At 45.3% G+C, this 52,286-nt stretch carries 48 protein-coding genes and 1 rRNA gene; 37 read left to right on the top strand and 12 right to left on the bottom strand.

Annotated features, from left to right (window positions below):
• The 4 genes from NDJ01_RS13855 to NDJ01_RS13870 all read left to right on the top strand — a co-directional run.
• A partial coding sequence (locus tag NDJ01_RS13855; protein ID WP_258586879.1) for an EF-Tu/IF-2/RF-3 family GTPase occupies window positions 1-489 on the top strand: 489 nt, incomplete at its 5' end.
• A gap of 331 nt (window positions 490-820) precedes the next feature.
• Complete coding sequence (locus NDJ01_RS13860; RefSeq protein ID WP_031780493.1) at window positions 821-1,009, top strand: (2Fe-2S)-binding protein; 189 nt, start codon at window positions 821-823, stop codon at window positions 1,007-1,009.
• A gap of 101 nt (window positions 1,010-1,110) precedes the next feature.
• Window positions 1,111-1,587 (top strand): bacterioferritin, encoded by a 477-nt coding sequence (gene bfr / locus NDJ01_RS13865; protein ID WP_005395745.1) that lies wholly within the window; start codon window positions 1,111-1,113, stop codon window positions 1,585-1,587.
• Window positions 1,588-1,790: 203 nt separating this feature from the next.
• Window positions 1,791-3,068 (top strand): malic enzyme-like NAD(P)-binding protein, encoded by a 1,278-nt coding sequence (locus NDJ01_RS13870; protein ID WP_006742766.1) that lies wholly within the window; start codon window positions 1,791-1,793, stop codon window positions 3,066-3,068.
• Window positions 3,069-3,181: 113 nt separating this feature from the next.
• On the opposite strand, the gene metJ is transcribed toward NDJ01_RS13870, so the two are convergent.
• On the bottom strand, window positions 3,182-3,502 hold the full coding sequence (metJ, locus tag NDJ01_RS13875) for a met regulon transcriptional regulator MetJ (protein WP_005381353.1): 321 nt from the start codon (window positions 3,500-3,502) through the stop codon (window positions 3,182-3,184).
• A 225-nt stretch (window positions 3,503-3,727) separates the two neighbouring features.
• On the opposite strand from metJ, the gene NDJ01_RS13880 reads away from it, so the two are divergent.
• The 3 genes from NDJ01_RS13880 (at window position 3,728) to metF (ending at window position 8,476) form a co-directional block, all read left to right on the top strand.
• Entirely contained in the window at window positions 3,728-4,891 is a 1,164-nt protein-coding gene (locus tag NDJ01_RS13880) for an O-succinylhomoserine (thiol)-lyase (protein ID WP_047009950.1), read from the top strand.
• A 12-nt stretch (window positions 4,892-4,903) separates the two neighbouring features.
• Window positions 4,904-7,312, top strand: a complete 2,409-nt coding sequence (locus NDJ01_RS13885) for a bifunctional aspartate kinase/homoserine dehydrogenase II (protein WP_258586880.1) — start codon at window positions 4,904-4,906, stop codon at window positions 7,310-7,312.
• Window positions 7,313-7,573: 261 nt separating this feature from the next.
• Window positions 7,574-8,476 carry a methylenetetrahydrofolate reductase gene (gene metF / locus NDJ01_RS13890; protein WP_005395737.1) on the top strand — a complete coding sequence of 301 codons (903 nt, stop codon included), beginning with the start codon at window positions 7,574-7,576 and terminating at the stop codon, window positions 8,474-8,476.
• A 69-nt stretch (window positions 8,477-8,545) separates the two neighbouring features.
• On the opposite strand, the gene NDJ01_RS13895 is transcribed toward metF, so the two are convergent.
• The 3 genes from NDJ01_RS13895 to argE all read right to left on the bottom strand — a co-directional run bounded on the left by NDJ01_RS13895 (window position 8,546) and on the right by argE (window position 13,553).
• Window positions 8,546-9,085 carry a PadR family transcriptional regulator gene (locus tag NDJ01_RS13895; RefSeq protein WP_005395734.1) on the bottom strand — a complete coding sequence of 180 codons (540 nt, stop codon included), beginning with the start codon at window positions 9,083-9,085 and terminating at the stop codon, window positions 8,546-8,548.
• A 425-nt stretch (window positions 9,086-9,510) separates the two neighbouring features.
• A complete protein-coding gene (gene ppc / locus NDJ01_RS13900) occupies window positions 9,511-12,144 on the bottom strand; it encodes a phosphoenolpyruvate carboxylase (RefSeq protein WP_005395732.1) in 2,634 nt (877 codons plus the stop codon).
• Window positions 12,145-12,416: 272 nt separating this feature from the next.
• A complete protein-coding gene (gene argE, locus NDJ01_RS13905) occupies window positions 12,417-13,553 on the bottom strand; it encodes an acetylornithine deacetylase (RefSeq protein ID WP_053807711.1) in 1,137 nt (378 codons plus the stop codon).
• A 144-nt stretch (window positions 13,554-13,697) separates the two neighbouring features.
• Here argE and argC point away from each other — a divergent pair, with 144 nt between their 5' ends.
• From argC to argH, 4 genes are all read left to right on the top strand, one after another.
• On the top strand, window positions 13,698-14,702 hold the full coding sequence (gene argC, locus NDJ01_RS13910) for an N-acetyl-gamma-glutamyl-phosphate reductase (RefSeq protein ID WP_258586881.1): 1,005 nt from the start codon (window positions 13,698-13,700) through the stop codon (window positions 14,700-14,702).
• Window positions 14,703-14,723: 21 nt separating this feature from the next.
• Entirely contained in the window at window positions 14,724-15,515 is a 792-nt protein-coding gene (gene argB / locus NDJ01_RS13915; protein ID WP_065645890.1) for an acetylglutamate kinase, read from the top strand.
• Window positions 15,516-15,599: 84 nt separating this feature from the next.
• Entirely contained in the window at window positions 15,600-16,814 is a 1,215-nt protein-coding gene (locus NDJ01_RS13920; protein ID WP_006742773.1) for an argininosuccinate synthase, read from the top strand.
• 253 nt (window positions 16,815-17,067) lie between these two features.
• Window positions 17,068-18,942, top strand: a complete 1,875-nt coding sequence (gene argH, locus NDJ01_RS13925; protein WP_258586882.1) for an argininosuccinate lyase — start codon at window positions 17,068-17,070, stop codon at window positions 18,940-18,942.
• Between the two features lie 206 nt (window positions 18,943-19,148).
• Here the strand turns inward: argH and NDJ01_RS13930 are convergent, their stop codons facing one another.
• The 3 genes from NDJ01_RS13930 to NDJ01_RS13940 form a co-directional block, all read right to left on the bottom strand.
• Window positions 19,149-19,418 carry a DUF3624 domain-containing protein gene (locus tag NDJ01_RS13930; RefSeq protein WP_012841349.1) on the bottom strand — a complete coding sequence of 90 codons (270 nt, stop codon included), beginning with the start codon at window positions 19,416-19,418 and terminating at the stop codon, window positions 19,149-19,151.
• 390 nt (window positions 19,419-19,808) lie between these two features.
• The gene (locus NDJ01_RS13935) at window positions 19,809-21,281 is read right to left on the bottom strand and encodes a dihydrolipoyl dehydrogenase (protein WP_258586883.1); all 1,473 of its coding nucleotides are present in this window, start codon (window positions 21,279-21,281) and stop codon (window positions 19,809-19,811) included.
• Between the two features lie 192 nt (window positions 21,282-21,473).
• The gene (locus tag NDJ01_RS13940) at window positions 21,474-22,202 is read right to left on the bottom strand and encodes a redoxin family protein (protein ID WP_005395721.1); all 729 of its coding nucleotides are present in this window, start codon (window positions 22,200-22,202) and stop codon (window positions 21,474-21,476) included.
• 170 nt (window positions 22,203-22,372) lie between these two features.
• Between NDJ01_RS13940 and oxyR the strand changes: the two genes are divergently transcribed.
• Complete coding sequence (oxyR, locus tag NDJ01_RS13945; protein WP_005395720.1) at window positions 22,373-23,284, top strand: DNA-binding transcriptional regulator OxyR; 912 nt, start codon at window positions 22,373-22,375, stop codon at window positions 23,282-23,284.
• A gap of 51 nt (window positions 23,285-23,335) precedes the next feature.
• Here oxyR and NDJ01_RS13950 read toward each other — a convergent pair whose 3' ends face one another.
• Window positions 23,336-25,897 carry a penicillin-binding protein 1A gene (locus NDJ01_RS13950; RefSeq protein WP_256935792.1) on the bottom strand — a complete coding sequence of 854 codons (2,562 nt, stop codon included), beginning with the start codon at window positions 25,895-25,897 and terminating at the stop codon, window positions 23,336-23,338.
• A gap of 143 nt (window positions 25,898-26,040) precedes the next feature.
• Here NDJ01_RS13950 and pilM point away from each other — a divergent pair, with 143 nt between their 5' ends.
• The 14 genes from pilM (at window position 26,041) to rplI (ending at window position 37,233) form a co-directional block, all read left to right on the top strand.
• Complete coding sequence (pilM, locus tag NDJ01_RS13955) at window positions 26,041-27,057, top strand: type IV pilus biogenesis protein PilM (RefSeq protein WP_139059626.1); 1,017 nt, start codon at window positions 26,041-26,043, stop codon at window positions 27,055-27,057.
• The gene (locus tag NDJ01_RS13960) at window positions 27,041-27,616 is read left to right on the top strand and encodes a PilN domain-containing protein (RefSeq protein WP_005395717.1); all 576 of its coding nucleotides are present in this window, start codon (window positions 27,041-27,043) and stop codon (window positions 27,614-27,616) included. The genes pilM and NDJ01_RS13960 overlap by 17 nt, the downstream gene beginning before the upstream one ends.
• A complete protein-coding gene (locus NDJ01_RS13965) occupies window positions 27,609-28,202 on the top strand; it encodes a type 4a pilus biogenesis protein PilO (protein ID WP_012841351.1) in 594 nt (197 codons plus the stop codon). The genes NDJ01_RS13960 and NDJ01_RS13965 overlap by 8 nt, the downstream gene beginning before the upstream one ends.
• A complete protein-coding gene (locus NDJ01_RS13970) occupies window positions 28,192-28,707 on the top strand; it encodes a pilus assembly protein PilP (protein WP_005395715.1) in 516 nt (171 codons plus the stop codon). The genes NDJ01_RS13965 and NDJ01_RS13970 overlap by 11 nt, the downstream gene beginning before the upstream one ends.
• Before the next feature lie 25 nt (window positions 28,708-28,732).
• Window positions 28,733-30,481: a type IV pilus secretin PilQ gene (locus NDJ01_RS13975; protein WP_006742777.1), complete on the top strand. Its 1,749-nt coding sequence runs from the start codon at window positions 28,733-28,735 to the stop codon at window positions 30,479-30,481.
• Window positions 30,482-30,668: 187 nt separating this feature from the next.
• Window positions 30,669-31,187: a shikimate kinase AroK gene (gene aroK / locus NDJ01_RS13980; protein WP_005381319.1), complete on the top strand. Its 519-nt coding sequence runs from the start codon at window positions 30,669-30,671 to the stop codon at window positions 31,185-31,187.
• Window positions 31,188-31,219: 32 nt separating this feature from the next.
• The gene (gene aroB, locus NDJ01_RS13985; protein ID WP_114324102.1) at window positions 31,220-32,320 is read left to right on the top strand and encodes a 3-dehydroquinate synthase; all 1,101 of its coding nucleotides are present in this window, start codon (window positions 31,220-31,222) and stop codon (window positions 32,318-32,320) included.
• Between the two features lie 52 nt (window positions 32,321-32,372).
• On the top strand, window positions 32,373-33,887 hold the full coding sequence (locus tag NDJ01_RS13990) for an SPOR domain-containing protein (RefSeq protein ID WP_258586884.1): 1,515 nt from the start codon (window positions 32,373-32,375) through the stop codon (window positions 33,885-33,887).
• Window positions 33,888-33,956: 69 nt separating this feature from the next.
• Window positions 33,957-34,796: a Dam family site-specific DNA-(adenine-N6)-methyltransferase gene (locus NDJ01_RS13995; protein WP_005395710.1), complete on the top strand. Its 840-nt coding sequence runs from the start codon at window positions 33,957-33,959 to the stop codon at window positions 34,794-34,796.
• Between the two features lie 92 nt (window positions 34,797-34,888).
• Window positions 34,889-35,560, top strand: a complete 672-nt coding sequence (gene rpe / locus NDJ01_RS14000) for a ribulose-phosphate 3-epimerase (RefSeq protein ID WP_139059621.1) — start codon at window positions 34,889-34,891, stop codon at window positions 35,558-35,560.
• A 242-nt stretch (window positions 35,561-35,802) separates the two neighbouring features.
• Window positions 35,803-36,192 (top strand): 30S ribosomal protein S6, encoded by a 390-nt coding sequence (gene rpsF / locus NDJ01_RS14005; protein WP_005381299.1) that lies wholly within the window; start codon window positions 35,803-35,805, stop codon window positions 36,190-36,192.
• 8 nt (window positions 36,193-36,200) lie between these two features.
• The gene (gene priB / locus NDJ01_RS14010) at window positions 36,201-36,503 is read left to right on the top strand and encodes a primosomal replication protein N (protein ID WP_005381298.1); all 303 of its coding nucleotides are present in this window, start codon (window positions 36,201-36,203) and stop codon (window positions 36,501-36,503) included.
• Window positions 36,504-36,519: 16 nt separating this feature from the next.
• Window positions 36,520-36,747 (top strand): 30S ribosomal protein S18, encoded by a 228-nt coding sequence (gene rpsR, locus NDJ01_RS14015; protein ID WP_000090472.1) that lies wholly within the window; start codon window positions 36,520-36,522, stop codon window positions 36,745-36,747.
• Window positions 36,748-36,780: 33 nt separating this feature from the next.
• Window positions 36,781-37,233, top strand: a complete 453-nt coding sequence (rplI, locus tag NDJ01_RS14020) for a 50S ribosomal protein L9 (protein ID WP_005381278.1) — start codon at window positions 36,781-36,783, stop codon at window positions 37,231-37,233.
• Between the two features lie 79 nt (window positions 37,234-37,312).
• Here the strand turns inward: rplI and NDJ01_RS14025 are convergent, their stop codons facing one another.
• Entirely contained in the window at window positions 37,313-38,077 is a 765-nt protein-coding gene (locus NDJ01_RS14025; RefSeq protein WP_006743223.1) for a DUF481 domain-containing protein, read from the bottom strand.
• Between the two features lie 221 nt (window positions 38,078-38,298).
• Here NDJ01_RS14025 and NDJ01_RS14030 point away from each other — a divergent pair, with 221 nt between their 5' ends.
• Complete coding sequence (locus NDJ01_RS14030) at window positions 38,299-39,699, top strand: replicative DNA helicase (protein WP_005395704.1); 1,401 nt, start codon at window positions 38,299-38,301, stop codon at window positions 39,697-39,699.
• 13 nt (window positions 39,700-39,712) lie between these two features.
• On the top strand, window positions 39,713-40,789 hold the full coding sequence (alr, locus tag NDJ01_RS14035) for an alanine racemase (RefSeq protein WP_258586885.1): 1,077 nt from the start codon (window positions 39,713-39,715) through the stop codon (window positions 40,787-40,789).
• An 11-nt stretch (window positions 40,790-40,800) separates the two neighbouring features.
• Here alr and NDJ01_RS14040 read toward each other — a convergent pair whose 3' ends face one another.
• Window positions 40,801-41,247, bottom strand: a complete 447-nt coding sequence (locus tag NDJ01_RS14040; RefSeq protein WP_012841356.1) for a secondary thiamine-phosphate synthase enzyme YjbQ — start codon at window positions 41,245-41,247, stop codon at window positions 40,801-40,803.
• Between the two features lie 306 nt (window positions 41,248-41,553).
• Between NDJ01_RS14040 and pgi the strand changes: the two genes are divergently transcribed.
• Window positions 41,554-43,206 (top strand): glucose-6-phosphate isomerase, encoded by a 1,653-nt coding sequence (gene pgi, locus NDJ01_RS14045; protein WP_046874641.1) that lies wholly within the window; start codon window positions 41,554-41,556, stop codon window positions 43,204-43,206.
• A gap of 105 nt (window positions 43,207-43,311) precedes the next feature.
• On the opposite strand, the gene NDJ01_RS14050 is transcribed toward pgi, so the two are convergent.
• Together NDJ01_RS14050 and zur are read right to left on the bottom strand one after the other, a co-directional pair.
• Window positions 43,312-43,773, bottom strand: coding sequence for a chemotaxis protein CheX (locus tag NDJ01_RS14050; RefSeq protein ID WP_005381269.1), 462 nt, complete (start codon window positions 43,771-43,773; stop codon window positions 43,312-43,314).
• Window positions 43,774-43,782: 9 nt separating this feature from the next.
• Entirely contained in the window at window positions 43,783-44,247 is a 465-nt protein-coding gene (gene zur / locus NDJ01_RS14055) for a zinc uptake transcriptional repressor Zur (RefSeq protein WP_005381268.1), read from the bottom strand.
• A 321-nt stretch (window positions 44,248-44,568) separates the two neighbouring features.
• Here zur and dusA point away from each other — a divergent pair, with 321 nt between their 5' ends.
• From dusA to NDJ01_RS14095, 8 genes are all read left to right on the top strand, one after another.
• A complete protein-coding gene (gene dusA, locus NDJ01_RS14060) occupies window positions 44,569-45,549 on the top strand; it encodes a tRNA dihydrouridine(20/20a) synthase DusA (protein WP_053807698.1) in 981 nt (326 codons plus the stop codon).
• Between the two features lie 163 nt (window positions 45,550-45,712).
• Entirely contained in the window at window positions 45,713-45,928 is a 216-nt protein-coding gene (gene pspG / locus NDJ01_RS14065; RefSeq protein WP_005398086.1) for an envelope stress response protein PspG, read from the top strand.
• Window positions 45,929-46,026: 98 nt separating this feature from the next.
• Window positions 46,027-46,686, top strand: coding sequence for a TIGR04219 family outer membrane beta-barrel protein (locus NDJ01_RS14070; RefSeq protein ID WP_005398096.1), 660 nt, complete (start codon window positions 46,027-46,029; stop codon window positions 46,684-46,686).
• A 156-nt stretch (window positions 46,687-46,842) separates the two neighbouring features.
• Window positions 46,843-47,073 (top strand): hypothetical protein, encoded by a 231-nt coding sequence (locus NDJ01_RS14075; RefSeq protein ID WP_005455817.1) that lies wholly within the window; start codon window positions 46,843-46,845, stop codon window positions 47,071-47,073.
• A 117-nt stretch (window positions 47,074-47,190) separates the two neighbouring features.
• Window positions 47,191-49,062, top strand: a complete 1,872-nt coding sequence (locus NDJ01_RS14080) for an assimilatory sulfite reductase (NADPH) flavoprotein subunit (protein WP_005398100.1) — start codon at window positions 47,191-47,193, stop codon at window positions 49,060-49,062.
• Window positions 49,062-50,798 (top strand): assimilatory sulfite reductase (NADPH) hemoprotein subunit, encoded by a 1,737-nt coding sequence (cysI, locus tag NDJ01_RS14085; RefSeq protein ID WP_074191317.1) that lies wholly within the window; start codon window positions 49,062-49,064, stop codon window positions 50,796-50,798. The genes NDJ01_RS14080 and cysI overlap by 1 nt, the downstream gene beginning before the upstream one ends.
• On the top strand, window positions 50,791-51,570 hold the full coding sequence (locus NDJ01_RS14090) for a phosphoadenylyl-sulfate reductase (protein ID WP_006743230.1): 780 nt from the start codon (window positions 50,791-50,793) through the stop codon (window positions 51,568-51,570). The genes cysI and NDJ01_RS14090 overlap by 8 nt, the downstream gene beginning before the upstream one ends.
• Before the next feature lie 577 nt (window positions 51,571-52,147).
• A 16S ribosomal RNA gene (locus tag NDJ01_RS14095) occupies window positions 52,148-52,286 on the top strand; the annotation flags it as partial.

Consider the following 52,286-nt stretch of genomic DNA (forward strand, 5'->3'; position numbering starts at 1 on the left):
GAGCGTGGTATCCTAACTGTAGGTGACGAAGTTGCTATCGTAGGTATCAAAGACACTACTACTACTACATGTACTGGTGTTGAGATGTTCCGTAAGCTTCTAGACGAAGGCCGTGCAGGTGAGAACGTTGGTGCACTTCTACGTGGTACTAAGCGTGACGAAGTTGAACGTGGTCAAGTACTAGCGAAGCCTGGTTCAATCACTCCACACACTAAGTTCGAATCAGAAGTATACGTACTGTCTAAAGATGAAGGTGGTCGTCACACTCCATTCTTCAAAGGCTACCGTCCACAGTTCTACTTCCGTACAACTGACGTAACTGGTGACATCCAGCTACCAGAAGGCGTAGAAATGGTAATGCCAGGTGACAACGTACAGATGACTGTTGAGCTAATCGCACCAATCGCAATGGACGAAGGTCTACGTTTCGCGATCCGTGAAGGTGGCCGTACAGTAGGTGCTGGTGTTGTTGCTAAGATCTTCGACTAATTCATAACGAATTAAACGAAATCTTGCACTCTGCTTCTTTATGAAGAAAGCGCATCGAGAAAGGGAAGCTTAGGCTTCCCTTTTTTATATCTAAATTATATTTGGTTATAAGTGTTCGTAGGAAATACGTTAATTTTTTAATTTAAAAACAGAATATTACCGGCTCTATTTTTCAACACCTTTAGTCGTAACACCTAACCCTCTGATCTTTGCCTACTGTCACCAAATCTATATAACAAAATATTCTGAACAGGCCTATCAATGCGACTGGTAACAAGAACTATTCTTGTTTATATTGGTTGCCACAGGTTAATTTAATAGGTTTTTGAGTATGTACGTTTGTCTTTGCCATGGGGTCTCCGACAAGAAAATTAGGAAGTTGGCGATAGATGAAGGCGTAACGGATATTAAAGGAATCAAAAAATGCACAGCATTGGGTAGCCAATGTGGTAAGTGCATCAGACAGGCCAAGGATATTTTAGCGGAAACCAGTTACACGGTATTCAAACAAGCTAGCTAATTACTGTGAGCATGCGGTAATTAAGTAATTATTTGCCTAGCGTTTTGACACCTTCTCATTTGCTTCTACATTTAAATGAAGCTAAAGAGGAGGTTTTTGTCATGAAAGGCGATCCAATCATCATCCAACATCTCAATAAAGTGCTCGGAAATGAGCTCATCGCTATTAATCAGTATTTTCTTCATGCTCGAATGTATAAGGACTGGGGGTTAAAGCACCTAGCAGATAAGGAATATCACGAATCTATCGATGAGATGAAACATGCCGATCATCTGATTGAGCGTATTTTGTTTCTTGAGGGCTTACCGAATCTACAAGATTTAGGCAAGTTGATGATAGGTGAAGATACTAAAGAAATGCTCGAGTGTGACTTAAAGCTTGAAATGGCCGCCATTCCAGATTTAAAAGATGCGATTGCCTATGCTGAAGACATTCGAGACTATGTGTCTCGCGATCTGTTTCAAGATATTCTTGAAGATGAAGAAGAGCATGTTGACTGGCTAGAGACGCAACTTGGCTTGATTGAAATGTCTGGCATTGAGAACTACCTCCAAGCGCAATACGTAGACGAAGAGTAATAGCGTCCAGGATTTTGCGTACTTCAATTGTAAGAAGAAAAGAGCACCTGACTCGAAAATCAGGTGCTTATCCCCGCTATCTGGTCTAATCTCTTTTATTATCGGCTTTTTAAGGATATTGCTCGCAATCTTGCCTATGAAGTTTGATTTCTATCCGATAGAATTTATCCCCCCTTACCTAAAAATAAAAAAGAGAAACGTCCATGTCTGAAGACAATCGCCAAGCAGCCACTCCAGAAGAAGAACATCGCCAAAAAGCATTGGATTACCATGCTTATCCAACTCCAGGGAAGATTGCTGTCGAATTGACAAAACCTGCGGAAACGGCGGGTGATCTTGCCCTTGCTTACAGCCCAGGTGTTGCAGAACCAGTGCGTGAAATCGCACAAAACCCTGATAACGTGTACAAGTACACAGCGAAAGGCAACATGGTTGCTGTTATTTCTAACGGTACCGCTATCCTGGGTCTAGGTAACCTAGGTCCACTTGCATCTAAGCCAGTGATGGAAGGTAAAGCGTTACTGTTTAAACGTTTTGCTGGCCTTGACTCGATTGATATTGAAGTTAAGCACCGCACGATCGATGAATTTGTTGATACTGTTGCAAGCATTGCAGACACTTTTGGTGGTATCAACCTTGAAGATATTAAAGCACCAGATTGTTTTGAGATTGAAAAGCGTCTAATTGAGCGTTGTGATGTACCAGTATTCCACGATGATCAGCACGGTACTGCGATTGTAACAGCGGCAGGCATGCTGAACGCGATCGAACTTCAAGGTAAGAAGCTTGAAGACTCAACGATCGTTTGTCTTGGCGCTGGCGCTGCAGCCGTTGCGTGTATGGAGCTGCTGATTAAATGTGGTGCAATGCGCGAAAAAATTTACATGCTGGATCGTAAAGGTGTAATCCACACTCGTCGTGATGATCTTAATGAATACAAGCAGCTATTCGCAAACAACACGGACAAACGCACATTAGAAGACGTGATTGAAGGCGCGGATCTGTTCCTAGGTGTATCTGGTCCAAACCTATTGCCAGCGGAAGCGTTGAAGCTGATGGCAGATAAGCCAATCGTATTTGCATGTTCGAATCCAGATCCTGAAATTAAGCCGGAACTTGCCCACGCTGTTCGTGATGATTTGATCATGGGGACTGGCCGTAGTGATTACCCGAACCAAGTAAACAACGTATTGTGTTTCCCATTCATCTTCCGTGGTGCTCTTGATGTGCGCGCAAGTGAAATCAATGATGAAATGAAACTTGCAGCCGTTGAGGCGATTCGTGAGCTAGCAAAAGAGCCTGTACCTGAAACTGTATTGAAGGCCGCAGGCGTCGATAAGCTTGAGTTTGGTGCAGACTACATCATTCCAAAACCAATGGACTCACGTTTACTACCACGTGTTGCAAAAGCTGTGGCTCAGGCGGCAGTTGATTCAGGTGTTGCTCGTATCGAGATGCCTGAAAACTACATGGCAGAGTAATATATCTATTAGATGTGATGTACAAAAAATGGGACGCAATCGCGTCCCATTTTTTATGTCATTCTTTTGGCTCGAGATAAGAATTGCTATCTGAAGCCTCAAGCCTCGCTTTTTTACTCTTCGTCAAACGACTCAAATTCGATGCCCATTTCCGTCATCAGTGCTTTTACTTCTGTTGGAATATCATCTGGACGGTCTTTACGAAGGTCTTCATCTGTTGGAAGTGGCTGACCTGTGTACGCGTGCAAAAATGCTTCGCATAGTAATTCACTATTGGTTGCATGGCGTAAGTTATTGATCTGACGGCGAGTACGCTCATCAGTTAGCACTTTTAAAACTTTTAGCGGGATAGAGACGGTAATTTTTTTTACTTGTTCGCTTTTTTTGCCGTGCTCTGCATATGGGCTAATGTATTCGCCATTCCAGTCAGCCATTGCACACCTTCATTTATGTAATCGGTTAAAAATAATTTAGGTGCTGATTTTAGCTGCATTTACCGCCATAAGCAAAGACATATAGACGTCTAGAAGTGTTGACGTCTTATTTTTTGACGAGTAAAGTGAACAGAACAGCAAAGGAAGCGTGTTGATCACTTTATTTTACTTATTAGATATAGCGCATTCCTATTTAGAAGTCATTACCCGTGAAAGGATACACCCATGAGCTCTCGCAAACCTGCGACCATTGCAGTACGCACTGGTATTGAATCAGACAGCCAATATCGCGCTGTCGTTCCACCTATTTATCTTTCCACTAACTATGGTTTTCCTGCTTTTGGTGAAGTACCTAAGTATGATTACACGCGATCTGGAAATCCAAACCGCGGACTGTTGGAAAGTGCGTTATCTGAACTCGAGTCTGGAAAAGGAGCGGTTGTCACGAACTGCGGTACGTCGGCATTAAATTTATGGGTGTCCGCTTTTCTTGGCTCTGATGATCTCATTATTGCTCCTCACGATTGTTATGGCGGCACCTATCGTCTTTTTAATACCCGAGCCAACAAAGGCGATTTTAAGGTTCAGTTTGTCGATCAATCAGACGAGCAAGCTTTGGATGCAGCATTAGCACAAAAACCAAAACTCATTTTGCTAGAAACTCCGTCAAACCCTCTGGTTCGCGTAGTGGATATTGCAGCTACCTGTGAAAAAGCGAAACAAGTCGGCGCGTTAGTTGCGGTGGACAATACCTTTTTGACACCCGTGTACCAAAAACCTTTAGAGCTAGGTGCGGATTTTGTTATCCACTCCACAACGAAGTACATCAACGGTCATTCAGACGTGATTGGTGGCGTGATCATCACCAAAACAGAAGCGCATGCAGAAGAGCTTGCATGGTGGGGCAATTGCATTGGTGCGACTGGCACACCTTTCGATAGTTATATGACGTTGCGAGGCATTCGTACACTTGGTGCTCGCATGCGAGTGCATGAAGAGAGTTCACAGCAGGTACTGGCTTATCTCCAGAAGCAAGCGTTAGTTAAAACCATTTATCATCCAAGCCTGCCGGAGCACCCGGGTCATGACATTGCTAAAAAGCAGCAAACGGGCTTTGGCTCTATGCTGAGCTTTGAGTTTGCCGGTTCGTTTGAGCAGTTAAAAGTGTTCGTTAAAGAGCTCCAACTGTTTTCATTGGCTGAGTCATTAGGTGGAGTAGAAAGCTTGATTTGTCATCCGGCATCCATGACGCATCGCGCTATGGGAGAGGAAGCACTGGCAGAAGCGGGGGTGTCACATCAACTATTGCGTTTGTCTGTTGGCTTGGAAGATGCGCAAGATCTCATCACGGATTTAGAGCAAGCATTCTCTAAAGCTGCCCAACAATAGGAGACGAGAATAATGACTGTACAACGTCAGCTGCATAAGTTTGGTGGCAGTAGCTTAGCAAACCCAGAATGCTATTTACGCGTTGTGGATATTCTTAAGGAGTATTCGACGGAAAATGATCTTGTGGTCGTCTCGGCGGCAGGAAAAACCACTAACCGCTTGATTGAGTTCCTGGAAGGGCTAGACAAAGATGGCCGAATCGCGCATGAAGCACTTCAAAGCCTAAGGCAGTTCCAAACGGAGCTAATAGAAAACTTGTTGGAAAATGAAGTACAAGAAGAACTATTAGCGTTACTGCATGATGAGTTCAGTACCTTATCTGAGCTGACAGCACCACTCACTGGCGCGCAAAAAGCCGCTGTACTAGGACACGGAGAAGTTTGGTCTGCTCGCCTATTGGCCGCGTTATTATCTCAACGTTCTATCCCCGCTGTCGCACAAGATGCACGAGCGTTTTTACGTGCGGAAGCCGGGACTCAACCTGAAGTTGATCGCGCTCGTTCATATCCTTTGATAAAAGAAGTTCTCGCGCAACACAATCATAAACGTGTGGTAATTACTGGCTTTATGGCTCAGGACGAGGCGGGCGAAACCATTTTACTTGGTCGTAATGGCTCTGATTATTCTGCAACTGTCATTGGTGCTCTCGCTGAAGTGAGCACGGTCACCATTTGGAGTGACGTTGCCGGTGTCTATAGTGCCGATCCGCGTTTGGTGGCAGACGCGTGTCTGTTACCGTTACTTCGATTGGATGAAGCCAGCGAACTCGCCCGTTTAGCCGCCCCAGTCCTACACAGTCGCACACTTCAGCCTGTGGCGCAAAGTACTATGGATCTCAACCTCAAGTGTAGCTATCTGCCGGAATCGGGCTCCACTCGTATTGAGCGTGTCTTAGCGTCTGGCCGTGGCGCTAAAATTATTACCTCGCTGGATGATGTTTTATTGGTGCAGCTGTCTTTCATGCATGGGCACGACTTCGAAAAAACACAGAATGATGTATTACAAGCGTTGCAGCGAGCGCAATTGGAGCCATTGGCATTTGAGGCACAGCCCGATCAACACACGTTGCGCTTGGCGTATACCGCAGAAATTGCCGGTGGCGCACTGAAATACTTACAAGAGCTTGCGGTTGAAGCGGAGATTAAGCTCAAAGAAGGCTACTCTCTCTTGGCGGCGGTAGGCGCTGGCGTTACGAAAAACGCCAACCATTGTTTTGGTTTTTATCAGAAGTTAAAACACTCTCCGGTTGAATTTATTTCTGAAACTGAGTCGGGGCTGAGTTTAGTCGCCGTTTTGCGTCGTACTGATACCGAAGTGTTGGTTCAAACGATTCATAGCCAGTTGTTCCAAGCGCAAAAGCGCGTGGCGGTGGCTTTATGTGGCAAGGGCAACATTGGTTCTAGTTGGTTAAATTTATTTGCAACTCAAAAAGGTGAGCTCGAAAAACGTCATGGCATGAGCTTTGACCTTGTCGCGGTCGTGGATAGTCAAACCTACTGGTTCGATGAGCAAGGTATTGATGCAGCAAGTGTTGCTGAACGATTTGATGATGAAAGCCTAGCAAACGATGGATCTTGGTTGACTCACTTAGGAGCGCTAAAAAATTACGATGAAGCCGTAGTGCTTGATGTGACAGCGAGTAAAGACTTAGCTCAGCGCTATGTAGAAATTGCGCAGCAGGGCATTCATTTGATTTCCGCTAACAAAGTGGCGGGTTCGGCTGATAGCCAGTATTACCATCAGGTTCAAGATGCATTCGCTAAAATTGGTCGTTATTGGCTGTACAATGCGACGGTTGGTGCGGGGTTACCGATAAACCATACCGTGCGAGATCTACGTGAAAGTGGTGATGAGATCGTTGCTCTATCGGGTATTTTCTCAGGGACGTTATCATGGTTATTCCAACAATTTGACGGCTCAGTACCATTTAATGATTTAGTCGACCTCGCTTGGCAGCAAGGTTTAACAGAGCCTGATCCTCGTTCTGATTTAGATGGTTCAGATGTGATGCGTAAGCTGGTTATCTTGGCTCGAGAGTCTGGTCTCGATATTGAGCCGGGCAGCGTTAAGGTTGAATCTCTGGTACCAGAAGAATTAACAGAACTTAGCATCGATGACTTCTTCGATAACGGAGGACTGTTGAGTGAAATACTGCAAGAGCGCCTGACAAAAGCACAGAGAAACGACCAAGTGCTTCGCTACGTTGCTCGTTTAGAAAAAAATGGTAAAGCGACGGTGGGAGTAGAAGCGTTATCTCGTGAACATGCGCTCGCCAACCTACTGCCGTGCGACAACATTTTTGCCATTGAAAGTAAGTGGTACAAAGATAACCCACTCGTTATTCGAGGGCCTGGCGCAGGAAGAGAAGTGACAGCCGGCGCGATTCAATCCGACCTCAACCGATTAGCCGGTTTATTCTAAAGTTGCGAGATACCTAAAACCCTGGAACCCGACCAGGGTTTTTTATTTTTCCTTCAGTGCCATACTGAAGTATCGGCTTGTGATAAGTGGTGAAATAACGTTCAAGCAATAACTTGAACTATCCTCATTATTAACTTGAGAAAAATTCATAATTACAAGGTTGACATTAAATCGTATTCAATACATTCTGTAGACATATAGACGTCTAAACGTCGATTTAAGGAATTTGTTTTCGTGGCGGAGTGCCACAGGGAGAGTAAGATGGGATACACGCACGCAGGCCATATTGACGCCTTGAACCAGAATATTGCTGAGTTGTCAGACAACATCAATGTATCATTTGAGTTTTTTCCACCAAGCAGCGCTAAGATGGAAGAGACACTCTGGAATTCAGTGCACCGTCTTAAAACGCTCCAACCTAAATTTGTTTCTGTGACTTACGGCGCGAACTCTGGCGAGCGTGACAGAACGCACTCCATCATTAAAGAAATCAAAGCAACAACCGGATTGGTTGCTGCTCCTCACCTCACTTGTATTGATGCGACTCGCGAAGAGTTGATTAATATTGCCGATGATTACTGGAATAATGGCATTGAAAATATCGTTGCTCTGCGTGGTGATATTCCTCCTGGTGGCGGTGCGCCTGACATGTATGCCTCGGATTTGGTTGAGTTGCTGAAATCACGTCACGATTTTGATATCTCAGTTGCCGCATTTCCTGAGGTTCACCCTGAAGCTAAAAGTGCGCAGTCTGACTTATTGAACCTAAAACGTAAGGTTGATGCTGGCGCAAACCGTGCAATTACTCAGTTCTTTTTTGATGTTGAGTCTTATCTGCGATTCCGTGACCGTTGTGTAGCGGCAGGAATTGACGTGGAAATTGTGCCAGGAATTTTGCCTGTATCGAACTTTAAGCAAGCCTCTCGCTTTGCTGCGCAGAACAATGTGAAAGTACCAGGCTGGATGAGTAAACAGTTCGAAGGCTTGGATGATGATCCGGTGACTCGTCAGCTTGTGGGAGCAAGCCAAGCTATTGATATGGTGCGCGTACTTAGTCGTGAAGGCGTTAAGGATTTCCACTTCTACACCCTAAACCGTGCAGAGATGACTTACGCTTTATGTCATACGCTAGGCGTTCGTCCTCGCGCTGTAGTAGGTGCATAAATCGGGTTTCAAAAAGACAAAAGGCTTGCCAAGTGGCAAGCCTTTTTCGTTGTATCAAAGTAAAAGGAATTAACCAATCACTTCAAGTTCTGTTAGGACTTCTTCAGCCCACGTGATCCACGTTTCACGTAACAGTAGGTTACGACGAAGCGTTAAACGCTCTAGGCGAGCTTGTTTGTCTAAAGTTGACGGCGTTGCGTAGTAAGCCGCTTCAATTTCTTTGTAGTGAGAAACCAGTTTGCGAGACTCTTCAACCAGTTCGGCGAGTTGATCACGGAAAGGTGTTGATGGTTGAACGGCACATGCCATCAATTTCGCTGAAAATTCATCACGAACAGTCGGGTGTGCAGTTGGTTGATCAAACCATTCTCCTAAAGCGCTGCGACCAGCATCTGTGATGGAGTAAACCTTACGGTCTGGTTTGCCTTCTTGGGGTTCTAATACGCAAGTAACCAGCTCTTTCTCGGCCATTTTATTGAGTTCACGGTACACTTGTTGGTGGCTTGCTTTCCAGAAGTAACCGATGCTAGCAGAGAATTCTTTAGTGATATCGTAACCGGTTGCGTCGCGAGTGCTAAGAACAGTTAAGATTACGTGTGGTAATGACATGTCTTCAATCCAAATGGTCAATAAACTTGTAAACAAGCTACTTATACTTTCAGCTGTGCTCTTTCTGGCACTTGAGTTTTTTAATGTATAAGTAGCACCAACAATGTTGGTCCTGTCACCTTAAAGCCGTTTATCACCTAGAGAGATGGGGAGTCCCATCATGGCTGGAGCAGGTATGATTGGATTTATGAGCTCTCAGCAGGCAAGTAGTATATAAATAATAAGCATGAAGTGGAATAGTAGGACAAAATTACCCTAAAAAACTAACATAATAATCAATAGTGTTAACTTGTGGTTTTTTATTCTTTTTGCGTGGTAATTTTTGGGTTTTTTATAGTTTATTAAACTACCTTTTGGTTGCGCAATTATCCAGCGCCAAAAAAAAGCTGAGCACTTACTCAGCTTTTTTATTACAAATGAAGCGATTAGCCTGTGTTGCGCATGCCAGCTGCAATACCAGCAATTGTCACCATTAGCGCTTCTTCTAGGTTTGCAGATGCTTCTTCGGTTTGGCGTGTACGGTATAGCAACTCGGCTTGTAGCATGTTCAATGGCTCAACGTAGATGTTGCGCAAGCGAATCGATTCGAGTCCCCAAGGGTCATGCTGCATCAAGTTTTCGTTGTTCTCTACATTCAGTACTGCTTTGATATCTTCTTGAAGCTGAGCGCGAAGCTTTTCACCGAGTGGACGGAGTGATTCATCCACCAATCGCTCATCGTAATAGCGAGAAATATCGATATTACACTTCGAGTACACCATTTCTAACATGCCAAGGCGAGTCGAGAAGAACGGCCATTCACGACACATCTCTTCGAGCAACGCTTGGTGGCCTTTATCGATCGAGTATTGAATCGCTTCACCCGCACCTAACCATGCTGGAAGTACCAAACGATTTTGGCTCCACGAGAAGATCCACGGGATTGCACGTAAGCTTTCCACTCCGCCCTTCGGATTACGTTTTGCAGGACGAGAGCCAAGTGGCAACTTACCGAGCTCGAGCTCTGGTGTCGCTTGACGGAAGTAAGGCACAAAATCAGGCTCGCCGCGAACTACGTTGCGATAAGACTCGCAGCTAACTTCTGATAGCACTTCCATTAAGTCGCGCCATTCTTGTTTTGGCTCTGGTGGTGGCAATAGGTTGGCTTCTAGAATCGCGCTCGCGTAAAGGTTAAAACTGTTTACGGCGACGTCTGGGAGACCGAGTTTAAAGCGGATCATCTCGCCCTGTTCTGTTACGCGCAAACCACCTTTCAAGCTTTTTGGTGGTTGAGACAGAAGTGCAGCGTGTGCTGGCGCGCCACCGCGGCCTACTGTACCGCCACGACCGTGGAATAGAGTCAGTTCAACACCTTCTTCTTCCGCCACTTTTACTAACGATTCCATCGCATGGTACTGAGCCCAGCCTGCAGACATGACACCCGCATCTTTCGCTGAGTCAGAGTAACCAATCATGACCATTTGGTGGTTTTGGATAAAGCCACGGTATAGGTCGATACCCATCAGCTGTTTGATGACCGATTCTGCATTGTTCAAGTCGTCTAGCGTCTCGAATAATGGGCAAACATCCATACGATATGGGCAGCCAGCTTCTTGCAGAAGTAGGTGGACTGCTAACACATCCGATGCAGTGCGTGCCATAGAAATAACGTAGGCACCGAATGCTTCACGCGGTTGTGCTGCAATAATCTTACAGGTGTCCAAAACCTCTTTGACAGGTTCTGATGGTTCCCAATCACGAGGCAGAAGAGGACGCTTAGATGCGAGTTCGTTGGTTAGGAAAGCAATCTTATCTTGCTCGCTCCATTGTTCGTAATCACCAATGCCTAAGTAGCGGGTTAATTCAGACAATACGTCTGAATGACGCGTGCTCTCTTGGCGGATATCAAGGCGAACAAGATGAATACCAAATGCTTTTACGCGGCGCAATGTATCTAGTAGAGAGCCATTTGCGATCACACCCATGCCACATTCATTTAGCGACTGGTAACAGGCATACAGAGGTTCCCAAAGTTGCTCGACTTTTTGCAACGGAGCTTTAACGGCCAGTTTTTGACCATGGATTTTAGCATCGAGAATATCTTTGGTTTCGTTCAATAGTGAGCGAAGTTGTTTCAGGATCGCACGATATGGTTCGTGCTGATCTTCGCCAGCAAGTTCACGAACTTGATCGTTTGAAACCGTCATAGACAGTTCACTGATCAACTCGTTGATGTCATTGAGATAAAGATCTGCGGCTTTCCAACGAGACAGAAGCAATACTTCACGTGTCACGCTATGAGTGACAAACGGGTTACCGTCGCGGTCACCCCCCATCCAAGAAGAGAAGTGCACAGGGCGAGCATCAATTGGTAAACCTTCACCCAAGTAAGATTTCAAGCGATCGTGCATTTCACGTAAGAAGTCTGGCACTGCTTCCCACAGTGAGTTTTCTACTACGGCAAAACCCCATTTCGCTTCATCCAATGGAGTAGGGCGTTGTTGACGAATTACGTCAGAATGCCAGCTTTGTGCGATAAGTTGCTCTAAGCGACGCTCGGTTTTCTTGCGCTCTTTAGAAGAAAGATCACTCAGTTCCAACTTTGATAAGCACTCGTTGATCTTGACCAATTTGTTGATCATCGTGCGACGCGTGATTTCCGTTGGGTGAGCCGTCAATACCAATTCAATATTCAGATCACGAACCGCTTGCGCAGTGTCCAGTTTGCTCACATCGTTTTGTACCAGTTTAGAAAACAGCGAGTTAATCGCGTCTGGTTCACAGATGTGTTCTTCACAGTGGCGTGAAATCGTGTGGTATTGCTCAGCAATATTGGTGAGATTTAGAAATTGGTTAAACGCACGGGTAACGGGCGTTAGTTGCTCATCAGGTAAATGTTTGATTTCTTCGATCAAGCTGTCCCTGTCTGCTTGATTTCCTGCTTGAGCTGATTTGGATAATTTACGAATGGTTTCCACTTTCTCGAAGATTTCTTCGCCATGGGCATCGCGAATGGTGTTACCCAATAAGTGGCCTAACATGCGCACATTACTTTTGAGTGCGGCGTATTTCTCGTTCATTGTCGTCCTGCCTCGTAAAAAAACTACATCCATTGTCCTTGTTAAGACTCCAATCTAGCGAAAAGCACCAGTTATAGTCAAATAAAGCAGACTAAGTTTGCAATTATTCCGCTGTCTCCTGATTTAGAGCAAATTTACGGCAGCTGTAGAATAAGAAGTGAAAATTAATTACAAAATAACAAGTTAAAGAAGTGTTAAGGCTAGCGCTAAATTGTGAAGATAAAAAGATGCAGCTCAATCGAGCTGCACTGACTTTTGGGTTTATTCGTGTATTAACAGCAATACTTGACCATTGCCTTTGAAAGCACATCAATTGTGGGATCGATAAAATCAAATGAGAGAAACTCATCCGGTTGGTGCGCTTGGTCAATTGAACCGGGGCCGAGAACTAAGGTTGGACAGAGCTGTTGTAAGAAGGGCGCCTCAGTACAGTAGTTCACGGTTTCTGAACTGGTTTGGCAGATCTCTTCAACACCACCGATAAATGGGTGGTCATGTTGGCATTCGTAACCCGGAATTGGTTCATGTAAGGGAATTATCTCCAAGCGTCCAGGCCACTTTGCTTCGACTTCTTTTAATGCTCCGCGCAGCATATTTTCTAGGCCATCCAGGCTGATCCCTGGTAGTGGGCGAACATCATAGTGCAGCTCACAGCAACCACAAATACGGTTAGCGCTGTCACCACCGTGAATGTGTCCAAGGTTTAGGGTAGGGCTTGGAATGGCAAAACCCGGATGGTGGTATTCTTTCACCAATTTATCGCGCAGTTGCATCATGGCAAACATCACTTCATGCATGATCTCAATCGCGTTAACGCCTAAGGCAGGATCGGATGAATGGCCTGACTTACCCGTGACCCGAATTGCATTCGCCACATGACCTTTGTGGCCGCGAATAGGAATGAGGCTGGTGGGCTCACCAATAATGCAGTAATCCGGCTTAAAAGGGGCGTTTACGGTGAAATGTCGTGCACCCAACATGGTGGTCTCTTCGTCACAAGTGGCTAATACGTACAGCGGCTTGGTCTGCTTGCTCCAGTCGACTTTTTTGACGGCTTCGTAAATAAAGGCAAAAAAGCCTTTCATGTCTGCCGTGCCTAAACCGTAAAAGCGGTTGTCTTTTTCAGTCAGTTTATGTGGATCAAAATTCCATCGTCCTTGATCGAATGGCACGGTATCACTATGGCCCGCAAGTAAAAGGCCGCCTTCACCCTCACCCATACGTGCAATCATATTGTGCTTGCCTGGCTCGACCTCGATCACTTCAACGCTAAAACCCAGATCTTTAAACCAAGATGCGAGTTTTTCGATGACTTTTGCATTGCCCTGATCCCAGCTCGGATCCGTGGAGCTGATAGAAGAGGTGCTGATGAGTCCTTCATAGACCTCTAGAAAAGTTGGTAATTGCATGGATTCTTCAAATCTCCTGTTGACAGACAGACCACAAAAATGTAAAACACATATTAAATCATATTTAATGAATAAAAAATCAAAATAAAGCAAAAATTAAATATGAATAGTCATTTAAGCCTTTAAGTATATGGATGTCACACAATGCTAAAAACCACGATTATTGGAGCCAGCGGTTACACCGGCGCAGAGTTAGCGTTAATGGTTAATAAACACCCACAACTCACGCTATCAGGTTTATACGTCTCCGCCAACAGTGTTGATGCAGGAAAGAATATTGCGCAGCTGCACGGTAAGTTAGCAGGCATCATTGATATGCCGGTCTCGCCACTAACGGAACCACTGCAAATCGCTCAAGAATCGGATGTGGTGTTTTTAGCAACGGCTCATGAGGTGAGCCACGATCTAGCCCCAACTTTCTTGGAGGCAGGCTGTCAGGTATTCGATTTATCGGGGGCATTCCGCGTCCAAAGTGAAGGTTTTTACAACACCTTTTATGGCTTCGAGCATCAACATAATAACTGGCTAGATAAAGCTGCATACGGCTTAGCAGAGTGGAACCAGGAATCAATTAAAACTGCTCCCTTAGTTGCTGTAGCAGGTTGCTACCCGACTGCTTCGCAGTTAGCCATCAAACCTCTACTCGAAAATGCATTAGTGGATACCAATCAATGGCCTGTCATTAACGCGACTAGCGGTGTGTCCGGAGCTGGGCGTAAAGCTTCTATGGTGAACAGTTTCTGTGAAGTGAGCTTGCAACCTTATGGTGTATTTACTCATCGTCACCAACCAGAAATTGCTCAACACTTAGGTTGCGATGTGATTTTTACTCCGCACCTAGGCAACTTTAAACGCGGCATTCTTGCCACGATCACCATGAAGCTAGCATCAGGCGTTACAGAGCCACAAGTCGCTCAAGCATTTGAACAAGCTTATCTAGGAAAGCCAGCCGTGCGTTTAAAAGGCGATGGCATTCCACGTATTCAGGATGTCGAAAATACCCCTTTCTGCGATATCGGCTGGAAGGTACAAGGCGAACACATCATTGTGATTTCAGCCATCGACAACCTACTCAAAGGTGCATCAAGTCAAGCGATGCAATGTCTCAATATTCATTATGGTTACCCAGAACTGACAGCGTTGCTGTAGTCGTTGAAAGAGGGAAATGCGATGACGCAAACCAATCAAGCTCCTTTAGTCATTAAGCTAGGCGGTGCTGCTCTATCTTGCACTCAAACCTTAAGCCAACTGTTTGGTGCCATTGCGGCTTACCAAAAATCGGCACAGCGACAAATCGCCATCGTTCATGGCGGTGGCTACCTAGTTGATGAGTTGATGGCAAAGCTTCAGCTTGAAACCGTAAAGAAAAACGGTTTACGCGTAACGCCTTACGATCAAATTCCGGTGATTGCAGGCGCGCTTGCAGGTACCGCAAACAAGCTGCTTCAAGGTCAAGCGATTGCGGACGGTCTTAACGCTGTGGGTCTTAGCCTTGCGGATGGTGGTTTGTGTCTTGTTGAAGAACTTGACCCAGAGTTGGGCGCGGTAGGTAAAGCATCACCGGGTGATTCAACGCTATTACAAGCGGTACTAAACACAGGCGCACTGCCGATCATCAGTTCAATTGGCTTAACCACAGATGGCCAGATGATGAATGTGAATGCTGACCAAGCCGCAGTCGCGGTTGCGGGCGCATTAGATGCGGAGTTGGTCCTGTTATCAGACGTGAGTGGTGTACTAGATGGAAAAGGCCATTTGATCAAAACCCTGTCAGAGCAGCAAGCTAACTCGTTGATCGATGGACATGTGATCACAGACGGCATGATCGTCAAAGTTAAAGCTGCTTTGGAGGCGGCCAATGATCTTGGGCGTCCTATCGAAGTCGCCACCTGGCGTTACCCAGAAAAATTAGTACAGCTATTCGCTGGTGAAAGTATTGGAACGCAATTTTTGCCTCAATAAGCATCAGCAAAAGAATTCAATATTAGGAAGTAGTAGTTGGCACTGACCGCCGAGCGCAGCGCCAGTTAAGTTTGGAGAAGAAAGATGAGCAAAGTGAACGTAAATAAAGTGGTAGTCGCATACTCAGGCGGTCTAGATACCTCAGTAATTATCCCGTGGCTAAAAGAGAACTACGATTGTGAAGTCGTTGCATTCGTTGCCGATGTTGGTCAAGGCGCAGAAGAGCTAGAAGGTATTGAAGAGAAAGCAAAAGCTTCAGGTGCTTCTGAGTGTTACATCGCTGATCTGAAAGAAGAGATGGTGGCGGATTACATTTACCCAACGCTAAAAACCGGCGCGTACTACGAAGGTAAGTACCTGCTGGGTACATCAATGGCGCGTCCAATTATTGCTAAAGCACAGGTTGAAGTCGCACGTAAAGTGGGCGCGGACGCATTGTGTCACGGCTGTACAGGTAAAGGTAATGACCAAGTTCGTTTCGAAGGCGCATTCGCAGCACTAGCACCAGATCTACAAGTGATTGCACCTTGGCGTGAATGGGACCTAGTGAGCCGTGAAGAATGTTTAGATTACCTAGCTGAGCGTAACATTCCTTGTTCAGCGTCTCTTACTAAGATCTACTCACGTGATGCAAATGCATGGCACATTTCCACTGAAGGTGGCGTCCTAGAAGATACGTGGAACGCACCAAACGAAGATTGCTGGGTATGGACTGTAGACCCAGAGCAAGCACCAAACGAAGCGGAATACGTCACGCTGAAAGTAGAAAAAGGTGAGGTGGTCGAAGTTGATGGTGAAGCGATGACACCATACAACGCGTTGGTTTATCTAAACGAAAAAGGTTCGAAGCACGGTGTTGGTCGTATCGATATCGTTGAAAACCGTCTAGTAGGAATGAAATCTCGTGGCTGCTACGAAACACCGGGAGGCACCATCATGATGGAAGCTCTGCGTGCCGTTGAACAGCTCGTGCTAGACAAATCATCATTCGAATTCCGTGAGGAGCTAGGTCTAAAAGCGTCTCACCTTGTATACGATGGCCGTTGGTTTACGCCGCTATGTAAGTCGATCCTTGCCGCTTCTGAAGAGTTAGCGCAAGACGTGAATGGCGAAGTGGTTGTTAAGCTCTACAAAGGCCAAGCCACGGTAACGCAAAAACGTTCTGACAACAGCTTGTACTCAGAAGAGTTCGCGACTTTTGGTGAAGATGAGGTTTACGACCAAAGTCATGCGGGTGGTTTCATCCGTCTTTACTCGCTATCAAGCCGTATCCGTGCGTTGAACAGCCAGAAGAAATAATCTCTCCACATCTCGGATTGAGTAAAGACCTGCTATTGGATAGCAGGTCTTTTTTGTTGGCTTACGTCTATGAGTACAAAGATGCAAATGCATTCTTTTTGAATATATATGTAAAAATATTGAATTTATACTTTATTTTTTGTCGAAATTGCCGTAACGTTGACCCATAAGAAAAAGTGAGCAAATGACCATCAAATTGGTTACTACTCATTCGAGAACGTTAGAGTAAGCAATAGTCATCAGGAGAAACGCAATGGCATTATGGGGCGGAAGATTTACCCAAGCGGCAGACACTAGATTTAAAGAGTTTAACGATTCGTTGCGTTTTGACTACCGATTGGCTGAGCAAGACATCGTAGGTTCAATCGCATGGTCTAAAGCTCTGCTTTCTGTAGATGTTCTATCGGCAGAAGAACAGCAAAAGCTGGAACTTGCTTTAAACGAGCTGAAGTTAGAAGTGATGGAAGATCCTCATCAAATTCTTCGTTCAGATGCAGAAGATATCCACTCTTGGGTTGAACAGCAGCTGATTAGTAAAGTGGGAGATTTAGGTAAAAAGCTCCACACTGGGCGTTCTCGTAATGACCAAGTAGCGACAGACCTAAAACTTTGGTGTCGTCAGCAAGGCCAGCAACTGTTGATTGCTTTAGATCGTCTGCAAGCACAAATGGTTCATGTTGCTAAGCAGCACCAAGGCACTGTATTGCCTGGCTATACTCATCTTCAGCGCGCTCAACCTGTCACCTTTGCTCACTGGTGTTTGGCTTATGTTGAAATGTTCGAGCGTGACTACTCTCGTCTGAATGATGCCTTACAGCGTCTCGACACTTGTCCACTTGGCTCGGGTGCTTTAGCTGGCACGGCTTATCCGATTGATCGTGAACAATTAGCTCATAACCTTGGTTTCCACCGCGCTACGCGTAATTCACTCGATTCGGTTTCGGATCGTGATCATGTGATGGAACTGATGTCGGTGGCGTCGATTTCTATGTTGCACCTTTCTCGTCTTGCAGAAGATATGATCTTCTACAACTCAGGGGAGTCTAACTTTATTGAGTTAGCGGATACGGTGACGTCTGGTTCGTCATTAATGCCACAGAAGAAAAATCCGGATGCACTTGAGTTGATCCGTGGTAAGACAGGGCGTGTCTATGGCGCATTATCGAGCATGATGATGACAGTGAAAGCCCTACCATTGGCGTACAACAAAGACATGCAAGAAGATAAAGAAGGGTTGTTTGATGCGTTAGACACATGGAATGATTGCATGGAAATGGCAGCGTTGTGTTTTGATGGCATTAAAGTGAATGGTGAGCGTACGCTTGAAGCTGCGAAGCAAGGGTATGCGAACGCGACGGAGTTAGCTGATTACTTAGTGGCGAAAGGCATCCCATTCCGTGAGGCGCACCATATTGTGGGCGTAGCGGTGGTAGGGGCAATTGACAAAGGCTGCGCGCTGGAAGAATTGTCTCTGCAAGAGCTAAAAGCCTTCTCTGAGGTGATTGAAGATGATGTGTATGACATTCTGACAATAGAGTCTTGTTTGGAAAAACGTTGTGCGCTGGGTGGCGTTTCGCCTCACCAAGTCGCTTATGCGGTAGAGCAATCGGATAAACGTCTGAGCCAGCGTGACAGCTCGGCAGTGAAAGTGCGTCCTGCACGTTTGACGGACATTGAAACACTAGAGGGCATGGTGGCTTATTGGGCGAACCTCGGTGAGAATCTACCCCGCTCTCGTAATGAGCTCGTGAGAGATATAGGCTCCTTCGCGGTGGCTGAGCATCATGGTGAAGTGACAGGTTGCGCTTCTCTATATGTGTATGACTCAGGGTTGGCTGAAATACGCTCTCTTGGTATCGAAGCGGGCTGGCAAGGCCAAGGGCAGGGCAGTGCAATCGTAAATCACTTGGTTGAGAAAGCACGTCAAATGGCGATAAAGAAGGTCTTTGTCCTCACTCGAACGCCAGAGTTCTTTATGAAGCAGAGCTTCTTACCAACATCGAAGTCGCTGTTGCCAGAAAAAGTCTTGAAAGATTGCGATCAGTGTCCACGTCAGCACGCGTGTGATGAAGTGGCGCTAGAGATCAATTTAATGGAGCAAGTGATCCAAAAATCGCATGTGGCATGAGCTGAAATTTCGGAGTGATTTTATTAGCATTCAATGACATAGTTATTTTCTGATTCACTTACATCAGTATTTGCTAAAAAAATCGAAAAAATTTGGAACCTTTGAGAGGAAGCTCGGTCTATTAAAGTACCACTGCTTTTTCTTAGAAGAATCTAAGAGAGCCCCAGAACTGATATTGGTTTTGGGGCTTTTTTCTATCTGCCACTTTACTCTTTTTTATCCGTCTCTTTTCGTCCTCGCCGACGTTGCCACGGCAAGATGACAAAACGCATCCATAAGTGCAAAAACAATAAAATATTGAAAGCGAAACCAGCAAAGATCAAAGCGATCGACTCGATGCTTTGTGGATCATCTTTGAACGCAAACCACCACACAATCCAGCACAGTACCGAAAGCACCGTTAACTGATCCAAGCATCGTTGGCAACGCCCAAGCTTTTTCCAAAACCAATGTTCCTCGCAACGGCGACAAGTCATAGTGTTTTCCAAGGCATCAGTGTTGCTTCAGATTATATACCCAACACAAAGAGAGAAAGCGTTTTTTGTCACAGCTTAGAGCGCAGGAACACAACCAAAAATGGAAAGTTAGCTTTGTAGAGCTTATGTGGCACGTGATTGATGTATGGTGCGCTGTCAGTCTTTAATAGGAAAAATAATCATGTCGACAGAATTGAAATTTGCGCTGAGTATCGCTGGTGGCTTTTTTACGATCGGTGTAGTCGCGATCATCATGGTAAGTCGTTACGCAATGATGGCAGTGTAGTACTTATGTAATCGCCTCAAAGTAGTCAACAGAAAGCCTCGTTAATCACGAGGCTTTCTGTTTTGTTTGGTATGTAAAGACTGGCTCGATTGAGCATGAAAGCGTTAGCAACCAGGCCCACAGTCAAGGCAATGTTTCACCATTTCTGGCCCTAAGTGTAGTTTTGCATTCAAATCACGTAGAGCGGTGCGGACACCCTCTTCGATCACTGGATGATAGAAGGGCATATCTAGCATCTCAGAAATCGTCATTCTATTTTGGTGTGCCCAAGCCAAAAGATGCGCGAGGTGTTCTGCGTTCGGCCCCATCATCTCTGCACCTAAAAAGCGTCCAGTACCTTGCTCGCCATAGACATGTAACATCCCTTTGTTTCGTAGCATGACACGCGAACGTCCTTGATTCTCAAACGAGACTTCGCCAGTAACAAAACAACCACAGCTTCCTAAGCGAGTTTCCAGTTGTTTGAAAGTTTCACCGACCATAGCTATTTGCGGATCGGAGAATACAGCTGAAATTGGCGAACGACGCAGACCTGCACGAATATCCGGAAAGCGACCAGCATTATCACCAGCAATGCGACCTTGGTCAGCGGCTTCGTGCAGCAGTGGAATTTGGTTACTTGCATCACCTGCGATGAAGATGCTCTCTACCGAAGTTTGCAATGTATAGTGATCTGCGGTTGGTACGCCGCGTTCATCGAGGGTAATATTGGTGTTCTCGATCGCTAGCTTATCTACGTTAGGACGTCGTCCAGTGGCTGCTAAAACGTAATCAACAATAAAGGTTTCTAATTCGCCATCGTGGTTGATGAATTGGATTTCGACCTTGTCTTCGCTGTCATTGTCTGATGAAGCAATGCGCTTCATGCTTTCTACTTTTACATCGGCATCAAGATAGAACTCTTCTTTAAAAGTTTTATCGGCATAAGCCATCACCTCTGGATCTGTCAGTGGACCAACTTGACCACCAAGACCAAAGAGCTTCACTTTCACCCCTAGGCGGTGCAATGCTTGACCGAGTTCAAGACCGATCACTCCAGGGCCAAATACCGCAACGGACTCAGGCAAATCATCCCAACCAAAGATATCATCATTAATTACGAGACGGTCACCCAACTCATTCCAAGCTGCTGGATAAGCAGGACGAGAGCCCGTCGCGATCACAATCCGTTTTGCGGTGACCTGAGTATGGTCATCTATGATAAGTGTATGATCATCGGCAAACTTCGCGTAACCTGACAACTTGTCGTCTGCGGGAATATCATCGACGCTTTCAAGCACAAAGCCAACAAAACGATCACGTTCGCGTTTTACACGATCCATGACTTCTTGTCCGTTAATGCGTATTTCACCTTGCGGATGGATCCCAAATCCAGGCGCTTTTTCGATTTGGTGGACACTTTCTGCGGCCGCAATCAACAGCTTAGAGGGCATGCAACCGACGCGAGCACAGGTTGTTCCGTAAGGGCCGCCTTCAATCATTACTACGCTATTAGTATGAGCTTTTGCTGCTCGATAAGCGCCAAGACCAGCAGTACCACCACCAATAATCGCTACGTCGACATTAACTTGTTTCATCGTGAACTCTCGCTTTTCGTTTTTAAGCCAAGCTAGCTACATTGAGCTTGGAGAGTGAATTGGGTCGTTGAATCTGTATAAGGAGTCACCTTATCGGTAGACGACTACTTATCTAGACTAGTAGAAGAAGTGAGTTAGGGTTGGCCTCCGAGCCAAAGGCACCGGAGACCGAGGGTGTAGGCTATGGACAGCTTAGCCTAGATACGCTTCTAGCTCTTCGCTACCGCCGATGTGCTTGCCACCGATAAAGACTTGTGGAACAGTCGTGCGACCAGATATAGCTCGTAGACTAACTGTCGTTGCGTCTTTACCCAGAATCACTTCTTCATATTGAAGACCGTGGTCAATCAGGTTTTGTTTCGCTTTCATACAGAAAGGGCAGCCTGGCTTAGTGAATACCGTGATGGACTCTTGCGTTTTGTAGTCTGGCGCAATGTAGTTCAGCATGGTGTCTGCGTCTGACACTTTGAATGGGTCGCCTGGTTCGTTTGGCTCAATGAACATTTTTTCCACTACGCCATCTTTTACTAGCATGCTGTAACGCCATGAACGTTTGCCAAAGCCGATGTCGTTTTTATCCACTAACATACCCATGCCATCGGTGAATTCACCATTACCGTCAGGAATGAAGGTAATGTTTTCTGCTTCTTGGTCTTGTTTCCATGCATTCATCACGAACGTATCATTGACTGAGACACAAATAATCTCATCCACTCCGTGCTCTTTAAATACAGGGAACAATTCGTTGTAACGAGGTAGATGGCTTGATGAACAGGTTGGAGTAAATGCACCCGGTAAGCTAAATACGATAACGGTCTTACCTTTAAATAGCTCATCAGTCGTTACATTCATCCAAGAGTCACCTTGACGAACTGGAAAAGTAACTTGAGGGACTTGTTGACCTTCTTTAGATACAAACATAATGATTTCCTTTAACTATTTTAAATTATGCGTATAGAGCTTAGCGTTTTTCTTTGCTCTGTTTCGTTCTGTTGAGCCCATTATTGTAAAAATCCTTTGATAGATCTAATCGTTTGGTGTTATGGTTTTGATAGGTATTAGCTATTGTTAAAAGAAGCGAATTGTGAGTTATGAATATTCGAGATTTTGAGTACTTAGTTGCACTTGCGGAACATAAGCACTTTCGCAAAGCGGCAGAAGCATGTTTTGTTAGCCAACCAACATTGAGTGGACAAATTCGTAAGCTAGAGGATGAACTCGGTACCACGCTTTTAGAGCGAAGCAGCCGTCGCGTTTTGTTTACCGATTCAGGGTTGCAGTTGGTGGAGCAAGCTAAGCGTATCTTAAGTGAAGTGAAAACTTTTAAAGATATGGCGAGTGGTCAGAGCGGAGCAATGACTGGGCCTATGCATATCGGTTTCATCCCGACGGTAGGTCCGTATCTACTACCCAAAATTCTGCCGCAGATAAAAGAAGCATTTCCTGAACTGGAGCTGTTCCTGCACGAAGCTCAAACACATCAGTTGGTGCGTCAATTAGAAGAGGGTAAATTGGACTGCTTGGTCTTGGCTTCGGTTGATGAAACGGCACCTTTTAAAGAAATCGAAGTGTATAACGAGCCGTTAAGCGTTGCGGTGCCATGTGATCATGAGTGGGCCTCTCTCGACCATGTTGATATGTTGGAGTTGAATGGTAAAACCGTTTTAGCGCTAGGAGACGGTCACTGTCTGCGTGATCAAGCGTTAGGTTTCTGTTTTGCTGCCGGAGCGAAAGACGATGAACGCTTTAAGGCAACCAGTTTGGAGACACTGCGGAATATGGTCGCTGCTGGTGCTGGGATTACGTTATTGCCTCAGCTTTCTATCCCCAATGAGAAGCAAAAAGATGGCGTGTGCTATGTACCAGCCGTTAACCCTACGCCTTCGCGCAATATAGTCCTTGTATATCGCCCGGGTTCACCACTGCGTGCAAGGTTTGAAGCTTTGGCGGCGAAGATTAAAGAAGTATTGGCTTCTTATCCTTCATTGAACGCCGCGGCGTAAAAGCCGACATAAAAAAGGGAGAGCGAATGCTCTCCCTTTTGCTTTAGTGATTTAGAACAGCTCTTCTGCGCCAGAGCCGGAAGAATAAATACTGTCTTCCAAACGGTCTCCAGCGTATTCGGTAGGCTCAGTGCCTTTTTCAAAGTATTCGAACATCGATGTGCTGTCTACTTTGTGCGTTAGCATGCCAGTGTTGCGATCAATACGAACACGAATGATGTTATCTGGAATATTTTTACTTTGCTCAGGTGTTTCTTCTAGTGCAACGCGCATAAAGTCAATCCAAGCGGGTTCTGCGGTTTTCGCACCCGATTCAGCACCGGAAATTTGGCCTTTGCCTAGGTTGCTATTAACCGTTGTGCGACCAAGGGCGCGTGAGTGATCATCAAAACCAACCCAAGCAATGGCAACAACACCAGGACCATAGCCGTTGTACCAAGCATCTTTGGAGTCATTCGTTGTACCCGTTTTACCACCGATATCACGACGCCCCAGTTTTTGTGCACGCCAGCCAGTACCGTTCCACCCCGTACCTTCACGCCAGTTACCACCACCCCAAATGTTGCTGTACATCATCTCACGCATCAAGAATGCGTTTTGCTCAGAGATAACTTGTGGAGCATATTGAGGTTCATCATTTTCCAGTGCGTTGTCTGTTGCCAAACCATCAATCGCGACGTCTTGTTCGCCAAACTCATCGGCATAGCGATTGTCTGGCTCATCGCTCATTTGTGGGCAATCCTTATGACAAACGCTCTTTGGATTCGCTTTAAACAGCACTTCACCGAATGCATCTTCCACGCGTTCTACGTAGAACGGTTCGACGTAATAACCTCCGTTCGCAAATACAGAGTAGCCTTGTGCCACTTTCATTGGTGTTAAGCTACCAGCACCGAGCGCGATGGTCTCTGAACGTGGTACTTGGTTAATATCAAAACCAAAACGAGTAAGGTACTGACGAGTCTCATCAAGGCCTACTTCACGCAGCGTACGCACTGCCATCACGTTCTTTGACTGAGCTAAGCCGAGGCGAAGGCGAGTTGGACCGCCATAGGTTGGTGGTGAGTTTTTAGGTCGCCAAGCCGAACCAGAACCTGCGTCCCATTTGTTAATTGGCGCATCGTTGATCAGAGTGGCCAGGGTAAGTCCCTTGTCAATTGCAGCTGAGTAGATAAATGGTTTGATACTTGAGCCAACCTGACGCACTGACATAGTGGCACGGTTAAACTTACTATGAACAAAGTTAAAACCACCCACTAACGATAATATCGCACCATTTTCCGGGTTCATCGCGACAAACGCGGTGTTCGCTGTTGGCACTTGGCTCAGTTTCCAGCTTTGTGTCGTGTTGTCATCTTCATTGGTTTCGCTCACTTCGCGAACCCAAACTTGTTGACCCGTCGCTAGCACATCATGCGCTGATTTTGGTGTTGAACCTTGGCGGTTTTCGGTGATGTATTTACGTGCCCAATGCATTCCAGTCCAAGGAATGGTCTGCTCTTCATGGTTTTTAACCCAAACTTGTGCAGTCTTATCATCGACTTTTGTCACGACGGCAGGGTAAAGGTCACCATAAGTTGGCTGCTTCTTAAGGTGCTTTTCTATTTGCTCGCTGTTCCAAGCGGTTTCACCTTCTTTCCAAAGCACTTTCTCCGCACCGCGGTAGCCGTGACGTTCATCGTATGACAGCAGATTATTTACCACGGATGTATTCGCGGCATCTTGCAGTTTAGAGTCCACCGTCATGTAGATATTCAAGCCAGAGGTGTAGGCTTCTTCTTCACCGTACTCTTTTACGGCCCATGCACGAGCTAGTTCTGCCACATAAGGAGCGGAAAGTTCAATTTCAGCACTGTGGTAACGCGCCACGATAGGTTCGTTGCGTGCTTCGTCATACTGTTCTTGCGTGATGTATTTTTCATCAAGCATTCGCATTAACACGACGTTACGGCGTTTTGTCGCACGCTCAAGAGAGTAAATTGGGTTCATCGTTGATGGCGCTTTTGGCATCCCTGCGAGTGTCGCAAGTTCGCTTAACGTCAATTCATCAAGGCTCTTACCAAAGTAAACTTGAGCGGCCGCACCAAAACCATATGAGCGGTAACCAAGGAAGATTTTATTGACATAAAGTTCCATGATTTCTTGCTTACTCAGAAGCTGCTCAATGTGGATAGCAATGAAAATCTCTTTAATCTTACGCATGATCTTCTTCTCATTAGATAAGAAGAAGTTACGCGCTAGCTGTTGCGTAATGGTACTTGCGCCCTGCTTGGCTGAACCTGAGATCGCAACTACAACGGCTGCACGAGTGATGCCGATAGGATCGATACCTGGGTGTTCGTAAAAACGGCTATCTTCGGTTGCGATTAGCGCATGAATTAAGTCTTGAGGAATTTCATCATAAGTAACAGGAATACGACGCTTTTCACCGAACTGTGCGATCAGCTTCCCGTCTTGACTAAACACCTGCATAGGTGTTTGTAATTCAACGTCTTTTAGAGTTGCAACATCTGGCAATTCAGGCTTCACGTACTGATAGAAGCCAAATATTGTGGTGACTCCAAGAATTATGCAAATCAATGTTAAAAATAATAAACGCTTTATGAACTTCACCGGAGAATCCCTGATTGGTTGAGGCTGTGTAACGGCAAACCCTTGTACTCTTAGGTCAAAAATTTAGCACATAGAGATATTAACTCTTATTTGGGTGCTAATAACAACCTTTGCACGAAGAAATTTCGGAGCGAGAGTAAGAGATGGATAAGCTAATCGTTACCGGCATCGATATAGGCCATAACAGCCTCAAAGCCGTAGTACTTAAACCCACAGGCAACAATTACGCTCTGTTGGGTTACAAAGAAATATTACTAAAGGAAGGTATTGTCGCTGAAAATAACACTATAAATCATCAAGAAATTGTAAAGACCCTAAAGCTGATTAAAAAAGAACTGCCTTTTGGTGCTAAAAAGGTCGCAATTTCAGTGCCTGATAATTCGGTGATCAGTAAAAAACTGCAAATAGAACAAAATCTTGAAGATAGCGAAGTTGAGTTTGCTGTGATTCAGGCATTTTCTCATCAATCGCCATTCCCTGTCGAAGAGCTGAGTTTAGACTTCGTCCGTCTTCGTGCCGAAGATGGGTTGCGTGGGACTGATAACTATCAAGTGTTTGCGACAAGAAAAGGTGTGGTCGATAGTCGCGTGGATGCATTACAAAAATCCGGACTAAAACCCGTTTTAGTGGACGTGCATTCACAAAGTCTTGGTCATATCTGGAAGCTCACCGCCGATCGCTTTCCTGACAAAAATAAGTACTGCTTACTCGATATTGGCACCTCATCGAGCTCCTTTACCATGTTTACCGAACAAGGTGAGCTGTTTCACAAAGAGTTTGCTTGCGGCACTCGAGGAGCAAACAGCCCTGTTCAAGATGATTTGATGTCCGATGATGCTCAGGAGAAAACAGAACTGTTTAATCGCCAAATCGTGGAACGGGTGAAACGTCAGATGCAGCTCTACACCTCAATTAATGGCTCGCAAAATATCAAAGGTATCTGGTTATCAGGGGAAGGAGCTTCGACACCAATGCTCGCGGAAGAGTTATCTCAGCAACTGTCACTAGAGTGTGAATTGCTAAACCCGCTAGGGCTATTTGAGATGAAGGTGTCCAAACGTAAACGTCGTGCCGCGGATTGGCAGCATTTCTCTACAGCCGCAGGACTCGCGATTCGTGGCATTCATTGGCTAGGAGGTGCGCGTGCTTTATCGCATTAATTTACTTCCTTGGCGAGAGAACCAAAGAGAAGAGCACCGACGTCGTTTCATTAGCTTGGTCGCGTTAGGCATGTTGGTCGCTATTGGTATTCAATGGGGTATTGGAAAGTTTTTTGAGTACCAACAAGATCAGCAGCAGGAGCGGCTTGATTACCTTACTCACTACATTGCTGAGCTTGACCAGCGTATTGAAGCAATGAAAATCGCCGAGCAAGAGCACAGCAAAATCCTCGAACGTTTAAAAGTGGTTGAAGGGTTACAAAACGGTAGAAACAAAACGACCGAGTTTATGAACTTGATGCCAGCCGTCATTCCTGAAGGTGTATATGTCGACAAGATCAAAATGAATGATCTGGAAATTGAGATCTCAGGGATCTCTGATAGCACTCCAAAACTTGCCACGATGCTGGACAACATGGAGCGTTCGGCCAAGTTGAATGATGTAGAAATGCACTCCATCGTTCACGGAAAAGCGCGTTTTGGAAAAGAGTTCCAAACGTTCAAAGTGTCTTTCATGTTCAAAGTGCCGGAGAAGAAAGCGGAGGCCCAGCATGGTTGATTGGCAGGATCTCGAAATAGATGAAATGGCAGAGTGGCCATTGTTGCCTCAGCTTGTGGTTATCGCGCTGCTGATTTTCCTCATTCAAGGTTTTGGCTATTGGTTTTACCTTAAGCCAAAAGAAGAGCAATTGAATAACTTGGTCCAGCAGGAGCAGACGCTCAAGGTAGCACTGAAGATCAAAGCGAACAAAGTAGCTGCATTGCCTCAGCTTCAATCTCAATTGGATGAACTCACCACGCGTTACGAGTTATTGCTACAACAACTGCCCGCGCAAAAAGAGTTGGCTACGATGCTCGCTTCGGTGAATGAACTCGGTATCGACAATAAGTTGACCTTTACCCGTATCGACTGGGGTGAAAAGCAATCAGAGCATTTCCTCTATCGTCTTCCTTTAAACATTGAGTTAACGGGAGATTTTCATGATATCGGACATTTTTCTCAGGCGATAGCAACGCTACCTCGAATCATCACGTTTAAAGATGTGACTTGGCAGCGTGTCAGCCAAGAAAGTGAAACTCTGCACTTTAGGGTACGAGCCAATACCTATCAGTTTAAGCCAGAGGAGACGAACAATGACAAGTAAGCATTTGTTACTGGTACTGATGGGGTCTCTGCTACTTGGATGTCAGGCGAATGATGAGTCATTAACGGATTTTATTCGAGGGGTAGAGAGTCAGGCGCGTCGAGATGTCGAGAAACTTAAGCCTGCAGATAAGTATGTTGCCGTCACGTACGCACCTGAAGTACAGCGTGCGCCCTTTGAGTTACCAAAAGAAGCCACGATCGCCACTCAGCCCGTTGCAAGAAAAGATTGCTGGCAACCGCCTTCAAGAAGGCGCACTGGCAAATTAGAAAAATTCCCATTAAGCCAATTACGTTTGAAAGGAGTTATGGGCATGGGTAATACGGTTTCTGGTCTCGTTCAGGCACCCAACGGCACCGTTTATAAAGTGAAGCCGGGGCAATACCTCGGACGCAACAATGGCAAAGTGACCCACGTCAGCCATTCCTATTTGTTAATTAATGAAACGTTGCCCGACGGCTTAGGGTGTTGGCAGAAGCGTAAAGTTAAGTTGGCTTTGAGATAGCCCCATTTATTTTTGATATTGAGTAATGAAAATGAGACAAGGATTAACACGTACACCAAGGATACTAACTGGGCTCTTCTCCTTATGGTTGTTTGTATTTTTAGCCCCTTTAGTGGCAGCAGAAGAAGTATCGTCTAATGCCTTAAAGAGTATCGATTTTCGCACTAATAAAGATAAAGACGCCGTTATTGTCGTTGAACTGGCGTCACCTGCCGCGATTGTTGATGTCAAACGCGTACAGGAAGGGTTAAGTATCGATTTGCTTAATACTTCGGTAAAAGACGAGCAACTGTATCTCCTAGACGTAAAAGATTTCTCGACTGTGGTTGAAAGCGTAGAGGTGTTTCGCGATACCTCAACTACGCGCTTGGTTGCGCACATTAATGAAGAATATACGCATGATTACCGTTTAACGGGGCGATTCTTGGAAATCAAAGTGGCTAAGATCAAACCCAATGAGAAAGCCCCGGATAAAAGCATTCTAGAAAAAGAAGGCAAGCTCATTTCAATTAACTTCCAAGATATTCCTGTACGTAACGTGTTACAGCTGATTGCTGACTACAACCAGTTCAACTTGGTTGTTTCAGACTCCGTAGAAGGCAACCTCACACTTCGTCTTGATGGTGTTCCGTGGCAGCAAGTGCTGGATATTATTTTGCAAGTTAAGGGGTTAGATAAGCGTGTTGATGGCAACGTGATTCTGGTTGCTCCAACAGATGAGCTTGATCTGCGCGAAAAACAGCAACTCGAAAAGCAGCAGCTAGAACAAACGATGGGAGAGCTTTCGTCTGAAATCATCAAGGTAAACTTCGCTAAAGCATCAGATATTGCAGAGATGATCAACGGAGAAGGGAACATCAGTATGTTGTCTGAGCGAGGCAGTATGACCATTGATGAGCGGACTAACTCGTTATTGATTCGTGAGCTACCTGAAAACATTGAAGTGATTCGAGAAATTATTGAATCTTTGGATATCCCGGTGAAGCAGGTTCAAATTGAAGCGCGTATTGTGACCATCAATGAAGGCAACATGGACGAGTTGGGAATTCGCTGGGGCTTTACCTCTATTAATGGCAATAACACGGTTGGTGGCTCTATCGAAAACAACCTTGCCACGATCGGTTTATATAACGGTGGTGGTGAAGGAGAAGACGGTGGTGACGGTGATGGAGTAGGTATCGATGACTTTCTAAACGTAAACTTAGCTGCAACCAGTCCAAACGCGACCAGCATTGCTTTTCAGGTTGCAAAATTAGGCTCAGACACCTTGTTAGACCTCGAGCTTTCTGCGCTGCAACAAGAGTCCAAAGCTGAGATTATCTCAAGCCCACGTTTGATCACTACCAATAAGAAGCCTGCCTATATTGAGCAAGGTACCGAGATACCTTATCTAGAGTCCTCATCAAGTGGTGCTACGACGGTAACGTTCAAAAAAGCAGTATTGAGTTTGAAGGTGACGCCACAAATTACACCGGATAACCGTCTTGTGTTGGACTTAAGCGTTACGCAAGATAGACCTGGACAAGTCGTGAAAACAGGCACTGGTGAAGCCGTTGCGATTGATACTCAGCGTATCGGGACGCAAGTGTTAGTAAATAACGGTGAAACCGTCGTTCTTGGTGGTATTTTCCAGCACAGCATTACTAACTCGGTGGACAAAGTGCCTTTGTTAGGCGATCTGCCACTATTAGGTGCGCTTTTCCGTCGAAGTTATGAAAATGTTGGCAAAAGTGAGCTGTTAATTTTCGTCACGCCTAAGGTGGTGATTCAGTAGTTCTACCTCGTGAAAAACTGATTAAATCAAAAATAAAGTTGCAATAGTGGCACCATGCTTGGATAATTTCGGGTCTTATCACGAATTATCTGTGAGGAACTGGTGCCACAAGCCTTGTAGAACAGCGATTTAGCTGTGTTTTCTTGTGGCGATCTTATTGAATCAATGTTGTAAATTACTGCTAAACATGGCTGAGAAACGTAATATTTTCCTTGTTGGCCCAATGGGCGCCGGCAAAAGTACAATTGGTAGACATCTAGCACAGCAACTGCATATGGAGTTTGTTGACTCCGATACAGTGATCGAAGAACGCACTGGTGCAGACATCTCTTGGGTTTTTGATGTAGAAGGTGAAGAAGGCTTCCGCAAGCGTGAAGAAGCGGTACTTGAAGACCTAACACAAGAGCAAGGCATCGTGCTTGCGACTGGCGGTGGCTCTGTTAAGAGCAAAGAAAACCGTAATCGTCTTTCGGCACGTGGTGTTGTTGTTTACTTAGAAACGACGATTGAAAAGCAACTTGCGCGCACAAACCGTGACAAGAAGCGTCCTCTACTTCAAACGGACAACCCTCGCGAAGTATTGGAGCAATTAGCTGAAGAACGTAATCCTCTGTATGAAGAAGTAGCGGATTACACTGTTCGCACTGACGATCAGAGTGCAAAAGTGGTAGCCAACCAGATCGTAAAAATGCTAGAAGAGAGATAAGTTTTTATCTTTTTTTTAATTGGAGCAAACCGATGGAACGGATTACGGTCAACCTAGCTGAGCGTAGCTACCCAATCTCTATTGGCGCCGGGTTATTTGAGGACCCGGCGTACCTCTCTCAAGTTCTCTCAAACAAAAATGCAAAACAAAAAGTTGTTGTGATCAGTAATGTCACAGTGGCGCCTTTGTATGCTGACAAAATTTTAAAGCAACTCGAGCAGCTCGGTTGTAGTGCATCCTTGTTAGAATTGCCTGACGGCGAACAGTACAAAAACTTGGATGTGTTTAACCAAGTGATGAACTTCCTCCTCGAGGGGAATTACGCTCGTGATGTTGTGATCATCGCGTTAGGTGGTGGCGTTATTGGCGACCTTGTGGGTTTTGCTTCTGCCTGTTACCAGCGTGGGGTCGACTTTATTCAAATACCAACGACATTACTATCTCAAGTGGATTCTTCGGTGGGTGGAAAAACCGCGGTTAACCATCCGTTGGGTAAGAACATGATAGGTGCGTTTTACCAACCTAAAGCCGTGATCATCGATACCAACTGTTTATCGACGTTGCCTGAGCGTGAATTCGCAGCAGGTATTGCAGAAGTCATTAAGTACGGCATCATTTACGATGCAGACTTTTTTGTATGGTTGGAAGAAAACCTTGAACGCTTGTACGCGTTGGATGAAGAAGCGCTAACTTATGCCATTGCACGTTGCTGTGAAATAAAAGCGGAAGTGGTGGCTCAGGATGAGAAAGAATCGGGCATCCGCGCTCTGCTCAACTTAGGTCACACCTTTGGTCATGCGATTGAAGCTGAGCTTGGCTACGGCAATTGGCTGCATGGTGAAGCGGTTTCTGCTGGCACGGTTATGGCGGCCAAAACTTCGCATCTGCGCGGTCTTATCTCAGCAGAGCAATTTGAGCGTATTGTTGCGATTTTACGTCGTGCCAAACTGCCTGTTCATACTCCAGACAGTATGAGCTTCGATGACTTCCTCAAACATATGATGCGAGATAAAAAAGTCCTCTCTGGTCAATTAAGATTAGTTCTACCTACAGGCATTGGTAGTGCCGAGGTCATTGCTGATACGACACAAGACGTACTCAAACAGGCGATAGACTTCGGTCGCGATATTTAACCTTGTAATGGCGCCTTTGGGCGTCATTCTTGTAGTGTATTAAGGTTATTAGATGAGTGTTGCTCACGTTCTGGAATTAGATTCTCAAATCGAGTTGCTTGATAGGTTAGGATTGCTGACTAATTTTGGTTCCAACTTCATTGCGATTAATGGTCATGATGGTTATGGAAAATCTTGGTTAGCGCAGCGATACCTTGAAGTGGGTGCCAGTAACAAGAATCAATGTTTGTTACTTTGTCATTCTAATCAAGATGATGTGCAGCGCCGCATCCTTATTTTGAGTCAACTGGTTTCGGACGCATTGTTTAATCAGCAAGAGCCTTTACTTGATAGCCTCGAAAGACTATTGGGTGATGAGCCTTGTGATATCGCGATTGTGGTTGATGATGCGCATTTATTAAGTGAGACGCTCGTTTCTGAGCTTTGGATGCTGGTTTTAGAGGCGCATCATAAGCCGAATTGGACCATCAATGTCTTATTATTTACGCAGGCTGGGCGCTTAGAAGGATTGCTGTCACGTCTCAGTTACGGACAAGAGATAAAGCCTGTTGAGCTTGATATTGATATGTTGTCCGAAGTGGAAGCCCGTCGTTTCTTTGAATCACTTGTTGCGCGCTATGTTGATGATGAGGCGGAGAAGCGGGTTCGAGATGCATTTAAAAAAGTTGACCCAGTACCGGGTGACATCATGGCGTTAGGAGAGATGAAAGTGGAAAAAAGGATCATTATCCGCTCGATTGTCGGTTCACCGCTGAATATTGCGTTAGTGGTATTAGCATTACTGTTGCTTGCTGCTGGTGGCTATTGGTGGATGTATAATCAACCAAGCCCTGATGATAAAGCGCAGCAAATTGCTGGTAGTTTAGAGCAAACGGCTATTCCAACTTTTGAAGAGTCAGGAATCAGTGCTGCGCAGTCTTCACTACAATCTGTGACTGATGACACTAGCAGTGGCCTTGATGGCTCTGGCGCGATTGATGATTCTGATTCATTACCGCCAGCAGTAACGGAAGAAGTGGCGAGCGTTGGCAGTGATGACAATCAACAGAGAGTGGTGATTGAGTCGAATGTGGTCGATGCATTGCTTGAAGGTAAAGCTGATTCAGCAGACACAAAAGCGATTGATGATGTCGTGGGCGTTGAGAATCAAGACGCCACTGATGAAACCAGCTCACCCCTAATAAAAGTCGTAAAACCAAATCAAGGTATGACGCAAACTTCTGCTCAGCCAGAAGAAGACGGTGCGAAGCTGTCTGTGGTTAAGTTTTCATTTGCTCGCGAAGAATTAAAAGCACTATCACCAAGAGCCTATACACTGCAGCTTGCTGCTATGACGTCAATGGACGATGTACAAGCCTTCCTCGATGAGCATCAGCTGAATGATCAAGTACGAATTTATCCTACCGTTCGCAATGACACCGAGTGGTATATCATCACATACCAAGACTATCCGACAATTCAAATGGCTCGCGATGCCGTTGCAAGCTTGCCTGATTCGGTTAAGTCGGTGAGTCCTTGGGCAAAATCACTCCGTCAGGTTCATCGCGAAATTGATCGCGTGAAATAAACCTGAGCTTCGCTGAAAAATATGTTACATTCCGCAGCCTTAATTTTTGGTCGATAGATAGAGCAGTAGATGAAAAAGCAACGAGCCTTTCTTAAATGGGCAGGAGGAAAATACGGACTGGTTGAAGACATCCAACGTCATTTACCACCGGCTCGAAAGCTAGTTGAACCTTTTGTTGGTGCGGGCTCAGTGTTTCTGAATACCGACTATGACCATTACCTACTGGCAGATATCAATCCAGATTTGATCAATCTGTACAACCTACTAAAAGAGCGCCCGGAAGAGTACATCTCTGAAGCGAAGCGTTGGTTTGTTGCCGAGAATAACCGTAAAGAAGCCTACTTACACATTCGCGCTGAGTTTAATAAAACCGATGACGTGATGTACCGCTCTTTAGCGTTTTTGTACATGAACCGCTTTGGTTTTAATGGTTTATGCCGTTACAACAAAAAAGGCGGTTTTAACGTTCCGTTCGGTTCATATAAAAAGCCTTACTTCCCAGAGGCGGAATTGGAGTTTTTTGCCGAAAAAGCCAAGAAAGCCACGTTCGTTTGTGAAGGTTATCCAGAAACTTTTCGTCGAGCACGTAAGGGGAGTGTGGTGTATTGCGATCCTCCTTATGCACCGCTTTCAAACACGGCAAATTTCACCTCATACGCAGGTAATGGTTTCACGTTGGATGATCAGGCTGCATTAGCCGACATTGCTGAAAGAACGGCGACTGAGCGTGGTATTCCGGTTTTGATTTCTAACCACGACACTACGCTGACGCGTCGGTTGTATCACGGTGCGGATCTCAATGTAGTAAAAGTGAAGCGCACCATTAGCCGAAATGGCAGTGGTCGTAATAAAGTCGATGAGCTGCTTGCGCTTTTTCATGCCCCTGAGATGGATCAACCAAGCTCTTAGTTCTCACACTATTAAATCTAAATAGTGGATCTCCCCACAGGCTTCGGTAGAATTGCGCGCAGATTGTTTGCTCATTACTACTGAGGTCAGGTATGAAAGATTTTCTTATTGCTCCATCCATTTTATCGGCAGATTTTGCTCGTCTCGGTGAAGATGTCGAGAAAGTACTCTCAGCGGGTGCGGATGTGGTGCATTTCGACGTTATGGATAACCACTATGTACCAAACCTGACTTTTGGTGCACCTGTGTGTAAAGCACTACGCGATTACGGCATCACCGCACCAATCGATGTTCACCTAATGGTGAAACCGGTTGACCGCATTATTCCTGATTTCGCAAAAGCGGGTGCGTCGATGATTACATTCCATGTGGAAGCTTCTGATCATGTAGACCGAACACTGCAGTTAATTAAAGAGCACGGCTGTCAGGCTGGTGTGGTACTAAATCCAGCAACGCCACTTGCGAGCCTTGAGTTCATCATGGACAAAGTCGACATGATTCTACTGATGTCGGTTAACCCTGGCTTTGGTGGTCAATCATTCATTCCTCACACGCTAGATAAACTGCGTGCAGTTCGTAAGATGATCGATGAGTCTGGTCGCGATATCCGTTTAGAAATTGATGGCGGTGTGAAGGTTGACAACATTCGTGAAATCGCAGAAGCGGGCGCAGACATGTTTGTTGCAGGCTCGGCGATTTTCGGTCAGCCAGATTACAAACAAGTGATCGACCAAATGCGCACGGAACTGGCTGAAGTAAAATAAGTCCCGATATACGCGCGATAATGCCCTGATTTTAAAGGCTGTCACTTTATTGGCAGCCTTTGTTATTTCTAGCGTTGGATGAAATAAAATATCCCCTGCGTTGAGCAAATAATCACTTGCCTATTTTGCGCCCTTTCTGTACTATTCGTGCTCCTTAAACTCAGTCAATTATCTTTAGTTCCTTGCTTCCTCTGGACGACTGAGCCATTTGTGGAAGCTGAATAATCCGTAAGGAGCAACCAATGCGTCATTACGAAATCGTATTCATGGTGCACCCAGATCAAAGCGAGCAAGTTGCTGGCATGATCGAGCGTTACACTGGTTCAATCACTGAAGCTGGCGGTAAAATCCACCGTCTAGAAGACTGGGGCCGTCGTCAACTGGCTTACCCAATCAACAAGCTTCACAAAGCTCACTACGTTCTTATGAACGTTGAAGCTGACCAAGCTGTAATTGATGAGCTAGAAACTGCTTTCCGTTTCAACGATGCAGTTCTACGTAACATGATCATGCGTACTAAAGCAGCGATCACTGAGCAATCTATCATGCTTAAGCAAAAAGAAGAGCGTGCTCCACGTCGTGAAGAGCGTTCTGAAGCTAAGCCTGAAGCTAAGTCAGAAGCTGCTGAGTAAGTTTTCTTATGGCCAATCGAATGGAGCTGAGCGGCACCATTGCCAAACCGCCCATTCGTAGTAAAAGCCCTGGTGGCATTGAACACTGTCGGTTTTGGCTGGAGCATCGCTCTACTATTATCGAAGCTGACTTACCTCGACAAGTTTATTGTCGTATGCCGGTAGTCGTCAGCGGGCTTGGGTCACAAGCACTAACTCAGAATTTAGTTCAAGGCAGTAACATTAAGGTAAGTGGTTTTGTCACTTATCAAACCGGCCGAAATGGCGTGGGAAAATTAGTGTTACACGCCGACAACATTACTCAAATTTAAGATCAGGAGATAGCCCATGGCTCGTTTCTTCCGTCGTCGTAAATTCTGCCGTTTCACTGCAGAAGGCGTACAAGAGATTGATTACAAAGACGTAGCAACTCTTAAAAACTACATCACTGAAGCTGGTAAAATCGTACCTAGCCGTATCACTGGTACAAGCGCTAAGTACCAGCGTCAACTAGCACGTGCTATCAAGCGTTCACGCTACCTAGCTCTACTACCGTACACTGACAAGCATCAGTAATCGGTTCATTTTATTAAGAAAGAGGATTAAGCAATGCAAGTTATTCTACTTGATAAAATTGGTAACCTAGGTGGTCTTGGCGATACTGCAAACGTTAAATCTGGCTACGCTCGTAACTTCCTTATCCCACAAGGTAAAGCAGTTATGGCAACTAAAGCTAACGTTGAAATGTTTGAAGCTCGTCGTGCTGAACTAGAAGCTAAAGTTGCTGAGCAACTAGCTGCTGCAGAAGCTCGCGCAGAGAAAGTTAACGCTCTAGAAGCTGTAGTTATCGCTTCTAAAGCTGGTGACGAAGGCAAACTATTCGGTTCTATCGGTACTCGTGACATCGCTGACGCTATCACAGCTGCAGGCGTTGAAGTTGCTAAGAGCGAAGTTCGCCTTCCTGAAGGTGCTCTACGTACAACTGGTGAGTTCGAGATCAGCGTTCAACTTCACTCTGAAGTTTTCGCAACTGTGAACCTACAAGTTGTTGCTGCTGAGTAATTCAGTATCAAGACGAAATACTAAAAAGCACCTCTTCGGAGGTGCTTTTTTTATTTCTAAAACTGGGAAAAAAAACGGGTTAAAAAGCGAAGAGTAAATTAACGGAAAATACGCTATCCGCTTTGCTTAAGCCTTCAGGCACTTTATCGTGATACTGACGAGAGTGTGCCAGTTTTAGTGCGATATCTTCAGTAATATCATTGGTCACGCTGAGCTCACTATCGGCCCGAGTGTTACTTTTACCTGTTACCAACGTAATATCAGCCGCGAAACTCAAATTATCTAGTGCGTGCCAAGTCGTATTGATATTCCCTCGAAAAATGCCTTCTCGAACGATATCGGGAAAGACAATGTCGTCATCATCTATCTCATCTAAATTTGGTTCTTGATAACGAAAACCAGGACCGACTTCTACCTCTAAAATGAAGTTTTCAGTGTAGGAAAACTGGTAACCCAAACCACCTGATAAGGTGTAGTCTTTAAAATAGGCACTGTAACGAGAATCCACCCCTTTAAAGCTGCCATACAAATACGTTTTAGGACCTAACTTGTAGTCACTCTGTAGGGCGTAGGTGGATGAGCGTTTGTCTTCTTCACCGTCTTTGTACAAGTTGTAGTACTTCCATTCACCATTAGAACGGTGTCGACCTGACGTATATTCAGCACTCAAACGAGCATTCAGGGAACGAGAGTCCGTGTTACCTGTGTGAGCTTGATAGCCGAACTCCACCTCGGTTTTTAATGGGTCGGGCACATCAATATTTTGCTCTGGCTGTACTGATTCGTCAGCATACGATGCACTAGCGCATAGTAGGCTAAAGCTAAGTAACCAGTATCGGGACACATCAACCTCGAACGTAATTAAAAAGGAGGGGCATGATACTGATACAGATATTTTGTTGGGTCAATGGTAGGTTAATTTTTATTAGAGCTGGGCGGAAGAACCAGGCTATTACTTGTGCGGTTCGCATGTTGATTTCTTAACAAGTAATTGTCGCTTCGGGGAAGCATCTCAGTTAGGTTAAGGTTATAATCGTGGGTCAATAGTAGTTATCGAGCAAAGTCATGGCGGAAAACAGAAATCGCAAACCTTCAGACAGTCAGGTCGACGCAATCAAAGTGCCACCTCACTCACTAGAAGCCGAGCAATCAGTAATTGGTGGTCTCTTACTGGACAATGAACGTTGGGACACCGTTGCCGAACGTGTTGTAAGCAGTGATTTCTATAGTCGTCCGCATCGCCTAATTTTTGAAGGTGTAAAAACCATTCTTGAAGCGGGCAAGCCTCTCGATCTTATTACTTTATCGGAATACTTGGAGCGTCACGAGCAATTAGAAGATGTGGGCGGTTTTGCTTACCTTGCAGATTTGGCGAAAAACACGCCAAGTGCCGCTAACATTAATGCGTACGCTGATATTGTCGCTGAGCGTGCGATCGTCCGTGGTTTGATCGGTGTCGCGAATGAGATTGCGGATGCGGGTTACGATCCTCAAGGTCGAAGTTCGGAAGATCTGATTGATATGGCGGAGAGTAAAGTTTTCGCCATCGCTGAGTCACGAACCAGTGAAAACGAAGGGCCACAAAATGTTGATAACATCCTCGAAAAGACGTTAGAACGTATCGAGTTGTTATATAAAACACCGCAAGATGGTGTAACGGGTGTCGACACAGGTTTCACTGACCTCAATAAGAAAACCGCAGGTTTGCAAGGTTCTGATTTGGTGATTGTCGCGGCGCGTCCATCGATGGGTAAAACGACCTTTGCGATGAACTTGTGTGAAAATGCGGCCATGCAACAAGAGAAACCTGTGCTTATTTTCTCGCTAGAGATGCCGGCCGAGCAGTTGATGATGCGTATGTTGGCCTCTTTGTCTCGCGTTGACCAAACCAAGATCCGTACGGGGCAGCTGGATGACGAAGACTGGGCGCGTATTTCTTCTACTATGGGTATCTTGATGCAGAAGAAAAACATGTACATTGATGACAGCTCCGGTCTAACTCCGACCGAAGTGCGTTCACGCGCTCGCCGTATCGCACGTGAACATGGCGGTCTGTCGATGATCATGGTCGACTACCTTCAGCTTATGCGCGTGCCTGCACTCTCTGATAACCGTACGCTGGAAATCGCGGAGATTTCGCGCTCTCTGAAAGCGCTGGCAAAAGAGCTGAATGTGCCCGTCGTGGCGCTGTCTCAGCTTAACCGTTCCCTAGAGCAACGTTCAGATAAACGCCCAGTAAACTCGGACTTGCGTGAGTCGGGCTCTATCGAGCAGGATGCCGACTTGATCATGTTCATCTACCGTGACGAGGTATATCACCCAGATAGCCCATACAAAGGTACGGCAGAAATCATCATTGGTAAGCAACGTAACGGCCCTATCGGCTCTGTACGTCTCACCTTCCAAGGTCAACACTCGCGCTTTGACAACTACGCGGGTCCTGCATTCGATATTGATGATGAGTAACCCCATGAGCTATATGAAAGCGGCCAAGGCGTGCATTGATTTGTCTGCGTTGCAGCACAACTTACAGCGCGTGAAAGCGCAAGCGCCCCAAAGTAAAGTGATGGCTGTAGTGAAGGCCAATGGCTATGGTCACGGATTACGTCACGTTGCAAAACATGCCAACCATGCGGATGCCTTTGGTGTTGCGCGCATTGAAGAAGCGTTGCAACTGCGCGCTTGTGGCGTGGTAAAGCCGATTCTATTGCTAGAAGGTTTTTACTCTCCAGGTGACTTACCTGTTCTTGTGACGAACAACATCCAAACCGTGGTGCATTGTGAAGAGCAGCTTATCGCTTTGGAGCAAGCCGACCTTGAAACTCCGGTTGTCGTGTGGCTTAAGATTGACAGTGGGATGCACCGTCTTGGCGTTCGCCCTGAGCAATATGATGAGTTTGTCATGCGGTTGAAAGAGTGTCCAAACGTAGCCAAGCCGTTACGTTACATGAGTCACTTTGGCTGTGCAGATGAGCTGGATAGCCATATCACTCCCCAACAGATTGAGCTGTTTAAGTCGTTGACCTCTGGTTGTCAGGGGGAGCGTTCACTTGCTGCATCTGCGGGGTTGTTGGCATGGCCTCAAAGCCATTTGGATTGGGTTCGTCCGGGCATCATCATGTATGGTGTATCGCCATTTGATGACAAGACCGCACAAGATCTGGGGTATCAACCCGTGATGACACTTAAATCCCATCTTATTGCGGTACGTGAAGTTAAGAAGGGCGAAAGTGTTGGCTACGGCGGTATGTGGACCAGTAAGCGAGATACAAAAGTCGGTGTCATCGCAGTAGGGTATGGCGACGGTTACCCAAGAAGTGCCCCGAATGGCACTCCGGTTTGGGTAAATGGTCGTAAAGTACCTATCGCAGGTCGAGTTTCTATGGATATGCTGACGGTCGATTTGGGACCAGATGCAACGGATAAAGTCAGCGACGAAGCGATTCTTTGGGGGAAAGAGCTCCCAGTAGAAGAAGTGGCGGGTCACATTGGTACCATTGCGTATGAACTCGTGACTAAGCTAACGCCTCGCGTCGAGATGGAGTACTCAAAATAAACAGCGAAAGGCTAACCTAAGGTTAGCCTTTGTTTTATCGACTCACCGTTAATCGTAGCAATAACGCGGCGGCCGCCGCCAAAGTCTCGGTGCTCACCCAAGTAAATGCCCTGCCATGTTCCTAAAGCTAATCGACCATTTTGGATTGGTATCGTCACACTACTGCCAAGTAGGGATGCTTTTATGTGTGCTGGCATGTCGTCATCCCCCTCATAGGTGTGCTGATAATAAGGAGCACGCTCTGGCACAAACTTATTGAAGTGCGCTTCCATATCCATACGCACGGTTGGATCAGCATTCTCATTTAAGGTCAAACTGGCGGAGGTATGTTGAATAAATAGGTGTAATAAACCTACCGAAAGCTCGTTTATTTGTGGTAATTGTTGTTCAATTTCATCAGTTATTAGGTGAAAACCGCGGCTTCTCGCTTTTAATTGCAGTGTTTTTTGTGCCCACATACGTGTTCCTTTGGAAATTTATAAATTGGCGTCTATCCTATTCCAATTAGAGCCTGTCATTAGTAAGTGATATGATTCTTGTCATCGTAAATGAATTGTTCATTTTCAGGGCAGGGAACGTGACCTAACTCAATGTGAGTGTAAATACTCTCAGTCATAATTGGCACCTGAAAAAAAATTACAAAGACTTGTTTTGTGGCAATTCGCCCAAACATCTAATTAATATTCTATTTGCTAAATCGGGGATTCCACAGTTTTCGCTAGACTGTAAGGAATGGAACCTACTGTAACATCGGGATAAAGACCATGTTGAAAAATATCAATCCAACGCAAACACAAGCTTGGAAAGCGCTAACTGCGCATTTCGAATCTGCACAAGATATGGATCTTAAAGAGTTATTTGCTCAAGACGCAGCGCGTTTCGACAAATACTCTGCACGTTTCGGCTCAGACATCCTAGTCGATTACTCAAAGAACCTCATCAATGAGGAAACTCTGAAGCACCTCTTCGCTCTTGCGAACGAGACTGAGCTGAAATCTGCAATTGAAGCGATGTTCAGTGGCGAAGCGATCAACCAAACAGAAGGTCGCGCTGTTCTTCACACTGCACTACGTAACCGCGCGAATACACCAGTAATGGTAGACGGCGAAGACGTAATGCCAGCAGTGAACGCGGTTCTAGAAAAAATGAAATCATTCACTGAACGCGTTATCGGCGGTGAGTGGAAAGGTTACACAGGTAAAGCAATTACAGATATCGTGAACATCGGTATCGGTGGTTCTGACCTTGGTCCTTACATGGTGACGGAAGCTCTAGCACCATACAAAAATCATCTAAACCTTCACTTCGTATCTAACGTTGATGGTACTCACATCGTTGAAACGTTGAAGAAAGTTAACCCAGAAACGACGCTATTCTTGATCGCGTCTAAGACGTTCACAACGCAAGAAACCATGACTAACGCGCACACTGCTCGTGATTGGTTCCTAGAGTCAGCTGGCGATCAAGCGCACGTGGCTAAGCACTTTGCTGCGCTTTCAACGAACGCGACAGCCGTGTCTGAATTCGGTATCGATACCGCGAACATGTTCGAATTCTGGGACTGGGTTGGTGGCCGTTACTCACTATGGTCTGCAATCGGTTTATCAATCGCATTAGCGGTAGGTTACGACAACTTCGTTGAGCTGCTTGAAGGTGCTCACGAGATGGACAAGCACTTCGTATCAACAGACCTAGAAAGCAACATCCCTGTGATCCTTGCGCTTATCGGTATTTGGTACAACAACTTCCACGGTGCGGAATCAGAAGCTATCTTACCTTACGATCAGTACATGCACCGTTTCGCGGCATACTTCCAGCAAGGTAACATGGAATCAAACGGTAAATACGTTGACCGTGAAGGCAATGCTGTGACTTACCAAACGGGCCCTATTATTTGGGGTGAACCAGGTACCAACGGTCAGCACGCGTTCTACCAACTGATTCACCAAGGCACTAAGCTGATCCCATGTGACTTCATTGCACCTGCAATCAGCCACAACCCAGCTAGCGATCATCACCAAAAACTGATGTCCAACTTCTTTGCGCAAACTGAAGCACTAGCGTTTGGTAAGAGTGAAGAAACAGTGAAAGAAGAGTTGGTGAAAGCAGGTAAGAACGTTGAAGAAGTGGCAGCGATTGCGCCATTCAAAGTGTTTGAAGGTAACCGTCCAACAAACTCTATCCTAGTGAAGCAAATCACGCCTCGTACGCTAGGTAACTTGATCGCAATGTACGAACACAAAATTTTCGTACAAGGTGTTATCTGGAATATCTTCAGCTTTGACCAATGGGGCGTGGAGCTAGGTAAACAACTGGCTAACCAAATCCTACCTGAGCTTGCAGACGAGTCTCAAATCAGCTCGCATGACAGCTCAACAAATGGTCTAATCAACGCATTTAAAGCGTTCAAAGCTTAATGTTTGGTTTGAATAGATAAAGAAAAGGTCAGCAAGTGCTGACCTTTTTTATTGCCTGAGGCAGAAACAAAATAGGTTGGCCAGTGCCAACCTATTTTTTCTCTTTTATTCGAAGCAGATTTCGATAAAGGCATTTCCCCACTGGGAAGAGAAAGGCATGATGATGATTGAGCCCTCACATTTGTGGCGAATGGTATGGCCTCGGCCAGAAACCACTACCGGTGTTGCCATATCAAAATCAAAACCACTTTCCGCCAGAATGCGTTTCGCACCACCAGTAACCATGTTGGTGATCTCACCCACCATATCGGTGACCTCTTCATTGAGTCCATTTGGACGCTCACCAAGCATGTTCTGCATAATTTCTAGAGCTAGCGCTTCATCAAAGGTAATCGACATTGAACCACGAGTTTGTGGACCTACCATGCCAATCAGACCAGAAACGTCACCTCGTGCGATCTCATCTTTTTTGATTCGCGGTTTTTGTGGCTTCAGCTCAAGAGAAGCCATGGTTTTTAGCACGTTCATTAAAGAAGCTAAAAACGGGTTTACAAATTCAGCGCGCATAACGTTCTTCTATACTTTTTCTTTCGTCTCGGAGGAACAGGCCTGGCATTCACCATGAGTTTCAATAACTTGGTTGGTCAGTTTGAATCCATGCTTCTCGGCGTTTTCGGCTAACAAGGATATCAGCGTCTCATCTTCGAGTTCAACGACATCACCACATTTATCGCAAATTAGTAATTGGAAAAAGTGCTGCTGAGTATTGAAAGAACAACAAGTAATAAAGCTATTTGTCGATTCCACTCGGTGGATGAAGCCTTGCTCTAGGAGAAAATCTAATGCTCGATAAACAGTGGGAGGCTTAGCCTGAGGCTCACTCTCTTTTAGTTGCTCCAATAGCTCATACGCACTTGAGGCGCGACGATTAGAACAAATGAGTTCAAATACGCGTCGGCGTTGCGGAGTCAATCGTACTCCACGCTCTGCGCAGATACTTTCAATTTGTTCAATGATTGTTGGGTTCAAACCTTTCACCATAACTATCGGACGTGCTCTATGATAAATCATTTCTATACGAAGTTCGTTTAGAAATGCTTCATTTTACCCACTATCAGAACGAAAATCATGAATTAAAGCAAGTCGGTGGTGGTGTGAAGTCGGAATAGTCATCACAGAATGAATCAACGAGTGACAGATTCGTATTACTGCTGCGCATTCCTAAGCATTTGGCTAGCCAGCCAACCAAATCATTCTCGCTGAAACTAGCACCTAGAGGTGCTTGGGTATACAATACCCGACTTATTTTTTGAGCGTACTGCTGCGCTCGACCTTGGCAACATAAAAACGGGTGTTTATATCATGACTCATTCTTGCAGGCTCTCCGTAGCACCAATGCTCGACTGGACCGATCGTCATTGTCGCTACTTCCATCGCTTAATGACCAAAGAAACCCTGCTGTACACTGAAATGGTGACGACAGGTGCGATCATTCATGGAAAAGGAGATTTCCTAGCTTACAACGAAGAAGAGCATCCGTTGGCCCTTCAGTTGGGTGGTTCAAACCCAGAAGACTTGGCAAAGTGTGCCAAACTGGCTCAAGAGCGTGGCTACGATGAGGTTAACCTCAATGTGGGTTGTCCGTCTGACCGTGTACAAAACGGTCGCTTTGGTGCTTGCCTAATGGCGGAACCACAGTTGGTTGCGGATTGTGTCGCTGCAATGAAGGATGTGGTTGATATTCCTGTGACAGTCAAGACTCGTATTGGTATTGATGATCAAGATTCTTACGAGTTCCTAACGGATTTTGTTTCTATTGTCTCAGAAAAGGGAGGCTGTGAGCAGTTCACTATCCACGCGCGTAAAGCTTGGTTAAGTGGTCTTAGTCCGAAAGAAAACCGTGAGATCCCACCATTGGATTACCCACGAGCTTACCAATTGAAGCAAGATTTTTCTCACTTAACCATTGCTATTAACGGTGGTGTAAAGTCACTAGAAGAAGCCAAAGAACATCTTCAGCACCTTGATGGTGTGATGATTGGTCGTGAGGCTTACCAAAGCCCATATCTACTGGCATCGGTAGATCAAGAGTTATTTGGCTCTAATGCTCCAGTGAAGAAACGCAGCGAAATTGTTGAAGAAATGTACCCATACATTGAAGCGCAATTAGCGAAAGGTGCGTACCTTGGTCATATTACCCGTCATATGTTAGGTTTATTCCAAAGCATGCCAGGTGCTCGTCAATGGCGTCGTCATATCAGTGAAAATGCGCACAAGCCGGGTTCTGGTTTAGAAGTGCTGCAAGACGCGTTAGCGAAGATTCCAAAAGAATTGAATGTGTAAAATTCACCAGTGGTTGGCTAAAATTGCCAACTAAAGAATGATAAAGCCAGAGTGCAGAAATGCCTCTGGCTTTATTTTTGAATAAAAATCATTGTGTTATCGTCATCTTGGTAAGTTGGTATGGAAACTGCTCTGTTTATTATAAACAAATGGAGAAGTGATTATGTTGGAGCTAATCTTTATTTTAGTCTTTGCGGCGACCCTATTGGTTACCGGTATCACAATGATGACCGTATTCGCAGCAACCGGTATCGCGTTAGTTGTGATGTTTTTACTGGGAATGGTCGGAGCGGTACTCAAACTATTGCCATGGTTAATCGTGATTGCATTGGGTGTTTGGTTCTTCAAGAATTACGTTGCCCAGCCCCGCTATAAATAACGAGTGACATGATTTAGTTGATAGAGAGACGTGAGAGTATGGTATATTTCCTCTCACGTCTTCAACGTGAACATCAGCTATCTCGGAGTACACACTACATGACAAATAAAGCGACCATCGCTTTAACAGCATTATCGTTGGCAGTATCTTTTCCTGTTTTTGCAGAATATTCTGTATCGACGAAAGTCGGCGCAGAGATCTGGGCTGCTGACACTAAAGTAAATGAAGTAAGACGAGATAGCAGCACAACAGGCGCATTTTACGCGGCGATTGAGCATGATGTGAAATACGTTCCTAATGCGCGTCTTCGTTACTCGAGCATTGATGCGGATTATATGGGGTTCAATAAGCTTGATTTCACCATGTACTACCAAATTCTGGAGCATGATTTATTGCATTTTGATGCGGGTGTTACATTCAGTAATTTAAGTGACACTAAATACATTGATGCTGGCTCAAACAAGCGTATAGAAGAGTTTGATGAGCTGATTTGGGCTTGGTACGGTTACGCAGAGATTCAAGTTCCGGACACAAATTTTGATGTGATTGGTGAGATAAACTTTGGTGACAACAAAGGTATCAAAAGTACTGATTTCATGGCAGGTGTTCAATACCATGTACCGCTCGAAAAAGCTCAACTGGCTTTTCGTGGTGGTTACCGCGTGATTGATTTGGAGTCCGAGAAATTCATGTCGGATCTAGGGAAAGAGTTTATTTTTGCTAACGGCTTTTTTGTGAGTGCAGAATACGCATTCTAAATGCAGCCAGATTAGATACTCGATTTTTTAAAACGTCGCTTTATAAGCGGCGTTTTTTTATATCACTTCATTATATTCAATCGAATTTTCTGCCTATTTTGCTGACTTAGACCATGCTTACCTAGGAGCAATGTGAAAGTTAAAGCAGGGATAGCGATGACAATAAACGAACTAAGACATCTATTCCGTGAAAACCAGCTTGTCGAAGCGATTATTGAACCTGCAATCCAAGAGGGTGGCTGGGTTGTGGAGTTCAGACATGCGCGCGGTGGTTTTGTTTTTCTGACGGACAGTCATGGTGAAGAATGTCTTTATGAAGATTTGGATGCAGCGTCAAAATCGGCAATGGCAGTAGGCTTTCAACAAGTCCGCATTGAAGATCGATGAGCAAAAAGTAAGCCGTTCTTACTTCCAAAAAGTTATAAAACATTCACTTCTATTCTTTCTTGTTATTAAGGAGAGTGGGTACTCTATCATCACGCAATGAATAGGGATGTCGTGATAATGTCTTTTCAAAAGAATGAGTATTCTCACAAGAATGTGTCTGAAGATAATAATGGGCAAGGAGGAAATCCTCCAATCGCAAGCCCTCTGAATGACCAACAAATTAGCTCACTCCAACAAACTGTCTCTGAGTTGTCTTCACAGCAACTTGCTTGGGTCAGTGGGTATTTTTGGGGATTAGCTCAAAATCAACCAAATACAGCGGTAGCGCCAATTGCACAAGCGACGGCAGCCGTATCAGCGAAGCCTGCAGGCAAGTTGAGTATTATTTTTGCTTCCCAAACTGGCAACGCTAAAGGCGTTGCTGAAGCTCTAGAACAGGAAGCAAAAGCAGAAGGAATTGCTGTCGAACTTTTTGATGCAAGTGATTATAAAGGTAAAAACTTAGCCAAAGAAACGCATGTCATTATTGTGGCATCGACGAACGGCGAAGGCGAAGCACCAGATAACGCTATAGAGCTACACGAGTTTCTGCAATCTAAGAAAGCTCCTAAGCTGTCAAACCTTCAATATGGCGTTATTGCTCTGGGTGACTCGAGCTACGAATTCTTCTGCCAAACTGGTAAAGACTTCGACGCTTACCTATCAAAGTTAGGTGCGACCCCATTTATCGATCGTCTTGATTGCGATGTGGATTATGAAGCACCAGCAGCTGAATGGCGTAAGAATGCGTTAGGTAAGGTAAAAGATACGCTTTCTTCTGGCACTGAAGCGGATGTGGTTCAACTTCCAGTGGGTCAGGCGGCGACCGCGCACTCTCCTTACAATAAACAAAACCCATACACAGCGACGTTACTGACCAGTCAAAAAATCACGGGTCGTGATTCTGGAAAGGATGTTCGTCATATAGAAATTGACTTGGAAGGTTCGGGGTTAACGTATCAGCCTGGTGATGCGCTAGGTGTGTGGTTTGAAAATAGCTCAGAACTTGCTAATGCCATTCTTGGTAAGGTCGGTTTGTCTGGGGTTGAAACCGTTGATGTTGATGGCGAAAGCTTGTCAATCCATAGTGCTCTCGTGAGTAAATATGAAATCACAACATCTAACCCACAGCTCATTACAAAGTTTGCCGAGTTATCCGGTAGCAAGAAGCTACAAAAGCTGGTTGACGATAAAGATAAACTTCGCGAGTACTCTGCAAATACTCAAATTGTTGATGTATTGGCAGAGAAGAAAACCAAGTTAACCGCAGATGAGTTGATTAGTTTGCTTCGTCGTCTTACTCCTCGCCTTTACTCTATTGCATCAAGCCAAGAAGAGGTCGATGAAGAAGTACACCTAACGGTTGCTTTGGTTGAGTACGAACAAAACGACGAAAAACGATATGGTGGTGCGTCTAGCTTCTTAGCACAGCGTCTCGAAGAGGGAGATGAAGTTAAAGTATTCGTTGAGCATAACAACAACTTCAAACTGCCGGAAGATGATAGCACTCCAATTATCATGGTTGGTCCGGGCACTGGGATCGCACCATTCCGTAGCTTTATTCAGGAACGTGAAAACCGTGATGCTGAAGGCAAAAACTGGTTGTTCTTTGGTGATCGCACGTTCACTCAAGACTTCTTGTACCAAGTGGAATGGCAAAAGTACCTCAAGTCAGGAGTACTAAGCCGATTGGATGTTGCCTTTAGTCGTGACCAAGTAGAAAAAGTTTACGTACAACATCGCATCTTAGAAAACGCAGCTCAAGTGTGGCAGTGGATCCAAGAAGGCGCTTATATCTATGTCTGCGGTGATGCAACGCGTATGGCAAAAGATGTGCACGACGCACTGGTTATCGTTGCTGAACAAGAAGGCAAGATGCCGCGTGACGATGCAGAACAATTTATTAATGACCTACGTAAAGCGAAACGTTATCAGAGGGATGTGTACTAATGACTTTTTCTACTGAAAATAACAAGCAGATTGTATTAGGCGAAGAGCTAGGGCCGCTATCTGATAACGAGCGCCTGAAGCGAGAAAGCAACCTATTACGTGGCACCATTGAGCAAGATTTACAGGACCGTATTACTGGTGGCTTTACTGCCGACAACTTCCAGTTAATTCGTTTCCACGGTATGTATCAACAAGACGATCGTGATATCCGTAATGAACGCACAAAGCAAAAACTGGAACCATTACATAATGTGATGCTTCGTGCTCGTATGCCTGGAGGCATCATCACGCCAACGCAATGGTTAGCGATCGACAAGTTCGCAACGGAGCACTCTTTATATGGAAGTATTCGTCTGACGACTCGCCAAACGTTCCAGTTTCATGGGGTATTAAAACCGAATATTAAGTTGATGCATCAAACGCTCAACAGTATTGGCATTGATTCGATTGCAACCGCGGGTGATGTAAACCGTAACGTGTTGTGTACCACTAACCCAGTGGAGTCAGAGTTACACCAAGAAGCTTACGAATGGGCGAAGAAGATCAGTGAGCATCTATTACCAAAGACGCGCGCTTATGCAGAGATTTGGCTGGACGGTGAGAAAGTAGAAAGCACTGAAGAAGACGAACCGATTCTAGGCAAGAACTACTTACCACGTAAGTTTAAAACCACAGTGGTTATCCCACCGCAAAATGACGTAGACGTGCACGCCAATGATCTTAACTTCGTAGCAATTGCGGATAACGGCAAGTTGGTAGGCTTTAACGTTTTAGTTGGCGGCGGCCTAGCGATGACACATGGTGATACGTCAACTTATCCGCGCCGCGCTGACGACTTAGGTTTCATCCCATTAGAGAAAACGCTTGATGTTGCAGCGGCGGTGGTTACCACTCAGCGTGATTGGGGTAATCGCTCAAACCGTAAGAATGCCAAAACCAAATACACACTTGACCGTGTAGGTACTGATGTCTTTAAAGCCGAAGTCGAAAAGCGAGCAGGCATTCAGTTTGAAGCAAGCCGCCCGTACGAGTTTACTGAGCGTGGTGACCGTATTGGTTGGGTAGAAGGAATTGATGGTAAATATCATTTAGCGCTTTTCATCGAAAACGGTCGCTTATTAGACTTTCCAGGTAAACCACTTAAGACGGGTGTTGCTGAAATTGCCAAAATCCATAAAGGCGATTTCCGTATGACTGCCAACCAGAACTTAATTGTTGCGGGGGTACCTAAAAGCGAAAAAGCGAAGATCGAAAAGATCGCTCGTGAACATGGCTTGATGGATGACAATATCAGTGAGCAGCGCAAAAATTCAATGGCGTGTGTTGCCTTTCCAACGTGTCCGTTAGCAATGGCAGAGGCAGAGCGTTTTCTTCCTCAGTTTGTTACTGATGTGGAGGGGATTTTGGAAAAGCACAACCTACCAGAAAATGACAACATCATTTTGCGTGTAACTGGATGTCCAAACGGTTGTGGTCGCGCCATGTTGGCTGAAATTGGTTTAGTTGGTAAAGCGCCAGGTCGTTACAACCTACATTTAGGTGGTAACCGTGCTGGTACTCGAGTACCAAAAATGTACAAAGAGAACATCACGGATAAGCAAATCTTAGAAGAGATTGATCTGCTGGTGGCTCGATGGTCGAAAGAGCGTGAAGAAGGCGAAGCCTTCGGCGATTTCACAATTCGTGCTGGTATTATCCAAGAAGTGCTCGTATCAAAGAGGGACTTTCATGCTTGATTCTGTAGCATCCAGGCTTGAGCTTACAGAGTTATTGACATTAACAAAGACGGAGCAAATCCTCCGTCTTGCTCAAATTAATGTCGAGCTCGAAAAGCTTTCGGCACAAGATAGAGTAAAGTGGGCTTTAGAAAATCTAGAGGGCGAGTTTGCGGTTTCTTCTAGTTTTGGTATTCAAGCCGCGGTTATGCTTCATTTAGTGACTCAAGTCAAAGCGGATATCCCCGTCATTCTAACCGATACAGGATACCTGTTTGCTGAAACCTATCAATTCATTGATGAGCTGACAGATGCTCTCAACCTAAACTTAAAAGTTTATCGAGCGAAAGAAAGTGCGAATTGGCAAGAGGCTCGATATGGAAAGTTATGGGAGCAGGGTGTAGAGGGAATTGAAAAATACAACAAGCTCAATAAAGTGGAGCCAATGCGTCGAGCGCTAAAAGAGCTTAATGTTGGAACGTGGTTCTCTGGACTACGTCGAGAGCAAAGTAAATCACGAGCAGGTTTACCGATACTATCAATTCAGAACGGTGTGTTTAAGTTTTTGCCAGTAATTGACTGGACTAATAAAGACGTTCATTACTACTTAGAACAACACGGCCTTAAATACCACCCATTGTGGGATGAAGGTTACCTTTCAGTTGGTGATACTCATACCACTCGTAAATGGGAGCCGGGAATGTCAGAGGAAGAAACTCGATTCTTTGGTTTAAAACGAGAGTGTGGTTTACATGAAGATGATGGTTCAGAACAAGATGGGTCCGGCATATAACCATAGTGACCTTTAAATCGAGTTTAGAGTAAATAAAGAAAGCTGTAATAAAGCAGCTTTCTTTATTTATAGCATCCGAAAAACACGCTTTATAGAATAACTCTGTGGATAAGTTGTGCAAGTTCTTGGGGTAAAGTTGAATAAATAAAGCTTTGATCGAAAACTCATCGCTTAACCATTATTTTTGCAATTTTTGAGAAATAACGCTTGCCAATGTGAGCGCGATCTCTATAATGCCTCCTCGTCGACAGGGCAAGGGCTCACAAGGGTTTAAGCAAAGTTGATAAGGCTGAAAAGAAAAACGAAATAATTTGAAAAAAGTGTTTGACACAATAAATTATCTCGCTAGAATGGCCGCCTCTTCCGAAGTGATGTCAATCACAAAGAAGAGTTGCTCTTTAACAATATAGACCTATCAATCTGTGTGGGCACTCGTTGATGATAATCCAATTAGATACCTCGGTATCAAATTAGGTTTCAATGATACGAAGTGACCATTGAATCTTAGGATTCAGCACAGTCAATTCAAACATTACGTTATGTAATGTTCAGTATTCATTGAGCCGAACAAAATCTTAAATTGAAGAGTTTGATCATGGCTCAGATTGAACGCTGGCGGCAGGCCTAACACATGCAAGTCGAGCGGAAACGAGTTATCTGAACCTTCGGGGAACGATAACGGCGTCGAGCGGCGGACGGGTGAGTAATGCCTAGGA

Source organism: Vibrio sp. HS-50-1, assembly GCF_024747315.1.
GTDB classification, from domain to species: Bacteria; Pseudomonadota; Gammaproteobacteria; order Enterobacterales; family Vibrionaceae; genus Vibrio; species Vibrio diabolicus.

Coding starts and splice junctions, on each gene's coding strand:
- NDJ01_RS13860 (WP_031780493.1), top strand. CDS start 821: ATGTACGTTTGTCTTTGCCATGGGGTCTCCGACAAGAAAATTAGGAAG.
- bfr (WP_005395745.1), top strand. CDS start 1,111: ATGAAAGGCGATCCAATCATCATCCAACATCTCAATAAAGTGCTCGGA.
- NDJ01_RS13870 (WP_006742766.1), top strand. CDS start 1,791: ATGTCTGAAGACAATCGCCAAGCAGCCACTCCAGAAGAAGAACATCGC.
- metJ (WP_005381353.1), bottom strand. CDS start 3,502: ATGGCTGACTGGAATGGCGAATACATTAGCCCATATGCAGAGCACGGC.
- NDJ01_RS13880 (WP_047009950.1), top strand. CDS start 3,728: ATGAGCTCTCGCAAACCTGCGACCATTGCAGTACGCACTGGTATTGAA.
- NDJ01_RS13885 (WP_258586880.1), top strand. CDS start 4,904: ATGACTGTACAACGTCAGCTGCATAAGTTTGGTGGCAGTAGCTTAGCA.
- metF (WP_005395737.1), top strand. CDS start 7,574: ATGGGATACACGCACGCAGGCCATATTGACGCCTTGAACCAGAATATT.
- NDJ01_RS13895 (WP_005395734.1), bottom strand. CDS start 9,085: ATGTCATTACCACACGTAATCTTAACTGTTCTTAGCACTCGCGACGCA.
- ppc (WP_005395732.1), bottom strand. CDS start 12,144: ATGAACGAGAAATACGCCGCACTCAAAAGTAATGTGCGCATGTTAGGC.
- argE (WP_053807711.1), bottom strand. CDS start 13,553: ATGCAATTACCAACTTTTCTAGAGGTCTATGAAGGACTCATCAGCACC.
- argC (WP_258586881.1), top strand. CDS start 13,698: ATGCTAAAAACCACGATTATTGGAGCCAGCGGTTACACCGGCGCAGAG.
- argB (WP_065645890.1), top strand. CDS start 14,724: ATGACGCAAACCAATCAAGCTCCTTTAGTCATTAAGCTAGGCGGTGCT.
- NDJ01_RS13920 (WP_006742773.1), top strand. CDS start 15,600: ATGAGCAAAGTGAACGTAAATAAAGTGGTAGTCGCATACTCAGGCGGT.
- argH (WP_258586882.1), top strand. CDS start 17,068: ATGGCATTATGGGGCGGAAGATTTACCCAAGCGGCAGACACTAGATTT.
- NDJ01_RS13930 (WP_012841349.1), bottom strand. CDS start 19,418: ATGACTTGTCGCCGTTGCGAGGAACATTGGTTTTGGAAAAAGCTTGGG.
- NDJ01_RS13935 (WP_258586883.1), bottom strand. CDS start 21,281: ATGAAACAAGTTAATGTCGACGTAGCGATTATTGGTGGTGGTACTGCT.
- NDJ01_RS13940 (WP_005395721.1), bottom strand. CDS start 22,202: ATGTTTGTATCTAAAGAAGGTCAACAAGTCCCTCAAGTTACTTTTCCA.
- oxyR (WP_005395720.1), top strand. CDS start 22,373: ATGAATATTCGAGATTTTGAGTACTTAGTTGCACTTGCGGAACATAAG.
- pilM (WP_139059626.1), top strand. CDS start 26,041: ATGGATAAGCTAATCGTTACCGGCATCGATATAGGCCATAACAGCCTC.
- NDJ01_RS13965 (WP_012841351.1), top strand. CDS start 27,609: ATGGTTGATTGGCAGGATCTCGAAATAGATGAAATGGCAGAGTGGCCA.
- NDJ01_RS13970 (WP_005395715.1), top strand. CDS start 28,192: ATGACAAGTAAGCATTTGTTACTGGTACTGATGGGGTCTCTGCTACTT.
- NDJ01_RS13975 (WP_006742777.1), top strand. CDS start 28,733: ATGAAAATGAGACAAGGATTAACACGTACACCAAGGATACTAACTGGG.
- aroK (WP_005381319.1), top strand. CDS start 30,669: ATGGCTGAGAAACGTAATATTTTCCTTGTTGGCCCAATGGGCGCCGGC.
- aroB (WP_114324102.1), top strand. CDS start 31,220: ATGGAACGGATTACGGTCAACCTAGCTGAGCGTAGCTACCCAATCTCT.
- NDJ01_RS13990 (WP_258586884.1), top strand. CDS start 32,373: ATGAGTGTTGCTCACGTTCTGGAATTAGATTCTCAAATCGAGTTGCTT.
- NDJ01_RS13995 (WP_005395710.1), top strand. CDS start 33,957: ATGAAAAAGCAACGAGCCTTTCTTAAATGGGCAGGAGGAAAATACGGA.
- rpe (WP_139059621.1), top strand. CDS start 34,889: ATGAAAGATTTTCTTATTGCTCCATCCATTTTATCGGCAGATTTTGCT.
- rpsF (WP_005381299.1), top strand. CDS start 35,803: ATGCGTCATTACGAAATCGTATTCATGGTGCACCCAGATCAAAGCGAG.
- priB (WP_005381298.1), top strand. CDS start 36,201: ATGGCCAATCGAATGGAGCTGAGCGGCACCATTGCCAAACCGCCCATT.
- rpsR (WP_000090472.1), top strand. CDS start 36,520: ATGGCTCGTTTCTTCCGTCGTCGTAAATTCTGCCGTTTCACTGCAGAA.
- rplI (WP_005381278.1), top strand. CDS start 36,781: ATGCAAGTTATTCTACTTGATAAAATTGGTAACCTAGGTGGTCTTGGC.
- NDJ01_RS14030 (WP_005395704.1), top strand. CDS start 38,299: ATGGCGGAAAACAGAAATCGCAAACCTTCAGACAGTCAGGTCGACGCA.
- alr (WP_258586885.1), top strand. CDS start 39,713: ATGAAAGCGGCCAAGGCGTGCATTGATTTGTCTGCGTTGCAGCACAAC.
- NDJ01_RS14040 (WP_012841356.1), bottom strand. CDS start 41,247: ATGTGGGCACAAAAAACACTGCAATTAAAAGCGAGAAGCCGCGGTTTT.
- pgi (WP_046874641.1), top strand. CDS start 41,554: ATGTTGAAAAATATCAATCCAACGCAAACACAAGCTTGGAAAGCGCTA.
- NDJ01_RS14050 (WP_005381269.1), bottom strand. CDS start 43,773: ATGCGCGCTGAATTTGTAAACCCGTTTTTAGCTTCTTTAATGAACGTG.
- zur (WP_005381268.1), bottom strand. CDS start 44,247: ATGGTGAAAGGTTTGAACCCAACAATCATTGAACAAATTGAAAGTATC.
- dusA (WP_053807698.1), top strand. CDS start 44,569: ATGACTCATTCTTGCAGGCTCTCCGTAGCACCAATGCTCGACTGGACC.
- pspG (WP_005398086.1), top strand. CDS start 45,713: ATGTTGGAGCTAATCTTTATTTTAGTCTTTGCGGCGACCCTATTGGTT.
- NDJ01_RS14070 (WP_005398096.1), top strand. CDS start 46,027: ATGACAAATAAAGCGACCATCGCTTTAACAGCATTATCGTTGGCAGTA.
- NDJ01_RS14075 (WP_005455817.1), top strand. CDS start 46,843: ATGACAATAAACGAACTAAGACATCTATTCCGTGAAAACCAGCTTGTC.
- NDJ01_RS14080 (WP_005398100.1), top strand. CDS start 47,191: ATGTCTTTTCAAAAGAATGAGTATTCTCACAAGAATGTGTCTGAAGAT.
- cysI (WP_074191317.1), top strand. CDS start 49,062: ATGACTTTTTCTACTGAAAATAACAAGCAGATTGTATTAGGCGAAGAG.
- NDJ01_RS14090 (WP_006743230.1), top strand. CDS start 50,791: ATGCTTGATTCTGTAGCATCCAGGCTTGAGCTTACAGAGTTATTGACA.